Below are 56,361 nucleotides of genomic sequence, written 5' to 3'. Positions count from 1 at the left end.
TGGGAGGAGCCTCCAGGCTGTGGGGGAGTCGGCGTTCCTGCATGCGTCTGCATCTTCCGACACCGCGGGTGTCGTTCGACTGGCGTGGTGTCGACGCATGCGGACGCATCCGGTGCGTCTGCATCTTCCGACACCGCGGGTGTCGTTCGACTGGCGCGGTGTCGACGCATGCGGGTGCATCCGGTACGTCTGCATCGTCCGACACCGCGGGGCCGTTGCGCGGGCAAGCAGCGACGATGCTGATGTCGTACGACAGCGACCTCGTCGTTCCGCATCGGGCGGGGCCGTTGCGCGGGCAAGCAGCGACGATGCTGATGTCGTACGACAGCGACCTCGTCGTTCCGCATCGGGTTCCGCCCCGCCGCGCCGCCGCCATGCGCCGCCGCCCTGCCGCTCGCCGCTCGCCCCGCCGCCGCCCCCCGAACACAACCCGGTTATGACCACCAGCCGATCGGAGAGTAACGTCGGGGCCGCTCCGGACCACGCAACGCCGCTCGGACGGCGAATCGAGCCGACCGCCGGGGCACCGTGCACCATCCCGCACGGCGGCAGAACACCAGGAGCATCGTGTCGAACACAGCCACCGGGCACGGCGAAGACCGTGCGTTCAAGGGGAAGGTCACCGCGTTCGCCATCGCAGCAGCGGTGGGCGGTTTCCTCTTCGGATTCGACTCGTCCGTCATCAACGGCGCGGTCGACGCGATCAAGGGCGAGTTCGGCCTGTCCGAGGCCGCCAGCGGCTTCGCGGTCGCCTCAGCCCTCATCGGGTGCGCGTTCGGCGCGTACTTCGCCGGCCGCCTCGCGGACCGCTGGGGTCGCACCCGCGTGATGTTCTGGGCGGCGGTGCTGTTCTTCGTCTCGTCGATCGGTGCCGGCTTCGCCTTCGCCACGTGGGACTTCGTGATCTGGCGTCTCGTCGGTGGTCTCGGCATCGGGACCGCGTCGGTCATCGCGCCGGCGTACATCTCCGAGGTCTCCCCGAAGGCGATCCGCGGCCGTCTGGCGTCGTTCCAGCAGCTCGCGATCACGCTCGGCATCTTCGCCGCGCTCCTGTCCGACCAGTTCTTCGCGGTCACGGCGGGCGGCGCGTCCGAGGTCGTCGCCGGTCTTCCGGCGTGGCGCTGGATGTTCCTGGTCGGCATCGTCCCGTCGGTCGTCTACGGCATCCTGGCGATCACGCTGCCGGAGTCGCCGCGGTACCTGCTCGCGAAGGGCCGCAAGGACGACGCGCGCGAGGTCATGACGAAGATCGTGCCGCGCGACACCGTGAACACGAGCCTGGAAGAGATCCAGGACGGCATCGAGAAGGAAGCCAAGGAGAAGAAGGGCTCGATCCGCGGCAACCGCTTCGGGCTGCAGCCCATCGTCTGGGTCGGCATCATCCTCGCCGTCCTGCAGCAGTTCGTCGGCATCAACGTGATCTTCTACTACTCGACGACGCTCTGGCAGGCCGTCGGCTTCAAGGAGAGCGACTCGTTCCTGATCTCCACGATCACCTCGGTGGTCAACGTCGCGGTGACGTTCATCGCGATCTTCCTCGTCGACAAGGTCGGCCGGAAGCCGCTCCTCGTGGCCGGCTCTGCGGGCATGTTCGTGTCGCTCCTCATGGTCGCGATCGCGTTCTCGCAGTCGAAGCTCGTGGACGGTGCCCCGAGCCTCCCGGGCGCATGGGGCCTGATCGCCCTGGTCTTCGCGAACCTCTTCGTGGTGTCGTTCGGCGCCACGTGGGGACCGCTCATGTGGGTCCTGCTCGGTGAGATGTTCCCGAACCGCATCCGCGCCACGGCGCTGGGGATCGGTTCGGCGGCGAACTGGATCGCGAACTTCATCGTCACGATCACGTTCCCGGTGCTCTCCGGCTTCAACCTCACGGTGACCTACGGCATCTACGCCCTGTTCGCCCTCGTCTCGCTCTTCTTCGTCATCGCGAAGATCCCCGAGACGAAGGGCCGCTCCCTCGAGGAGATGGGCATCAGCGCCGAGGGCGACACGGTGAAGGCCAAGTCCTAGCAAGACCGGAAGAACCGGCCTGGAGGCACGGTGCGGGTCCGACCCGCACCGTGCCTCCTTTCTGTTAGCATTTCTCCAGCAGTGCGCTGATGCGCGCTGACTTCGCGTGTCCACAGTGCTTGTCAAAGGCAGTGCTCTTCAACTGGCACGGCATCCGACCACCGGTCCCGCTCTCACGAGCGGGCGGTCGTGTGCCAGGACACCAGGGATCGCGACCTCCGGTCGCGTTCGACACAACCGCAACAGGTCCGCAGTACACCTGCGCGCCGAAACACAGAAGGAGGACGGCACATGGCCGTCGTCACCATCCGCCAGCTGCTCGACAGCGGCGTCCACTTCGGACACCAGACCCGTCGGTGGAACCCGAAGGTGAAGCGCTTCATCCTCGCCGAGCGCTCGGGCATCCACATCATCGACCTGCAGCAGTCGCTGGCCTACATCGACCGCGCGTACGACTTCGTCAAGGAGACGGTCTCGCACGGTGGCACGATCCTCTTCGTGGGCACCAAGAAGCAGGCGCAGGGCTCCATCGCCGAGCAGGCGACCCGCGTCGGCCAGCCGTACGTCAACCAGCGTTGGCTCGGCGGTCTGCTCACGAACTTCCAGACGGTCTCCAAGCGCCTCGCGCGCATGAAGGAGCTCGAGGAGATCGACTTCGACGACACGACGAAGGGCTTCACCAAGAAGGAGCTCCTCATCAAGAAGCGCGAGCTGGACAAGCTCCACAAGACCCTCGGTGGTATCCGCAACCTCACGCGGACCCCGAGCGCGCTCTGGATCGTCGACACCAAGAAGGAGCACCTCGCCGTCGACGAGGCGCAGAAGCTCGGGATCCCGGTCATCGGCATCCTCGACACCAACTGCGACCCCGACGAGATCAACTACCCGATCCCGGGGAACGACGACGCGATCCGCTCCGTCGGCCTGCTGACCCGCATCATCGCGGACGCCGCTGCCGAGGGCCTCAAGACCCGCCACAACGGTGGCTCCGACGAGGAAGCGGCCGAGCCGCTCGCCGAGTGGGAGCAGGAGCTCCTCGGTGGCGAGACGACGACGGCCCCGGCCGCCGACGCCGCGCCCGAGGGCAGCACCGTCGAAGAGAACGACGCTGACGCGCAGGTCGCCGCCAAGGAGATCGGCGAGCCGATCGCCGACGAGGCGAAGAACGCCGAGCCGACCGCTGAGGCCGAGGCCGCTGCGGAGACCACCCCCGCCGAGTGAGTGTCCGAGGGCGTCGGGCCACACGGCCCGGCGCCCTCGACTCCGCTCTCCACACACGCATAGTCCAGAAAGGACGCCATTCAATGGCAAACTTCACCGCTCAGGACGTGAAGAAGCTCCGCGAGGACCTCGGGGCCGGCATGATGGACGCGAAGAACGCGCTCGTCGAGGCCGACGGCGACTACGACAAGGCCGTCGAGCTGCTCCGCATCAAGGGTGCGAAGGCCGTCGCCAAGCGCGATGACCGTGCCACCTCCGAGGGCGTCGTCGTCGCGACCGCCGACAACGGTGCCGCCACCGTCGTCGAGCTCGCCAGCGAGACCGACTTCGTCGCGAAGAACGAGAAGTTCACCACCCTCGCCGACAAGGTCCTCGCCGCGGTCGCCGCTGCGGGTGCCACCGACGTCGCCTCGGCGAACGAGGCCCCCCTCGACGGCAAGACGGTGCTCGACGTCGTCAACGAGAGCGCCGCGGCGCTCGGCGAGAAGCTCGAGGTCCGCACGGTCCGCCGTGTCGAGGGCTCGAAGTTCGAGATCTACCTGCACAAGACGAGCCAGGACCTGCCGCCGCAGATCGCCGTCGTCGTCGCCTACGACGGTGACAACGCCGCCGAGGCCCGCTCGATCGCGCAGCACGTCGCGTTCGCGAACCCGTCGTACCTCACGCGCGACGAGGTCCCGACCGAGGCGATCGAGAAGGAGCGTGCGACCGTCGAAGCGATCACGCGCGAAGAGGGCAAGCCGGAGGCCGCCCTCCCGAAGATCGTCGAAGGTCGCGTCAACGCCTTCATCAAGGGCATCGCGCTCCTCGACCAGGACTACGCGAAGGACAACAAGATCTCCGTCGCGAAGGCCGCCGAGAACGCCGGCATCACGATCCAGGGCTTCGCCCGCGTCAAGGTCGGCGCGTAACGAACCCATGACGGGGTCAGGAACCAATCGGTTCCTGGCCCCGTTTTCGCGCCCGCGGCCCACCGGCCGCCCGGGCGCTAGTAGATTCCACGAGACTCCGTAACGAAGGGCGAGCACATGACCGACGAGAAGACCGGACGACGACGGGTCCTGCTGAAGCTCTCCGGAGAGGCCTTCGGTGCCGGCTCCCTGGGCGTGAACCCCGACGTGATCGGCAGCATCGCGAAGGAGATCGCCGTCGCCGCGCGTGACGTCGAGGTCGCCATCGTGGTCGGCGGAGGGAACTTCTTCCGCGGCGCCGAGCTCTCCCAGCGCGGCATGGACCGTGGGCGTGCCGACTACATGGGCATGCTCGGCACCGTCATGAACGCCCTCGCGCTGCAGGACTTCCTCGAGCAGGCCGGTGCGGCCACGCGCGTGCAGTCCGCGATCAGCATGACCCAGGTCGCGGAGCCGTACATCCCGCGGCGCGCGGAGCGACACCTCGAGAAGGGCCGCGTCGTGATCTTCGGTGCGGGTGCGGGACTGCCGTACTTCTCGACCGACACCGTCGCCGCACAGCGTGCGCTCGAGATCGGTGCCACCGAGGTCCTCGTCGCCAAGAACGGCGTCGACGGCGTGTACTCGGCGGACCCGAAGAAGGACCCGACCGCCGAGAAGCTGCACCACGTGACCTACCAGGACGCGCTGCTCAAGGGCCTCAAGGTCGTCGACGCCACCGCGTTCTCGCTCTGCATGGACAACGGCATGCCGATGCACGTGTTCGGCATGGAGGGCGAGGGCAACGTCCAGGCCGCGATCCGCGGTGAGCGCATCGGCACGGTGGTCAGCAACTGACCTCCCCGGCTGACTAGACTCGACGACGTACCGAAGGAGAACCACCGTGATCAGTGATGTCATGAGCGAAGCCACCGAGAAGATGGCCAAGGCCGTCGACGTCGCCAAGGACGACTTCTCGACCGTCCGGACCGGCCGCATCAACGCCGCGCTCTTCCAGAAGATCCCGGTCGACTACTACGGGTCCCCGACGCCGCTCGCGCAGCTCGCGTCCCTCCAGACGCCCGAAGCGCGCACGCTGATCGTGACGCCGTACGACAAGACGGCGCTGAAGGAGATCGAGCGGTCCATCGCGACCTTCCCGAACCTCGGCGCCAGCCCCACGAACGACGGCGAGATCGTCCGTGTGACGATCCCGGAACTCACGCAGGACCGCCGCAAGGAGTTCGTCAAGCTCGTCCGGAGCAAGGGCGAAGACCACAAGGTCGTCATCCGCAACATCCGCCGGAAGGCGAAGGACGACCTCGACGCGCTGAAGGGTGAGATCTCCGACGACGAGATCGCCCGCGGCGACAAGGACCTCGAGGCCCTCACGAAGAAGCACGTCGACCTCATCGACGACGCGCTGAAGAAGAAGGAAGCCGAACTCCTCGAGGTCTGATGCCCCGTCGTGACGAGGGCGCTGACCGCCCCACAGCAGATGACCCCCGTCCGGCGGCGAAGGGCCTCAGGCACGATTTCGATGCCAGGGCCCGCGCCGCTCGGACGGACTTCGAGGCGCAGATCCGCCAGCGCCGCGCGTCGTTCGACGCCCGCAACGAGGCGCTGACCGCGCGCACCGGACGGAACCTCCCGGCCGCCATCGCGATCGCCCTGGCGTTCGCGGTGGTGATGCTCGGGTCGCTCCTGATCTGGGAGCCCGCCTTCATGGTGGTCGCCGCCTTCCTGATCGGCTTCGGCGTCTGGGAGCTCGCGAGCGCCATGCGCTTCGCCGGCCGCGACGTCCCGAGGATCCCGAGCGTCGCCACCGCCATCGCGATGGTGCCGGCGGCGTTCCTGGGCGGTCAGGTCGAAGCGCTCTTCACCATCCTCGGTGGGATCGTGCTGATCACGCTGTGGCGCCTGGTCGAGGTCCTGTTCGCCCGGCAGAAACCGTCGGCGGGCAACGTCTTCCGTGACTTGACGAACGGCTTGTTCGTCCAGGCGTACGTGACCCTCCTCGGTGCCTGCGTCGTGCTGCTCTCCGCGCTCCAGGACGGTGCGCTCTGGGTCGTCGGCTTCATCCTCGTGGTCGTCGCGGTCGACACCGGCGCCTACGCCACCGGCCTGAACTTCGGGAAGCACCCGATGGCCCCCCGGATCAGCCCGAAGAAGACCTGGGAGGGCTTCGCGGGCTCCGTCGCGGCGAGCATCATCGTCGGGATCCTGGTCGCCTGGCTCATGCTCGGGCTGCCGTGGTGGACGGGCGTGGTCCTCGGTGTGCTCATCTCCGGGTCCGCGACGCTCGGCGACCTCACCGAGTCGATGATCAAGCGCGACCTGGGGATCAAGGACATCTCGTCCTTCCTGCCCGGGCACGGTGGGCTGCTCGACCGGATCGACAGCATCCTGCCGTCCGCGGCCGTGGCGTACCTGCTCTACCTCGTCGTCAACCACTGAGCCGCGACCGGGACCCTCGGAGCCGCTGCCCGCGCGTCCAGCTCCCACCAGGGGAGTGTGCTGGCAGAATGTCGGCGTGCCCACGACGTTCCCGACAGCTCCCCGTTCGGTCCTCGGTTACGACATCGACGAGGTCGAGCGTTTCCTCGAGGATGCCCGCAGCGCCTACACGGCCAACGACAGCGCCCCCGGCATCGAGGCGGCGAAGATCCGCGCGACCGCCTTCTCGATGAAGAAGGGCGGCTACTCGACGCAGCACGTCGACGCCGCACTCGAGCGGCTCGAGGACGCCTTCGCCACCCGGGAGCGCGAGCGCGAGATCGCCGACGTCGGGCAGAAGTCCTGGTACGCCGAGGCCCGCACGAAGGCGTCCGACGTGGTGGCCCGCCTCGAACGTCCCGAGGGGCAGCGCTTCCACCGGGTGAACTTCCTGTCGACGGGGTACCACCCCAAGGACGTCGACGCGTTCGCCAAGCGGCTCGACGGGTACTTCCGTGAAGGCAAGCCGCTCAGCCTCACCGAGGTCCGCTCGATCGTGTTCCGGCCGAAGCACGGCGGGTACCGCGAGGCCCAGGTGGACGCCCTCCTCGACGCCGTCGTCGAGGTCATGCTCGCCGTCCGGTAGCCCCGAACCGCGCCGCCGACCGCGCGAACCGACGCGCCGGGCACCGGTGCTTCGCTTTCCGTGATCGTTCCGTTATCCTGGACGGACTCATGGGCAGGCACACGGCAGACATTCGATCCGACCGCGCAACCCGGCAGCAGTTCGACCACCCCGTGGTCAGCGAACGCCGCGCGGCACAGAACCGAATCCGCACCGCGGACACCTCGGTTGCTCAGACGAACCCGACGGCGACGATGCCGGCACCCGGGAACGTCGCTCCTAAGTCCGTCGCGGAGAACCGCGTCAGTCCGCAGGTCGAACTCGCTCCGGCGACGCCCGCTGACCCGCGCATCGTGAAGCAGCGCCGCGCGAGCGTCGCCCGCACCACCGCGCCGAAGGCCCTCAAGCCGGTCTCCGAGCGGGGGCTCAACGGGTTCATGCGCAAGCGCGCCACGATCCCCGCGCTCTCCTTCTTCGCCGTGTTCGGCTTCGTCGGCGGTTCGCTCTTCAACCCGCTGCAGGCGGACGTCGCGCAGGCCGCGGTCTCCACGCCCGTCCTGACGAAGGCCCCCGCGGTCCCGCAGCAGTACACCGCGCACGGCACCTACGCCGCGTTCGACGTCACCCGCGACGGCTACGACATCACGAAGCCGGCGCCGAAGGTCGTCAAGCCCGCCGTCACCGCGACCGATGACACCGACACCGCGACCGACAGCACCGCGGCCAAGACCACGGTCACCGCGTCGAACAGCATCGCCGCCGTCGCAGCGACCCCGGACCCGGGCAGCGCGCAGGCCATCGCACTCCAGCTCGTCACCGCACGCGGCTGGGGGACCGACCAGTACAACTGCCTCGTCTCCCTGTGGAACAAGGAGTCGGGCTGGCGCGTGAACGCCTACAACCCGAGCGGCGCGTACGGCATCCCGCAGGCACTGCCGGGCAGCAAGATGGCCTCGGCCGGCGCCGACTGGCAGACGAACCCCGCCACGCAGATCACGTGGGGTCTCAACTACATCTCCGGCGTCTACGGCACCCCGTGTGGCGCCTGGGGTCACAGCCAGTCCTTCAACTGGTACTGATCGGCGGTTCCGGATGCCGCGCAGCAACCGGCCGCGGCGTCCGCGTGGTCGGGTCGACGATCGTCGCGTCGCGACCCCTGACCCCGAGGAGTCCGGCCTCGACCGCCTGATGAGCGGGTGGAAGCGGACCGAGGTCCGTCGTGGGCGCGAGTACGCCGTGCAGCCGATCTCCGCCGCGTCGGCGCAGAAGGAGTACGTCTGCCCGGGCTGCGGCGGTGCCGTGCTGCCCGGCGTCGCGCACGTCGTGGTCTGGCGCACCGACGGGGTCCTGGGCGATGCCGCCGACCTCGCGTCCCGCCGCCACTGGCACACCCACTGCTGGAGGACCGCATGACCGGTGAGGAGACCCCGACCGACGGGCCCGACACGGAGATCCGCTCCGCCACCGTCCTGCCGGCCCGTCGCACCGACATCGAGCTCATCACCGACGACCACCTGACCCTCGTCGGGGAGCTCGCCGAGCCGCTCGATCGCCCTGCCCGCGGCACGATCGTCACGCTGCACCCGCTCCCCACCGCGCAGGGCTTCATGGACTCGCACGTCCTGAAGAAGGCTGCCGCGCGGCTGCCGGAACTCGCGGACATCGCGGTGCTCCGCTTCAACTTCCGCTCGGTGTCCTCACCCCGAGGCACGTCCGAGGGCACCTTCGGTGAGGGTGTCTCGGAGGGCTTCGACCTCCGCGCCGCGGTCACCGACGTCGTCGACCGCGGATTGCCGACCCCGTGGCTCGTCGGCTGGTCCTTCGGCACCGAGGTCATCCTCAAGCACGCGCTCGAGCACGTCGACGCCGGCGCCGTTGCCGGGATCGTCCTGCTGTCGCCACCCCTGCACCGCACCACGGACGACGAGCTCGCCCGCTGGGCCGCGGTGTCGGTCCCGGTCGTGGCGGTGGTCCCCGAGCACGACGACTTCCTGCAGCCGGCGGAGGCAGCACGGCGTTTCGCGCTCGCACCGAACGTCCGGGTCGTCCCCGTGGCCGGGGCGAAGCACCTCTGGGTGGGGGAGCGCTACGTCCGGGTCGTGCTCGACGCGATCGCCGACCTGGTGGTCCCGGGCAGCGCACCGCTGCCGACCCACTGGCCGCGCTGAGACCCTGCTCCGGGCCGCGTGTGGGCCCGGAACCGGCCGTCTGAGCGCGGTGACCCGGTCTGGAGGCGCGTCACGGGCCTCCCGACCGGATCCGTCTCAGGAGTTGGTGGCGTCCACCCCGGCCGGGGAGTCGTCGACGACCCCTGCGGCATGCGACAGCACGCCCCGGAGGTTCTCGAGGTACCCGGCGACCGCTTCGCGCTCGGTGCGGATCGCGGCGAGGCGGTCCTCCGCCTCGGCGATCTGCTCTGCCGTGCGCTCCCCGGCTTCGGCGACGATGCGGTGCGCGCGCTCGTTCGCCTCGTGCAGGACGGTGCGCGCATGCTCCTCGGCGTCCGCGGTGCTGGTGCGCTCGAGGTCGTTCGCCTCTTGCTGCAGGCGCTCGGCGCGCTCCCGGGCCTCGGTCGCGCGGCGGGTGGCCTCCGCGAGCTGCAGGTTCGCCTCGTCCAGGTACTTCTGCGTCTCGGTGACCGTCTCGTGGTGCTTCTGCAGGTAGTCCTGCTCGGCGTCGTCGCGGCGGCCGGCGAGCTCGGACTCGAGCGTCGTGCGGGCTTCGTCGCGCTCCCGGGCGATCTCGGCGCGGACCTCGTCGCGTTCCTTGGCGAGGTCGGCGCGCGCGGTGTCGATCTCCTGACGGAGGGCGGTGCGCTCGGCTTCGAGGGCGCCGAGTTCGGTGCTGCGGCGGTCGGCGATCTCGGTGTCGACCTCGGCGTGCTCGCGCTCCCGCCGGGCGGCGAGCTCGGCGTCGTGGTCCTGTGCTGCGCGTTCGGCGGCGGCGAGGGCCTCGGCGCGCTCCCGCTCGATGCGGCTGCGGTGCTCCTCGGTCTCGCGGGCGATCCGGTCCGCGGTCTCCTGCGACAGGCGGTCGTTCTCGGCGGCCGTCTGCTCGGCGTCGACGCGGAGCTGCGCGCGAGCGGCTTCGATCTCCTGCGCGAGCGCGGTGCGGGCGGACGCCAGCTCACGGTCCCACTCGGCGCGGGCGGCGGCGAGTTCCTCGTCGAGGAGCCGGCTGCGGTCGGCGAGTTCGGCGTCGAGTTCCGCGCGGCGGCCATCGACCTCTGCGGCGAGGTCCGCGCGCCCGGTCGCGATCTCGAGTTCGAGGGCGCGGCTGCGCTCGGCGTGCTCGTGCTCCCACGCGGCGCGACCGTCGGTGATCTCGCGGTCGAGGGCTTCGCGGCGGGTGCGTTCGTCGCGGTCGAGGTCTTCCACGCGTCGGGCGTGGTCGGCATCGAAGACGCTGCGACGGTGCTCGGTCTCGCGGTCGAGGTCCGCGGCGGCGCTCCGGGCGTCCGCGGCTTCGCGCTGGGCGAGTTCGCGGAGCTCGGCGACCTCGTGCTCGACACCGGCACGGAGGGCGTTCGTCTCACGGATCGCGACCGAGCGGGTCTCTGCGGCTTCGGTCACGGCGGCACCGCGGATGGCGGCGGCTTCGTTCCGGGCGTCCTGCGTGAGCATGCCGGCTTCGGCGCGGGCGCGCTCGACGGTGTCGGCGGACTCGGCGCGGGCACGGGCGAGTTCGTTCGTCGCGCGGGTGCGGGCGTCTTCGAGGGTCTCGCGTGCTTCTTCGGTGGCTTCGCGGACGGTGCGGTCGGCCTCGGCGCGGCTGGAGGCACGGAGGCGCTGTGCGTCGATGTCGGCCTGGCTGATCAGCCGGGTGGACTGTTCTTCTGCGACGCGGAGCGTGGACTCGAGGCGTGTCCCGAGTCCGCTGTATGTGGGGGTGCCGGCTTCGTCGAGTTCGGCCTGCACGTCGGTGAGACGGGTCTGCAGGAGACGGATCTCCTTCGCGGCTTCCGCTCGGTCGTTGTTCGACTTGATGAGCTCGCGACGCAGGTCGTTCAGAGCGCGGTCCACGTCGTCCTTGCGGTACCCCCGCATCTCGGTCCCGAACTCTGCCTCGTCGTTCGCCACGTGTCGCTCCCGCTGCTCCTCCGGACGGCTCGGTGCCGCCCGCGCGTCGAGTGTAGTGGTGCCGCTCGGGCCGCGTCTGAGCCTGTGGAAAGTGCCCCGGGATGCGCCACCCAGCGTCTCTCGCGTATCCTGGGCCGTTGATTCGCGCGCCGATTCCCCCACCCCGGCGCGGAGGGAGAGAGATCCGTGCGATTCGTCCTGGCGATCGTCGCCTTCGTCATCGGGTTGCTGCTCGTCGGCCTCGGTGTGGCACAGCGGACCGTGTTCGCCCCACCGTCGTCCATCGTCGCGCAGTCCTCCACGACCACGAAGGCGCCGGTGACCGTCATCCCGGGCACCGTCCTCAACGCGAACCCGGGGTACCAGCGGATCAACATCGCCGGTTCCGGCACGGTGTTCGCGGCCTACGGCAAGACCTCCGACGTCACGGCGTGGGTCGGCGACGCGGAGCACAACACGCTCCGCTACGACGCCGACACGTCGAAGCTCGTCGCGAAGACGACCGGCAGCGAGTCGACCGTCCCGGACCCGAAGGGCAGCGACCTCTGGTACCAGGAGTACGACGGCGCCGGGCAGTTCACGGTGCGGCTGCCCGCGGACACCTCGGTGATCATCGTGGGCGACGGCAAGTCCGCCGCTCCGGCCGACGTCTCGGTGACCTGGCCGCGTGACACCGCGACCCCCTCGGTCGGCCCGCTGATGACCGCCGGCGGGGTCTTCGTCCTCGGCGGGATCGCCCTGCTGATCTGGGCGTTCCTGCACCAGCGGCGCTCCCGCGGACCGCGTCGTCGGAGCGGTGGCACCCGTCCGCCGCGCGTGCGTGCCTCGCGCCGTGCAGCCGCCGCCGGTGCGCAGGTCCCGTCGCGGTCCCGGCGCGGCCGCCGCTCGATGATCGCCGTCCCGGTGGTCCTCGTCGGTGCACTGGCCCTGACCGGGTGCTCGTCCGAGTACTGGCCGCAGGGCGGTGGCGCCGATTCGGCGACCCCGACCCCGACGGCCTCCGCCACGGGAGCCGCCGAGCAGGCCGAGCCGACCGCAGCCACCCGGCAGCAGATCAGCCGCGTGGTGACCCGTGTCGCCGCCGTCGCCACGAAGGCGGACGCCGACCGTGACTCCACGCTCGCCGAGACCCGCTTCACGGGACCGGCGCTCGAGCTCCGCAAGGCCAACTACGCGATCCGCGCGAAGGACACCGACGTCGACGCCCCGCCGGCGATCTCGGCGTCCGACATCTCGGTGTCCCTGCCGCAGCAGACCGACAGCTGGCCGCGCACGGTGTTCGTCGTGGCGTCCGACCCCGACGACGCGAAGACCGCGCCGCAGGCGTTGACGCTCGTGCAGGAGTCCGCCCGCGACGACTACAAGGTCATGTACGACGTCTCGCTCGAGGCCGACGCCAAGCTGCCGTCCGTCGCCCCGGTGTCGATCGGCACGGCGCAGCTCGCGTCCGACACGAAGCTCCTCGCGCTCGCGCCCGACCAGGTGGCACCCGCCTACGGCGACATCCTCTCGAAGGACACCGACAGCGAGTACGCAGACCTCTTCCAGGCCGAGGGCGACGACCTCCGCGAGAAGATCGGCAAGGCGTACAAGGACAAGAAGTCCGCGTCGCTGCCGGACACCGCGAAGATCGAGTACTCGTCCGAGTCGCCCGAGGACACCGCGATCGCCCTCGCGACGAACGGCGCCGGCGCCCTCGTCTCGGTGAACCTGAACGAGATCGAGAAGGTCACCCCGACCGCGTCCGGCGCCGAGGTGAACACCGAGGGTGCCGTGAAGGCCCTCTCCGGTGTCGACTCCAGCAAGAAGGGCGTGAGCGCCACGTACGGCGTCCAGCTGCTCTTCTCCGTGCCGGCCGTCGGGTCGGACGACAAGATAGTCCTGCTCGGGTTCACGCAGGGCCTGACCGCAGCGAGTGAGGTGCAATGACGAACGTCCCCCCGACCCCGTCCGGACTCCGCGGAGCCGTCGACCTGTCATCCCTGGTCGACCGTGCGCAGCGACCGGCAGCACAGCAGCAGCCCGGCGGCGCCCCCGGTGCTCCCGGCGGCCCCGGTGGCGCCCCGTCCGGCCCCGGATCCGAGACCGGCGCGGACGTCACCGTCCCGTCGCTCGTCGTCGACATCACCGACGACACCTTCCAGGACGTCCTGCAGCTCTCGACCATCGTCCCCGTCATCGTGGACATCTGGGCCGAGTGGTGCGGGCCGTGCAAGCAGCTCTCGCCGATCCTCGAGCAGCTCACCGAGGAGTACGCGGGCCGCGTCGTGCTCGCCAAGGTCGACGCGGACACGAACCCGCAGCTCGTCCAGGCGTTCCAGGCGCAGTCGATCCCGACCGTCGCGGCGCTCATCGGCGGTCGCCCGCTCGGGCTCTTCGTCGGCGCGCTCCCCGAGGCGCAGGTCCGCGACGTCTACGAGCAGGTGCTCCAGGCCGCCGAGCAGAACGGTGTCTCCGGGCGTGTGACCGTGGACGGCGCTGCCGCCCCGGTCGAGGGTGCCGAGCAGGGCGAGCCCGAGCCGGAACCGCTCCCACCGCACCACCAGGCCGCGTACGACGCGATCGAGCAGGGCGACTACGCCACCGCGATCCAGGAGTACAAGACCGCGATCGCGCAGGACCCGCACGACCAGATGGCCGTCGCGGGGCTCGCGCAGGTCTCGCTGCTCGACCGGCTGAACGGCCGGACCGCGGACGACATCCGGAGCGCCGCGGGTGCGGCACCGGCGGACGTGTCGGCGCAGCTCGCCGTCGCCGACCTGGACATCAGCGGCGGCCACGTCGAGGACGCCTTCGGGCGGCTGCTCGACCTGGTCCCGACGGTGTTCGGCGAGGACCGCGAAGCACTCCGTGTCCGGCTCGTCGAGTACTTCGAGCTGATCGGTGCGGAGGACCCGCGGGTCGTGGCGGCGCGCCGCCGACTCGCGAGCGCGCTCTACTAGGAGTCCCGGAAAGCGACAGTGCCCACGCGGGATCCGCGTGGGCACTGTCGCTTTTCCGTACCGGACGGCAGCCCGGTACCGGACGGGAGGCCCGGTGCCAGCTGGCACCGGGCCTCCCGTCCGTGGGGGGTCGCGACTACCGCGTCAACTTCAGCCAGACCGCGCCGAGCGGCGGCACCACGAGGTGCGCCGACGCCGGGCGTCCGGCCCACGGGGTGTCCTCGGCGGTGACGACCCCGAGGTTCCCGACCCCGGACCCGCCGTACTCGGCGGCGTCGGTGTTGAGCACCTCCTGCCACTGCCCGGCGACCGGCAGCCCGAAGCGCCGCTCGACCGGCACGCCGGAGAAGTTCACGAACACCGCGAGCCGCTCGTCCCCGGTCTTCCGGAGGAACCCGATCGTGGAGTGCGGAGCGTCGCCGCCCTCGATCCACTCGAAGCCGTCGGCCGTGGAGTCGTGCGTCCAGAGCGCCGGCGTGTCCTTGTACACCCGGTTCAGCGCGGCGACGAGGTCCTGCACGCCACGGTGGCCCGGGTCGTCGAGGTGCCACCAGTCGAGCCCGCTGGCCTCGGACCACTCCGAGATCTGCGCGAACTCCTGCCCCATGAAGAGCAGCTGCTTGCCGGGGTGCGCCCACATGAACGCCAGGTACGCCCGGACGTTCGCGAGCTTCTGCCACTCGTCGCCGGGCATCTTGCCGTAGAGCGAGCCCTTGCCGTGCACGACCTCGTCGTGGCTGATCGGCAGCGTGAACTGCTCACTGAACGCGTACACGAACGAGAACGTCAGCTCGTCGTGGTGGTAGGCGCGGTACGCGGGGTCGCGCTGCACGTACTCGAGCGAGTCGTGCATCCACCCCATGTTCCACTTCTGGCCGAAGCCGAGCCCGCCAGCACTCGTGGGCTGGGTGACCCCCGGCCACGAGGTGCTCTCCTCGGCGATCATCACGATGCCGGGGTAGCGCTTGTACGCGGTGGCGTTGGTCTCCTGCAGGAACGAGATCGCCTCGAGGTACTCGCGGCCGCCGTGGATGTTCGGCAGCCAGTCGGTCCGGGAGTAGTCGAGGTACAGGATCGAGGCGACGGCGTCCACGCGGAGCCCGTCGATGTGGAACTCCTCCATCCAGTACAGCGCGTTCGCGACCAGGAAGTTCCGCACCTGCGGCTGCCCGAAGTCGAACACGTAGGTGCCCCAGTCGAGCTGCTCGCCGCGGCGGGGGTCCGGGTGCTCGAACAGGGCGTGCCCGTCGAACTTCGCCAGTGCCCACTCGTCCTTCGGGAAGTGCCCGGGGACCCAGTCCATGATCACGCCGATGCCCGCGGAGTGCAGGCGGTCGATGAGGTACCGGAGGTCGTCGGGGGAGCCGAAGCGGGCCGTCGGTGCGTAGTACCCGGTGACCTGGTAGCCCCACGAGCCGCCGAACGGGTGCTCGGAGAGCGGCAGGAACTCGATGTGCGTGAACCCGAGGTACTGCACGTGCCCGATGAGCTGGTCCGCGACCTCGCGGTAGCTGAGGCCCGGGCGCCACGAGCCGAGGTGGACCTCGTAGACGCTCATCGGCCGGTCGTGCGTGGTCGTCTTCGCGCGGTGCTCCATCCACGCTCGGTCGCCCTCGGACCACTGGTAGTCCGAGCTGGTGATCACGGAGGCGGTGAGCGGCGGCACCTCGGTGCGGCGAGCGAACGGGTCCGCGCGCCCCACCCAGCCGCTGTCGGTGAGGATCTGGAACTTGTAGCGCTGCCCCTCGAGCGCACCGGGCCAGAACAGCTCCCAGACACCGAGGTCGCTGAGCCGGCGCATCGCGGTGGTGCGGCCTTCCCAGCCCTCGAAGTCGCCGATCACGCGGACGGCGGTGGCGCGGGGTGCCCAGACCGAGAACGCCACGCCGTCGACGCCGTCCATCGTGCGGACGTGCGCACCGAGGTGGTGCCAGAGCTGTTCGTCCCGGCCTTCACCGAACAGGTGTAGGTCGAGTTCGCCGAGCGTCGGCGGGAACCGGTACGCGTCGTCGGTCGTCCACGTGGCGTCGTCGGTGTCCGTCGTCTCGTCGTAGTCGTAGTCCGCTTCGACCCGGTACCGGCCGAGTGCTTCGGCGGTCGCGCCGGCCCAGAGGCCGTCGCCCTCGTGGGTCAGTTCGATGTCGTCGCCGTCCAGGCGGACGAGGCGCACGGCGTGCGCCAGGTGCCGGACGACGCGGACGCTCGTGCCGCCGTCGACGGGGTGCGGGCCGAGGACGTCGTGCGGCTGGGACCAGCGGCCCTCCGCGACGGCCTGGCGGAGCCAGTCCTCGATGGGGGCGGGACGTGGCTCGGCGCGGGTCTGCTCGCCGGTGCCGGAAGCCGCCGTGTCGGTCGAGCCCGAGCCCGAGGCCGAATCCGACGCAGGGGCAGAGGCAGATGCAGAGGGCGGAGTCGGTGTCGGTGTCGGGCCGGAGGCTCGGGTCGGCTCCGCGAGGACGCTGCGGTCGTCGGGTGCGTCGCTCACGTGCCGCGGGTGCGCCGCGTCGGGGGAGTGCCCCGCGAGCGTGGCCGACTCCTCGACGCCGCGGTCCGGTGCCTCACGGCGCGGCAGGCGAGCACCGGGTAGGTCCTCACCGGGCGCCGACGTCCGCGGTTCGGTCCGCGGAGCGGGCTTCGCGGTGGCCGCCGGGACGCGCGGGGGCGCCGGGGTCGGCGCGGGCGCCGACGAGCTCGGGCGCGCCGCGACGGGCGGGGGTGGCGGCTGGACCGGCGGCACGCTCGGCCCCTGTCCGCGGTCCCGGGGTGTGGTCCGGTCGGCCTCGTTCGGGTCGGTGGTCATCGGTGCGGTCCTTCCACGACGAGCAGGTGCACGGGCTCCTGGAATGCGTCCAGGCGGACGTAGTTCGACGATCCCCAGACCCAGCGTGCGCCGGTCACGACGTCGCGGACGTCGAACTGCTGCTCGGGGTCGAGTCCCAGCGCGGTCAGGTCGAGGTGCACGGTGGCTTCCCGAGCGGAGTGGGGGTCGACGTTCGCGACGACGATCACGGTGTCGTCGCGGCCCGAGCGGATGAACCGTCCGGGGAGGTGCTTGGAGTACACGACGATGGCGTCGTCGTCGCTCTCGTGTACGTGCAGGTTCCGGAGCTGCCGGAGTGCGGGGTGTGCGGAGCGGAGCCGGTTCAGCATCGTCACGTACGGGGCCAGGCTCGCGCCTTCGGCTTCGGCGAGGGCGAAGTCCCGCGGCTTGTACTCGTACTTCTCGTTGTCGATGTTCTCTTCGGAGCCCGGTCGTGCGACGTCCTCGAAGAGCTCGTAGCCGGAGTACATGCCCCACGTCGGAGCACCCGTCGCGGCGAGCGCTGCCCGCACCTTGTAGCCGGCGCGGCCGCCGAACTGCAGGTACTCGGTGAGGATGTCCGGCGTGTTCACGAACAGGTTCGGACGGAGGTAGTCGCTCGTCTCGTGGGCGAGCTCGTCGAAGTAGTCCGCGATCTCGTCCTTGGTGTTCCGCCACGTGAAGTACGAGTACGACTGCTGGAACCCGGCTTCGGCGAGCGCCCGCATCATCGCCGGGCGGGTGAACGCCTCGGCGAGGAACACCGTGTCCGGGTGCTCGTCGCGGATCTCGCGGATGACGCGCTCCCAGAACCACAGCGGCTTGGTGTGCGGGTTGTCGACGCGGAAGATCCGGATGCCGAGGTCGATCCAGTGGCGCAGGACCCGCTCGACTTCCGTCACGAGCCCTTCCGGGTCGGTGTCGAACTGGATCGGGTAGATGTCCTGGTAGCGCTTCGGCGGGTTCTCCGCGGTGGCGATGGAGCCGTCGGCGCGGGTGGTGAACCACTCCGGGTGCTCGGAGACCCACGGGTGGTCGGGGGAGCACTGCAGCGCGAAGTCGAGTGCGACTTCCATGCCGGTGTTCTTCGCCGTCTCGACGAAGTCGCGGAAGTCGTCTTCGGTGCCGAGGTCCGGGTGGATCGCGTCGTGGCCGCCTTCTGCCGAGCCGATCGCCCACGGGCTGCCCGGGTCGTTCGGTCCGGCGTCCAGCGTGTTGTTCGGCCCCTTGCGGGCGGTCTGCCCGATCGGGTGGATCGGCGGCAGGTAGACCACGTCGAAGCCCATCCGCGCCACGCCGGGCAGACGACGGGCAGCGGTGCGGAAGTCGCCGCTCTTCCAGGACCCGTCCGCGTTCCGCTTCGCGCCTTCGCTGCGGGGGAAGAACTCGTACCAGGCGCCGACGCCGGCGCGGGTGCGCTCGACGTCGAGCAGCTGCACGGGGGAGTGCGTGCGGAGCGAGGTGAGCGGAGCTTCTTCGACCTCGGCGGTGATGCGGGGGTCGTCGACGGCGGCGAGGCGCTCGGCGGGGTCGAGGTCGGTGTCGCGGACGCGCGCCGCTGCACGGCTGGCAGCGGGGGAGTCGGTCTCGGTGGCGAGCCGGTCGAGCAGGACCGCACCGTCGAGCAGGGTCGCTTCGGTGTCGACGCCCGCCGCGATCTTCAGGCGTGCTCCGTGCAGCCAGGTGTCCCAGTCGTCGGAGTACGCCTCGACGTGCCAGGCCCAGACCCCCACGTGGTCGACCTGCACGGTCGCTTCGTAGCGGTCGGTGCCCTCGGCGACGAGCCGCAGCGGGACGGTCCTGGTGCCGCCGTCGGGGCGTTCGAGGACGAGGTCGGCGCCGATCACGCCGTGTCCTTCTCGGAAGACGGTCGCGCCGAACGTGATCACCTCGCCGTCGAACGCCTTGCCCGGGAAGCCGTTCGGCGTCCTCGGGGCGAGTTCGGTGATCGGGATGCGCCCGATCTTCGGACGCCGGGGTCGGTCTGCGGTGGCCACGGACCCGACGCTACCCGGCGGCGCCCTCCGTGTTCCCCGGAACGGGCGACCTGTGGACAACTCGTCGGGGCAGTGGGGCCTCCACGCACCGGACGGGAGGCTCGTGGCGGCCTGGCACCGAGCCTCCCGTCCGGTGTTGACGCGCGTCCGCACCCAAGGTGCGCGGCGTGCGTCAGAGGACGTCGAAGACGTGGATGCCGGGACCGTAGGCGGTGAACACCGTGCCGGCCGGCCGGTGCCGGTCGTGGTCGCGGTGCTTCTCGCTCGACCACGCCAGGCGGTACGCGAGCACGTCGTCCCGTACCGGCAGGGCCAGGTCACGGGTCCGACCGCTGCCGTGCACCACGACGAGCACCCGGTCGTACGGCTCGTGCTCCGGAGTCGACTCGACGAACCACTGCACGGCGCGGTGGATCGGCTGGTCCCACCACTCGCCCGTCATGGGTCCGCCGTCCGGCCCGTACCAGGTCATCCGGGAAGCGCTCGGCGTGCTCTGCCCGTCGACCCCGTACCGGTACGGCCGGAGGGCGGGGTGTGCAGCACGCAGCGCCGTGAGTGCGGCGACGGTCTCCGTCATCGCCTCGGCGTCCTCGTCGTCGGACCAGCCGACCGGGGTGAGGTCCTCCGAGACCACGTACGCGTTGTTGTTGCCGTTCTGGGTGCGGCTGCGCTCGTCACCCGCGGTGAGCATCGGGATCCCGGCGGAGAGGAAGAGCGTGCCGAGCAGGTTCCGCATCGACCGCCCCCGAGCCGCACGGACACCGCGGTCCTCGGTCTCGCCCTCGACGCCGTGGTTGAACGAGCGGTTGTCGTTCGACCCGTCGCGGTTCTCCTCGCCGTTCGCCGCGTTGTGCTTGGTGTCGTACGCGGTGAGGTCGTGCAGCGTGAAGCCGTCGTGCGCGGTCACGAAGTTCACGCCCGCGAGCGGCCCGCGGGGGACCCCGAAGATGCTCCGCGACCCGGTCAGTGCGCCGGCGAGCGCGCCGATGCCGGAGCCGGGGACCCCGGAGCGGCGCTCCTGCGCGATGTCGGTGAGCCAGAACTGCCGGACGGTGTTCCGGAAGCCGTCGTTCCACTCGCTGGTGCCGGAGCCGGAGCCGCTTTCGGAGCCGGTGCCGGTGCCGGTGCCGCTGCCGCTGCCCGGGCCTCCGGTCGGCCCGAATGACCCCGTGCGCCACCCGTCCGGCCCGACGTCCCAAGGCTCGGCGATGACCAGGACGTCCTGCAGGTCCGGATCCCGCCGGATGCGTTCCAGCAGCGGGTGCGCCGGGTCGAACACGTGCGACGCGTCGCGGGCGAGTGCGGCCATCAGGTCGAAGCGGAAGCCGTCGACCTGCACCTCGCGCGCCCAGTACCGCAGGCTGTCGAGGACCAGGTCCGCGGTGGCCTCCACCGAGGTGTCGAGGGTGTTGCCGCAGCCGGTCGTGTCGAAGTACGTGTCGTCGGACGCCCAGCGGTACCGGTTCGCGCCGTCGATGCCGCGGAGCGAGGACGTCGGACCACCGAGCCCCTCTTCCGCGGTGTGGTTGTAGACCACGTCGAGGACGACCTGGATGCCGGCCTCGTGCAGGAGCCGGACCATGCCCTTGAACTCCCGGAGCACCCCGTCCGCTCCCCGTGCCCGGGCATCGGCGGAAGCGTGCGCGGCGTGCGGCGCGAAGAACCCGAGGGTGTTGTACCCCCAGGCGTTCTCCCGCCCGGCGTCCTCCAGCCAGTGCTCGGTGTCGAACGCGTGCACGGGGAGGAGCTCGAGCGTCGTGACGCCGATGCGCTGCAGGTGCGCGATGGTGCTCTCGTGCGCGACGCCGGCGTAGGTGCCGCGGAGGTGCTCCGGCACCGCGTGGTTCGCGGCGGTCAGGGTGCGGACGTTCGCCTCGTACACGACGGCGCGGTCGAGCGGGACGACGGGCTTCACCGAGTCACCCCAGTCGAAGGCGTCGTCCACGACGACGCTCGTCCAGCGCTGAGCGGCGTCCTGGGTCTGGTCCTCGTCCCTGTCCGGGTCCTTGTCCTTGTCCGCGTCCGCGGACACGGTCGGCGTCCGGACGATGCCCCGCGCGTACGGGTCGAGCAGCGGCCGCGACGGGTCGAAGTCGTGCCGCGGCCCCGACGGCCCGTCGACGAGCAGGTGGTACGTGTCCCCGGGGCGGACGCCCTCGAGCGACCCCGTCCACACGTCGGTCTCCGGCAGCCGCTCGAGCGTCACGGACCCGCGTCCGTCAACGACGAGTGTCGCCGAAGTCGCGGTGGCCGATCGCATCGCGAAGTGCGCGGCACCGTCACCGAGGCGGAGCCCCTGGTCGATGTCCATCGCGATCTCGTGCATCCGTCAAGAGTACGAGGACCCGCGGGTATCCTGAAAACGCTCGAAAAGGGGGTACCCATGCCGGTCTACCTCGACCACGCTGCCACGACACCGATCCTGCCCGAGGCGCTCGCTGCGTTCACCGACGCCCTGGCGACCGTCGGCAACCCCTCGTCCATCCACAGCGCCGGCCAGCGCGCGAAGATGCTGCTCGAGGACGGCCGCGCCCGCGTCGCCGCGTCGCTCGACGCCGAACCCGTCGAGATCGTCTTCACCTCCGGCGGCACCGAGAGCATCAACCTCGCGATCAAGGGCCTGTTCTGGGCCCGCCAGCAGGACCGGCCGCGCCCCCGCATCGTGGTCGCGGCGGGGGAGCACCACGCCACCGTCGACACCGTCGACTGGCTGGAGCGCCACGACGGCGCAGTCGTCGACGTGGTCCCGTTGGACGCGGACGGTCGCGTCGACCTCTCCGGTCTGGAGGCTCGGCTCGCCTCCGCCTCGGACGTCGCCCTGGTCACGTTCCTCTGGGCCAACAACGAGGTCGGCACCATCCAGCCGGTCGCCAGGATCGTGGAGCTGGCGCACGCCGCAGGCGTCCCCGTGCACTCCGACGCGGTCGCCGCGTACGGGCAGGTCCCGGTGTCCTTCCGCGACTCCGGACTCGACGCCCTCAGCGTCTCCGCGCACAAGATCGGCGGACCCGTGGGGATCGGCGCGCTCGTCCTCGGGCGCCGCGCCACGGTCGAGCCGCTCATCCACGGCGGCGGCCAGCAGCGGCAGGTCCGGAGCGGCACGCAGGACGCACCGGCGGCGATCGCGTTCGGGGTCGCCGCGTCCGCACCGCACGCGTCCGTGCAGGCCCTCCGTGACCGGCTGATCGCCGGGGTACTCTCCGCAGTGCCCTCCGCGGTCCTCCGGGGCGACCCGGTCGACCGGCTGCCCGGCAACGCGCACTTCACGTTCCCAGGGTGCGAGGGGGACTCGCTCCTGTTCCTCCTCGACGCCGCCGGCGTCGCCGTGTCCACGGGGTCCGCGTGCCAGGCCGGTGTGCCGGAGGCGTCGCATGTCCTGCTCGCGATGGGGCTGACCGAGGACGAGGCCCGCGGGGCGCTCCGCATCACGCTCGGGCACACCTCGACGGACGCGGACGTCGATGCGTTCCTGGCGGCGCTGCCGGACACCGTCGCGCGTGCGGGTGCGGCGGGGATGGCGTCCCGGGAACCGCTGCTCGGGCGGTAGGGCGGGGCGGGCGGGGCGTTCGTTCGGCGCGCCGTCAGTGCGACGCTCCGCGGACCACCTCTGTGCGACAGCGGACTTCTCGTCCCCGTTGGTCGCCGGGGCGCGACCGATGAACGACCGGCTTCTGGGACGAGTGAATGGGCTTTGGCGAGCCGCTAGGTCCATCGCACTTCACTACCGCCCCAAGTCAGACTGATGTCACCTGAAGACCGCAATCCCCAACCGCTCGTCAGCTTTCCTGGAAAGCTGTTGGCATGGGGTTGATGAGGCGGTGGCCATGGTGGCTGGCTGCGCTCGTGCTTGCCGTCGCGTTCGGCGGCCTGTGGTTTCTGGTGATGGTCGTCGTGATGCCGGAGCTCAGCACTGGCGAACGAGTCATCCTCTCTGCCATCCCGAGTTCCGCCTACGGCATCGTGATGGCGATATTCCTCATTCGCCAGCGGCGAGGTGACGGCGCAGCCCTGCAGCCTCCAGGCTTCCGCCGCGCACTCCGCCGCGCCGTCGTCCCACCCGACGTAGACATCGACGGATGGCGCCGAGCAGTGCAGCACCAGCGGAAGCAGTTCCGCCCACTGCGATGGGCGGCACCGCTGCTGTACGTGCCGATGACCGGCATCTCCATCTGGCTCGCAGTGACCGGACAACCGCTCTACTGGATTTTCGCCGGCCTCTTCGTCGCGATGCTGGTCGCCTCCCTGATCGTCATCCCTCGGGTGCTCCGCAGGACGGACACGATGCTGACCGAACTCGACCGGCGGAAGCAGTCAGTCCCGTCCAATCGGTGACGCTCGCGTCGTGAGCGAAATTGACGAGTCTGACGACCCCGCACCAAAGACTTGGACAACGAGATATCGGATCCCGATGGGAATCGGAACCGGCTTCTCGACCGCGCTGTGCTTCTGGCTGCTGTCCACCGGTGACACGACCGAGAAGTGGATCGGCGGGTAAGGTCGGCCGCCCTCGTCGCCTGGGTGTTCGTGTTTCGAACGCGCTACCGCCGCGGCTACTGACCTATCCTCGTCGGCGGCACGTGACCGTCCCACTGGCCGATCCGCTGTCGGGCTTCGCCGCCTGTCCTAGAGTCAGCGCGTGAAAAGCTACGCCGTTGTTGCGCTGTTTGATCCGCTGGATGTCGGTGCTGTCATCAATCGCCGAGCATGGCCGGCCCACGTCACCCTCGCGTCGAACTTCGTCACTTCCGCGTCGACCAGCGGGATAGCCCGGGCGGTTTACGAAGCCGCGCCCGTCGATGCGCCCATGAGGGTCCACGTCGGCGAGCAGGCTCTCTTTGGTCCGAATCGCGACGTACGAGTCCGTCTCGTGGATTCGAACCAGGCCGTCAGCGTGCACAACCGCCTTGCCGATCAGTTCGAGTCTCTCCCGGGCTTCGTTCCGGAGGAGCCCGCCTACTGGCGTCAGGGATACCGCCCGCATCTCACTCTCGGCCCGGCGGCGGCGGCGGGCGAGGGCGACCGCGAGACCTCGAATTGCGTAGTCATCGTCGAAATTCGCGACACCGACGCCAGGGTCCTCGCTGCCTTCAACTCGCGAGGTGCGCTGTAGCCGATCATCGGGCGGGCATCTGACTCGTCAGCGCCTGATGAGTCCGACGACCAGCGTTGCTGCTGCGATGAGGCCTCCGAGGAAGAATCCGCATCCGATGAACCGCGTCAGCTCCGGAGTGATCTGGCCTCCCCAGAACTCTCCTTCGACCTTCCGCGCAAAGCGGGCGATCGGGTCCGGGAAAAGCACGAGGGCACAGCCCCAGGCAATACAGATCACCGCTCCGACCGCAAGGAAGAGGGCACCCACGTCCCGGACGGTACCGGATGACTGCCCGAGATGAGCGCTCTGCGTTTCGGCACAGGATCGGCTACCGGTCGTAAGTCACTCCAGGAGCGATTGCACCGCGTTCCAGAGGTCCATCTGCTTCCCGCCGGCGAAGAGCGCTCCAGCCTTCTTGAATCGGTAGGTCGTAGCGCCCGGCATTCCCGCTCCGAGCAGACGCACATGACCCACCAGGCGGCCATCCTCTGCGCTGGACACGTCCCAGTCCGACGGTGAACCAACAGGAGGGCCCTGACACACGACGACGTACCTGTGGCCAGCGTCCGTCTCAACCTCGAACTGTTGCACATGGTCCAGGTCCGCATCGCGGCCCTGCTGCTCGCCACGGACGGTCGCCAGCCGGATGTTCGCCTGCATACCCGAAGGATCCCACCAATCCCCGAGCGCGCCCGGTCAACGATCGGCTACCGGACGGCGTTCGTCCTGAGTGGTGAGCAAATCGCCACGACCACGGAGGCAGTGAACACGAGAGTCACCGCGAGCAGCGCGATGCTATCCCCGGCGATGGTCATCAGAGCGCCGCCGCTCACTGCTCCCGCAGCCGCAAGGGTTCTGTTTGCGCTGCGCATCGTGCCGTTCATCCGACCGAGAAGCGCGTCGGGTGTGACAGTCTGGCGGAGGCTCATTTCGTTGGCGTTCTCGCAGCCCGCGGCAGCGCCGTGCACGGCGAACGCGACGAACAAGACCACGCCAGTCACCGGCGGTGCTGCGACGCCGAGGCCAACGGTCGTGAGCGCGATGGCCGCCCATGCGATCGGGTACGCGGCTCGAGCGGCAATGATCGTCCGGCCGGCGCCGAAGCGGGTGCCGAGGCGCGGTGCCGCAGTGGCGCCGAGGAGCATCGCGACGCCGCTGACGGCGAGGATGGCCCCGTACACGGCCGCTGGGAGCGCGAGGGTGCGGAGCGCTAGGGTCGCGAACACCGTCAATCCTGCGGCATTGGCGAGGAACCAGAGATGTGTCGACAGCGCCAGCGGTGCGAGCGTCGCATGACCGTACGTCCACCGCAGACCATCAGCGATATCGCTCCGCAGCCGCGCACCCGCCACGCGTGCTGCCTTCTGCTCGACAACCTGGACCCGGGCGATGAGGACAGCGTCGACAAAATAGCTCACCGCATCGAGCGCTACAGCCACCGGGGCGGTCACGATGCTGACCAGGACACCTCCGAGAGCCGGGCCCACCGTCTGCGCTGCCGCGTCACTCTGATCCACCCGCGCATTCGCCGTCAGGAGGAGCGAGCGGGGCACGATTCGAGGCAGAAGTGACTGCGTGGCGGCGAAGCCCACGACCGACAAGATGCCGAACACGAACAGTGCTGCCGCCGTGACCCAGAGATTCAGGAGCCCCGCCGCCCAGAGCACCGGGATCGCACCGAGGCACACTCCCCGACCGACACTCGCCCAGATCAGCAGCGGCTTCCGGCGGAAGCGATCGACGTACGCGCCGACGATCAGACCGAACAGTGCGTACGGCAGGAACTGGGCAGCGTTCACCAGCCCCACCTCGAACGGGCTAGCGTGCAGCACCGTCACCACGAGAACCGGCACGGCCACCGCGCTCACCGCTGATCCGAACGACGACACGGTCGCGGCAGACCAGTATGGGCGGAACCCGGGCACTCGACGCAGCGTGGTTACGTCGTCGCCCATGCGCCAACGCTGGCAGACCGCAACGCTGCGAGCAAGACAAGTCGCACCACGCCTGGCCCAAGTGCCCGAGGCGTGTCCGGTCACCGATCCTCGAACGGGACGTCGGCGGCTTGAGGTGTGCCAGTCCGATCGTCCACCGGCGAACGCACGCAGGACGTGGCGGGATCCGCCCGCCGGAAGGGAGCGATCGGTACCTACGGGTCGGAGGTCGTCGGGCTCGGGACCGGAGGAATCTGTCACGTGGTGATGGTCGGGTTTCGGCGGGTCCAGTGTTCGTTGTCCGCGCAGGAGATGACGAAGTCTGCGACGTCTTTCCTGGAGATGCTGATGCCGCCCTTCGGGTTCTTGCCGTCCTCGATCCGGTAGTTCCCGGACGGGGCCTCGTCGAGGAGCCGCCCCGGCCGGACGAAGGTCCAGGGGAGGTCGCTCGCCCGGAGCGTCGATTCCATCTGTCGCATGTCGCCGTAGGTGTTCTCCATGAACGGGACCATGAACGATCGGTACCACCAGGGGTGGTTCGGGTCGTGGTCGCGGACCCCGCTGGAGGTGATGCCGACAAAACGGTGGCTGCCGCCGGCGGTCGCGTCGACGACGGCTCGGGCGACGGCGGAGTACAGACCGTTCGACTTGCGACCGGACGGGCCGACTGCTGAGACGATGACATCGCCCGGTCGGAGAGTGCTCCGCAGGACGCGGGCATCGCGAGCGTCGGCAGCGATGACCTCGAGGCCGTCACGGGCGGCGAGGTTTGCACGTTCCGGCGAGCGGACGAGGGCGACTGCCTGGTGGCCTCTGTGGAGGGCTGATTCGAGAACGAGCCGGCCAGTGCGGCCGCCCGCGCCGAGGACGATGATCCGTGTTCGAGGGGTGGTGGTCATGAGGTGCGTGCCTTTCAGCGGGTGTGGGCGTGCGTGGGGATGCGGAGGACGAGCAGCGCGGCACACGCCATGAGTGCGATGACCACGGCGAGGCCGGTGATCATGGAGGCTGTGCTGGTGCTGGCGAGGAACACGGTGCCGAGGATCGAGATGCCGAGCGCCGCGGCGATCTGCTGCAGGGAGGTCATGGCGCCGGCGGCGCTTCCGATCTCGTGACCGTCCGCGGTGCCGAGGATCGTCTGGATGACCGGGCCGAAGAGCAGGCCCTGGCCGAGACCCGTGACGAAGATCCCGACCTCGAACACGCCGACGTTCTGGTCCATCAGCACGGCCGTGGCGATGAGGACGAGGCCGATGACCTCGACGAGGAAGCCGATGTGCAGGCCGTGTCGTCCGACGGATGCTCGGAGGCGCGCGGCGATCGGCGCACCGACAGCGATGCCGATCGCGAGGGGCGCGAGTGCGAGCCCGGTGGCGATGGCGTCCTGGCCCCCGCTCAGCTGCAGGAAGAGCGACAGCAGCAGGTTGAGTCCGCCGGTGCCGGCGAACAGGGCGGCTGCGACGGCGAGCCCCGCAACGAAGGTCGGCTTCCCGAACAGGCTCGGCTCGAGGATCGGAGCGCTGCTGCCCCGGATCTGGCGGACCAGCGCCCATCCGGCGGGGACCGCGAGTGCGAGGAGCACGAACGACCACCAGCGCCAGCCGGACTCGCGTCCCTGGATCAGCGGGAAGACGAGGAGCGCCGCTGACACGGCGACGAGCGCCGCCCCAGCAACGTCGATGCGTGTACCGGGTCGACCGTCGTCGCGCGGGAGACACCGGGCCGCGGCGATGAGGACGAAGAGTCCGATCGGGACGTTGATCAGGAAGATGGCACGCCATCCGCTCCCGCCGATGTCCCAACCGATGAGCGCTCCGGCGAGGATGGGCCCACCCACCCCGGCGATCGCGTTGATCGGGCCGAAGAGGGAGAACGCCCGGCCCTGTTCGCGCTGGTAGCGGAACAGGGCTCCGACGATGCCGTACCCCTGCGGGATCAGTAGTGCGCCGAAGGCGCCCTGGAGCCCCCTCGCAGCGAGCAGGATGCCGATGGACGGTGCGAACGCGCAGGCGAGTGATGCGACCACGAAGCCGGCCGCGCCGACGAGGAAGACCCTGCGGCGGCCGAGTCGGTCACCGAGTCGCCCGCCCAGGATCAACAGGATGCCGAACGGGAGCGTGTACGCCGCGGTCAGCCACTGCAGGACGGCGTCTCCTCCGTGCATTGTTTCCTGCACCGAGGGAGCAGCGACGACCATCACGGTCGAGTCCAAGAGATCCATCGCGGTTGCGCAGAGGACAGCTGCCAGAGCGACCCACCTGTGATTGTTGTGGTGTTCCAAGTTGACTCCTAAGCGAACGGCGTTCGGGGCGAACACTGTTCGTGACGAACACTGTACGCCTCGAACGTCGTTCGTCGCGTACGCTGGTCGCATGACGCCCGACACTCATCGGTCCGACTCGGCCCGGACGCGCCCTGCCAAACCACCGCTGAGCCGCGACGCGATCGTCCGGACCGCGCTGCTGCTCATCGACGAGTCCGGGATCGACGCCGTGTCGATGCGGAAGGTCGCGACGCGCCTCGACACGGCAGCGGCGTCGCTCTACGTCTACGTCGCCGACCGCAAGGACCTGCTCGAGGCCGCCTACGACCTCGCGCTGGCCGACGTGCCGGTCGGACACGGGGAACCCGCGGACTGGCGAGCCGAATTGGAGGGCCTCGTCACGGATCAGATCCACGTGCTCGCGACCCACGACGACATCGCTCTCGTCGCCCTGGTCGAGGCGCAGGTCGGCCCGAACGCCCTCGCCATCACCGAACGTGTCCTCGCCCTCCTCCGGAGGGGAGGTTTGGCTGAAGGGTCACTCCTGGCAGCCGCGGACCTCCTCGACCAGTACACGGCGTCGACCGCGGTCGAGCGAGCCAGCTGGGCACGCCGAGGTCGAGCGGAAGCGGAGCGTGCCGATGTGTCTGACGCGTCGATGCAGGCCGCTCGAAACCGCCTCGGGCGGGTGTACGACGCGCTTCCGGAGACCGAGTTCCCGGAGATCCGCGCGTTGCGAGCGCAACTCGACGAGTCCGACCCGGACGACCGTCACCGGTGGAAGCTCGGGGCGATCATCACCGGCATCACGAGCTGAGGCTTGATGCGAGTCGCGCAGGTCAGGCTTCATCGGAAGGACCGGACAGCTCCACACCCCATCGCCCGCAGCTGTCGCAGAAGACGATGAACAGGGACCAGCAGGTCGCCGCGATCATCGGGCGGGCTGGTGGCAGTGTTCGCCAGCGTGGGTGTGATCGTCGCATGGGCGACGGGGTTCATCAGCTTGTAGCGATCGACCAGGAGTCGCTGAGCGACCGAGCATCGGACACGGTTCTGACGTGTGCGCGTTCTCTCCGTCGTGCGCTGCCGCTGCTACGGGAGCATCTGGTCGAACAGTGCTACCGATCGGGTGATGCCGAGGACCACGCCGATGACGAACACCGCGAGGTAGACCCACAACGGCCACATTGCCCGTCCCGGGGCGACTCTGCGCACCACGACGTACCGGCCGATGACGTAGACGATCGGCGACAGGAATGCCCACGGCCACGAGAACGGGCGAACGAGGCCGCGGCGTTTCAGCACCCGGTGGTCGAAGAGCGCCAGCAGGACGTTCGCGGCGTAGAGGAGCACGCTCACGCCCTGCACGATGGCGTACCCGGCGGTGTAGATCGACGTCGGGTCGATGGTCCGGATGTGTGATGGGCCGACGAACTCGTACCGGAAGTGCGGCTGGTAGACGAGCAGCAGCGGCGCCGTGACCAGGGGGAGCAACGCCATGAGCCACACGAAGACCGTGTCGGTTCGCGTGGTGTCGGGAATCGGCGGGCGAGGCATCTGCGACGTCGGCGGTCCGAGATGCTGCGTCCACTGCGCTCCATCCCACCAGCGGGTCCCGCGGGGGCCGGACGGGTCCGGGTACCACCCTGGCGGCGGGGCATACGACATCGGCAGCTCCTCGAACGTGAACAATGATCGTTACAGCGTTCGACGCTAGACCGGCCCTGACCCGACCACAAGCGCCCGTGCGTTCCAGGCCGCGCGGTGAGGCCCTGGCTCGTCTCAGCGGTGCTGGGAAGAGGCCCTTCTCAGCTGTGTGCGGTTGTGAGACCGCGACGAGCTCCGGCCCCGATGAACGCCCGGCTTTCCGCGCCTGATTGCGGGGCGAACGATCTCAAGTACTCATGGACATTCTTCGAGCACGGCGCGAGATGCGTGCTCCGTGTCGGTCGTCTGCGGGGGGCGCCACGTCGGCGCGGCGTCCACCGCGCCGGCGACACCCCGCGCGATGACGCCGAGCTGGCGCGCCTGTGCCGGACTGATCGTGTCGAAGACCAACCGTCGGACGAGTGCCTGGTGCGCCGGCGTCGATTCCGCGACCTTCTCGTGTCCGTCCTCGGTCAGCACCGCGAGCGTGAACCGGCCGTCCGTCGGGTCGACGACACGGCGAACCCATCCCTTCCGTTCGAGTCTGGTGACAGCTCGGGACAGCCGGGAGAGTGTCGAACTCGCGTACCCGGCGAGGGTGCTCATCCGCAGCGTCCGATCAGGAGCGGTGTCGAGGGCGGTGAGCACCCCGTGTTCGAAGTGGGTGAGCCCGCTGTCCCGCTGCAGCTGCGCGTCGAGGGCGGTTGGGAGTCGTTCGAGCAGCGTCGCCACGGCCGCCCATGTCTCGAGTTGCTCGTCACTGAGCTCCGGCTGCGCCATTCCCACAGCGTAGGGCGAATGACTTGCCCAGGCAACTCATTCGCCCTACGGTACTTGCTCAGGCAAGTCATCGCGTCGTCCGGCGCGGGACGACCGAGGAGGAACCGTGGACCTGCAGCTCCAGGACAAGACGGCGTTCATCAGTGGATCGACGCAGGGCATCGGCTACGCGATTGCATCAGCTCTCGCCGCCGAAGGCGCGCGGGTGATCGTGAACGGCCGGGATCGCGCCCGCGTCGACGACGCCGTCGAGCGCCTGCGGCGAGAGCACCCGGGCACCGACCCCTCCGGGATCGCGGCCGACTTCGCCGATCCCGACGAGGTCGCGCGACTGCTCGAAGCACTCGACCACGTGGACGTCCTGGTGAACAACGTCGGACTGTTCGGACTCGCCGACTTCGAGTCGATCGCCGACGAGGACTGGGAACGGTACTTCGCGGTCAACGTGATGAGCGGTGTGCGGCTGTCGCGACACCTGCTCAACGGGATGCTCGAACGTGGCTGGGGTCGCATCGTGTTCATCGGCAGCGACTCCGGCGTCAACGTGCCGGTCGACATGATCCACTACGGCATGACGAAAGCGGCCATGATCGCCCTCGGCAACGGCCTTGCCAAACGGACCCGTGGCACGGCCGTCACGGTCAACACCGTGCTCGGCGGGCCCACGTACTCCGACGGTGTCGCGTCCACGGTCGACGCGATCGCGGCGACCCGGTCGCTCCCAGTCGAGACGGTGCAGCGAGCGATCATCAGCGAGAACCGGACTCTGCTCCTCGAACGCTTCATCGCGCCGGCCGAGATCGCAGCCCTCGTGACGTACCTCGCGAGCCCGATGGCGTCCGCGACGAACGGTGCGGCCGTCCGGGCCGACGGTGGTGTGCTCACGGGTCTTCTGTAGCCGTGGCAGCAGGAGACGCGCTCACCGGCGGACGACGCCGCCGGCGGCCTCGAAGCGCTCCGGCGATGGACAACGATCAGGAGGCGATGGGCTTCGGCTCCCACGCTGGGTCCGCTGTCGGGTGTGCCTCGACGTACCGGCGCGCTCGGCGGATGCGCATGATCATCCACGGGAGCGCCCACGCGAGGAACCCCACCATGAGCACCAGGAAGACGGTGGAGAACGTGACCAGGTCGCCGCGCAGGATCCCGCTGGCGAGCTGGAACGCGATCGAGACGTAGAAGAGCGTGATGTACGCCGTGTTGAACTGCAGCACGAGCTGCACGACCTGCGCGTACCGCACCGCGCTCGGCTGCTCGGCCTCGTCGATGGGGATGTCCTTGCCGCGGAGCACCACCTTCGCGTACCGACGCAGCCGGTCCACGTCGCGCCCGCCGGCATCGCGGAGCAACCGGCTGAAGGGGAGGGCGACGACGATCGACGCGAACGCCGTGGCGAGGAACGTGAGCTGCCCCGCCAGCAGAGCCGCGATCAGCGCGTCGTGGGGAGGGTTGTGCACGAGGATGTCGAGCACAGCGACACCGACCGCCGAGACGATCGCGGCGATGACGAACGTGATGCCGATGACGACGACCTTGCGCCGGATGACGTCCGGACCGGGGAGGACCTGGTCGTGGAGCGCGACCATCGGTGGTTCCAGACGGCGGAGCCGGCTCCCGATCGGACGCGCGACGACGAACAGGACCGCGGCCCCGCCGGCGAGCACCGCCGGCACCCACACCGGCGCCCGGGCGGACAGGCTCGCAACCACGACGACGACCGCTGCGACGACGTCGACGGCGAGCACGACGAGGGAGACGCGCTGCAGGTAGCGGCTGCGGCCGGACGGCGTCCGATCGTCGAAGTACGCGGCCCAGGAGCCGATGACCAGCGGCCCGAACACGAGGAACGGTGACGCGGAGGCGGCGGCGATGAGCAGTGCGTCGGGGGCTTCCCGCAGGTACAGCGCGGTGAGCAATCCCGCGCCGAGGGTGAGCGCGGTCGTCACGATGATCGTCACCAGGAAGGCCAGGACTCGCATGTGTGCTCCTCGGATCGCGTCGACGCGGTGTCCACGCTGCTCCCGATGATGGCCGACTCGTACCGCGTTGGAACGAACCATGCGGTTTCCCGCAGGAGGAGTGGCGGTCCGGCTCGTCCTTGCGGCCCGCACGGCAGCATCGTATGGTAACGATACCAACAACCAGGGGAGCAACGATGCTCAGCTCGATTCCCGCGCCGGCCACCCGCGCTGTTCGTCTCACCACCGCCGCGATCGTCGTCGGCGCACTCGCCGTTGCGGCACCGCACGCAGCCGCTGCCGCGACCGCCGGCCCGTCCACGCCGGACGCTGTCTGGCAGCAGCGCGCGAGCGCCACCTACGACGCCATGCAGGACAACCTCTCCACAGGAGCCGCGGGCCACGGGCTGTACCGCGAGAACACCGACACGACCACCGGCAACCCGTACTCGTTCCTCTGGGAGTACCGCGAGGCCACCCAGGCCGCGCTCGACCTGCAGGGGATCGGCGGCGTCGGCCCGGCCTACGCCAACTCGGCCGCGGCTCGTGTCGATGGGTTCCAGCACTACTACGCGGTCGCACCGGGCGGTCGCCCCGGGTACAAGTCGTACCTGCCGGCACCGCTCGGCACCGGCGGCGACGTGTACTACGACGACAATGCCGTGGTGGGTCTCTCGTTCATCAGCCAGTACCAGGCGACCGACGACCCCGCGTCCCTCGACCACGCGCGCGCGGCGTTCGACGTGGCGGTCCGGAGCTGGAACACCGACTCCTCGCTCACCTGCGCGGGTGGCTCGGACTGGATCGACCGCCCGGACAACACGACCCGAGCCGCGAACGTGACCGGGCTCACCGCCCAGCTGGCGGCGCACCTGTACGAGGAGACCGAGGACGCGTCGTACCTGCGCTGGAGTACCCGTCTGTTCGACTGGAACAACAGGTGTCTGCGTCAGTCGGCCGGGCTCTACCGGAACAGCATCGGTGACGACGGCAGCGTCGACTCCACGCTCTGGACCTACAACTCCGGCGCGATGATCGGCACGGCGACGATCCTCTACCGGGCGACCGACGACCCGAAGTACCTCCGGCAGGCGACCTCGGCTGCGCACGCTTCGCTCCGCTACTGGAGCGCGGCCGGTCGGCTCCAGCAGCAGCCGGCGGTCTTCGACGCGTTCTACTGGAAGGACCTGCTGCTGCTCGACTCCGTGCAGCACGACCCGTCCTACCGCGCCGCTGCCGAGCAGTGGGCGACGGCGACGTGGCGCGACAACCGCGACCCCGCGACCGGCCTCTTCCACTTCCAGCCGAGCGGCGGCGGTGACCCCGACTGGGACCGACCGGCGGCGACGCTCGACCAGGCGGCGATGATCCAGGTCTTCGCCGTGCTCGGGTGGTCGTCCGACCACTTGGGGGACGTCAGTTGAGCGAACGGCGGAGCAGCAGGGCCCCTGTCGGCGTCATGGACGTCGGCGGGGGCCACGTCACGGCAGCGCTCATCGACCCGGCGTCGGTGGGCGACGTCCTGGTCGAGCGGGGGGCGCCGGTCGATCCGCACGCGGAGCGCGATGCGCTCCTCGAGCAGCTCGCCGCTCCCGGGCGGGTACTGGCCGAGCACGAGACGCTCGCGGGCTGGTCGATCGCGATGCCCGGGCCGTTCGACGCCGCGGCGGGAACCGGTACGTTCGCCGGGGTCGACAAGTTCCAGTCGCTCGCAGGGATCGACCTCCGGGCCGCCCTCGCCGAACGGTTGGGCGTCGCTCCGGGAGCGGTGCGGTTCGTCAACGACGCCGTCGCGTACGGCATCGGCGAGTGGGCGTCGGGCGCCGGGGCGGGTGCGCACCGGATGATCTGCGTCACGCTCGGGACCGGGGTCGGTTCGGCGTTCCTCGTCGGCGGGGAAGAGGTCCGGACCGGGCCGACCGTGCCGGAGGCGGGGGAGGTGCACCGGCTCACGATCGACGGTCGCCCACTGGAGGAGACGATCTCCTCGCCGGCGATCCGTCGCGCCGATCGCGTGGGATCCGGTCGGGAGCGGACCGTCGAGGAGATCTGCGCCGCTGCGCGGGCCGGCGACCGGGGAGCGCGCGAGGTCGTCTCGTCGGCGATGCGCGCGCTGGGTGTGGCGCTGCGGCCGTGGGCGGAGCGGTTCGCGGCGGATCGAGTCGTCGTCGGCGGTTCGATCGCGCGGTCGTGGGACGTCATCGAGGCACCGCTCCGCGCGGGGCTGACGCTGGACGCGCACGGCGCGACGCACGCGCCGACGCACGCGCCGACGCACGCGCCGACGCACCCGCCGACCGGAGTGGTCCGGGCCGCGCTCGGCTCCCGGGCGCCGCTCGTCGGTGCCGCGATGGCGTGGGCGAGCGGCACCCGCCCGCTCAGTCGCTGAGCCCGGTCCCGCGGACCGACGCCTTCACCGTGCCGAGGCGCTGCCCCACACCGCGTCCGCAGGGACGGATCGTGTAGCGCCCGACGCTCGCGGGCACGATGAACGTCTCGGCGTAGTGCACGACGAACGGCTCGAACGCACCGTCGGGACTCTCGACGACGGCCTCCGCCCCCTCGACGAGGTTGAGGACGTTCACGGTGCCGTCGGTGTCGTGCGGGACGACGTCATCGAACCAGTGCCGCCGGACCTCGATGAACTCGAGCTCGTGGAGCCCGGTGTGTTCCTCGACCCAGCCGTCGCCGCGTGCGACCTCGGTCACCTGGTTGACGAGTTCGTCCCGGGTGAAGTCGGTGCGGCGGTCCCACTGGATGTTCGCGAAGGCGTGGTCGAGGTGCACCGGACGCGGGACTCCGTCGAGACCGACCCGGCCCCAGTCCCACATCTTGAAGGTGAAGATGTACGGCGTCGCGGAGATCTCGAGGACCATCGAGTCCGCCCCCGAGCAGTGCACGGTGCCCGCGGGGATGAGGAAGTGGTCGTGCTTCTTCGCGGGGAAGGTGTTGACGAAGCGGTCGGCCGGGAAGGGTTCCTCTCCGGAGGACGCGGTCCGCAGCGCGGCCTGCATCGCCGCGGGGTCGGCGTCGTCCCGGACCCCCAGGTACACGACGGCGTCCTCTGTCGCATCGAGCATGTAGTAGCTCTCGTCCTGCGTGTAGGGCATGCCGAAGACGTTCTGCATGTAGTCGGTCAGCGGGTGTACCTGCAGGGAGAGGTTGCCGCCGGCCATCGTGTCGAGGAAGTCGAAGCGGATGGGGAACTCGGCGCCGAACCGCGCGTACGTCTTCGCCCCGAGCAGCTCGCGCGGCTGCCGGAAGACCAGGTCGAGCGCGGGCAGCTCGACGACCGTGTCGCCGATGCGGAACAGGAGGCTGTTCTCCTCGGGGACGCAGTCGAAGCACCAGGCGTAGTTGTCGGCGTCCCCGACTTCGAGGACCTCCTTCATCCACTGCCCGCCCCACACGCCGGGGTCGAAGAAGGGGACCACGCGGAACGGACGGTGGCTGGCGAGCTCGAGGCCGGCGAGGAACGTGTCGCCCGTGATGAGCTTCGCGTCCGCCATCGAGCCGTTGGCGTCGAGGACCAGGTCGATCCGGTCGAACAGGGTGCGCTTGTGCCGGTCGGCGGCGCGCCACTCGACGAAGTAGCCGCGCTTGACCTTGCGTAGCTGGTCCTCGTCGGCGTTGTCGGCCCGCCAGTTCGGCGCGCCGGCTCGCTGACGGCGCTGGATCTCCCACCGTGCCAGGTCGGCGAGCACCACCGTGTCGAACGCCGTCGGCACGAGCGTGGCGCCCCAGCCGAAGACGACGACGGGGCCGTCGGCGGCGCTGATCCGCTCGGCGAGGTCGGCGAGGCGGGCCTCGTCGTAGAAGTCGGTGAGCACCTGGTGTCCGAGGACGCCGAAGACGCGGTCGTCGGTGAGGTTCGCGGCGATGCGCTCCTCGATGACGGCGTTCGGCAGGGCTGCTGCGGCTTCGACGTCGATGAGGACCGCGTCCGGGGCGACTGCTGCGAGCTCTCGGCGGAGGCCGTCCAGATCGCTCCCCGGGTACGTGTCCACGGCCATGACGTGCCGGCCGGAGAGGCGCGCGGCGAGTTGCTCCCAGGTGTCCTTGCCGGTCCAGACGTCGTGTCCCGGCGGGAGGTCGATGGCGGGTGCCTTGTCGTACTGACCGACGGTCACTCCGGTGGGCAGGAAGGTGGACATGGTGCCCCTTTCGCACTGATAACGTTACCAACACTACCCCGGAAGCCGTCCTGGGACGCAAGCCGGGCCTCCAGATCGAACGGAACGAGGCCGGGCTCCGGACGAACGCGCGCTCAGTGGTGGACGATGCGCACCGGCAGCTCGACCAACCGCGGCGGCTCGCCGTCGGCGGAACCGTCGAGCCGTGACAGCAGCATCCGCGCCGCGACGCGGCCGAGCTCCGCCGGGTCGTGGTCGATGACGGACAGCGGGATCGGCGCCATGTCCGCGAAGTCGAACGAGTCGAACGCGAACAGGCTCGGCGGCGAGGTGACGGTCCCGTCGTCGACGGCCTTCGCGATCGCGCGGATCGCGCCGACGCTGATCCGGTTGTTCGCGGCGAACACGGCGGTCGGCGGCTCGGGCAGGGCGAGGAGGCGGTGCATCGCGCGCTCGGCGGTGTCGGTGTCCTGCAGTTCCAGGACCACGAGGTCCTCGTCCGGCGTGGCCCCGTGTGCGGCGAAGGCGCTCCGGAACCCAGCGAGGCGGCGCTGGCCGGTGGACACGGTGACCTTGTTGCCGAGGAACGCGATCCGACGGTGCCCGTCGTCGAGCATGAGCGCGGTGGCGTCACGGGCGCCGTGCACGTCGTCGATCAGGACCGCGTCGGCCGCGACGTCCTCGACGGTGCGCGAGGCGAGGACGAGCGGCACGTCGTTGAGGCGGTCGGTGGCGAACCGCTCGACGTCCTGTCCGACCGGCACCACGATGAGCCCTTCGACCTGCCGGCCGAGGAAGTCGGAGAGGAGTTGCCGCTCGAGGCCCGCATCCTCGTTCGTGGTGCCGACGAGGATGCGCCGTCCGGTGGCGGCGACGACCTGCTCGATGCCCTGCACGACGCCGGCGTAGTAGGGGTTGCCGATGTTCGTGATCATCACGCCGACGAGACCGGAGCGCTGCCCGGGGCGGAGGCTCCGGGCGTTCTCGTTGCGGTGGTAGCCGACTTCCGCGATGACGCGTTCGACGTGTTCCCGGAGTTCGGGGCGCACGTTCTTGCCCCCGGAGAGCACCCGGGAGACCGTCATCGGGCTGACCTCGGCGACCCGGGCGATGTCCTTCACGGTCATCGCCGGCTTCCGTGCCGGTCCGGACCCAGCGGCTGCGTGCATGTGTCCCTGTATACCGGACATCCCTCTTGCGGCTGGTCCGGCGCCGTGTATGCTCCCGTTGGTAACGTTATCAATTCACCGTCGAATGGAACGCCCGATGCCGAACCCGTTCTCCCGAGGGCCAGCCGTGACCCGACGCACCGCGCTCGCGCTGGGCGGTGGCGGCCTGCTCGCCATGACCCTGGCCGCCTGCGCCAGGGGCTCCGACACCCAGCCGTCCGCGCCCGGCACAGTGACCCTGAACAGCGACAACCCCACCTGGGGCCCCGGCTACGCCGCCGCGTCCGCCGTCCTGGCGAAGCGCATCGGCTACCGCATCACGTCGCGGTCGATCGCCAGCGTGAACAACTACACGCAGGTCATCCGGATGACGGCCCAGACCGACAGCACGACCGACCTCATCAAGTGGACGAACGGGTACCGCCTGCAGGACATCGCCCGTGCCGACATCCTGACCGATCTCAACCCCGTGTGGGACGCCGCCGTCGACCGCGGCTGGGTGGACCCGGCGCAGCGCGAGTCGTTCAGCTACCGCGGCAAGGCCTACGGCGTCCCGCTCTACAAGAGCTACTACGCCGTGTTCTACAGCAAGAAGGCGTTCGCCGAGCACGGCATCGACGTGCCGACGACCTTCGACGAGATGCTCGACGCTGCGCAGCGGCTCAAGGACGCCGGCATCACCCCGTTCCTCTCGCCCGGCGCCACCACCTGGGAAGCCGAGATCTGGTTCATGCAGCTGCTCGCCTCGATCGACCCGGACTACTACAAGGCCGTCACGACGGACAAGGCCAGCTACACGGAGGCCCCGGCGCAGCGGGCGATGGACCTCTGGTCGTCGATGTACGCCGACGGGTTCTTCTCCGCGCCGGACGTCACCTCGAACGACCTGCCGGGCCTAGTCAAGAAGGGGCAGTTCGGCATGATGCTCTACGGCACGTGGTTCGCGAACACCCTCCTCGCCGCCGGGCTGAGCGACGCGGACATCGGGTTCTTCCGGGTCCCGCCGCAGGGGTCCGCGGCGCCGGCGATCGTCGTCGAGAGCGGGTCGCTCTCGGTCCCGGTGAAGGCGCACCGCCACCGTGCCGCGGTCGAGGTCGCACAGAACTGGCTCGCGACCGACGTGCAGACGGCCTGGGTCGGGTTCCTCGGCGACACGAGTCCGAACCCGCACGCGCTGCCGAAGTCGAACCTCGTGAAGGTCCTGGCGAAGGACATCGCCGACACCCGCCCCGTCGAGCTCACCCGCTACTGGGAAGCCTCGCCCACGCCGCTCATCGAGGGCAACGTGCAGGACCTCGGGTCCTTCATGGTGAACCCCTCGAAGTCGAACGGCACCGCCACCCTGCGCTCCATGCAGAACCGAGCAGTGACCGAGTGGAAGACCTGGAACGCCGCATGACGCTCACACAACCTCCCGTCCCCGACACGGTGCTCGACCAGGAGGCACGGCCCACCGACCGACGTCGGCCCGCGTCGACGAGACGGGCACCGCTCAGGGCCCGCCTCACCGGCGGCGCCTTCCTCGCCCCGTCCGTGCTGCTGGTCGTCGCGCTGCTCGTCGTCCCGTTCCTGTTCACGATCTACCGCAGCTTCTTCAACGACAACGGGTTCACCCGGAGCTGGGTCGGGATCGAGAACTACCGCGCGATGTTCGCCGACCCCGCGTTCGGGCAGTCCGTGCTGAACACGTTCCTCTGGGTGGTCGGCACGCTGTTGCTGCCGGTGGGGATCGGCCTCGCGATCGCGGTCGGCACGTGGAAGCTCAAGCTCGGGGGGCTCGCCCGGTTCGCGATCGTCCTGCCCTACGCGATCTCCGGCTCGGCGACCGCCGTGGTCTGGACGTTCATGCTCTCCACGGACGGCGGCCTGGACACGCTCCTGCGGATGGTCGGCCTCGACGGGCTCGTCTCGCAGTGGCTGCTCCAGTGGCCGCTGAACACGGTGATGATGATCATCGCGACGACCTGGCAGGCCACCGGCGCCTGCGTGATCCTGTTCCTCGTCGGCCTCCAGTCGATCCCGCCGAACACGCTCGAAGCCGCGCAGATCGACGGCGCCTCCGGGTGGCGGCTGTTCTGGTCCGTGACGTTCCCGCAGCTCCGCCCCATGACGGTGGTCGTGGTCGGGATCTCGATCGTCGGCAGCCTGAAGGTCTTCGACCAGGTGCTGCTGCTCACGAACGGCGGCCCCGGCACGGCGTCCGAGACGCTGGCGCTGACGATGTACCGCGAGACGTTCACCCTCTCCCGGTACGGATCGGGTGCTGCCGTCGCCGTGTTCCTGACGCTCGTGGTCGTCGTGGCCTCGTGGGCGTACCTCCGCCGGCAACTCCGACCCACCGACTAGCTGGAGCCGTTCGATGACGAAGACCTCTCGCCGCATCCTGGCCGTCGTGCTGACCGTCGTGTCGCTGATCTGGCTGATCCCGTCCTACCTGCTCGTGGTGAACGCGTTCACGAAGAGCGCCGACTACTCGGGCACGCCGTCGTGGTGGCCGACCTCGTGGTCGCTGTTCGACAACATCGCCACCGCCTTCCAGAACGCGAACGTCGGGCAGGGGATGCTGAACAGCCTGCTGTACTCCGTCGTCGGAGCCGGTGCCGCGGTGTTCATCGCGGCCCTGGCATCGTTCGCGGTGACGATCATGCCGGTGAAGCGCCCGACGTTCTGGTTCTGGGTGATCTACATCGGCACGATCCTCCCGCTGCAGGCGTTCCTGTCGCCGCTGTTCACCGGGTACGCCGCCGCGTCGCTGTTCGACACCCAGTACGGGATGCTCCTCGTCTACGTCGCGCTGACGATCCCCTTCGCGTTCTTCGTGGTGCGCGGCCACATGACCGGGCTGCCGAACGAGGTCCGCGAAGCAGCGTCGCTCGACGGGGCGGGATGGGTCCGGATGTTCTTCCAGGTCCACCTGCCGCTGTCGACGAGCGCCCTCCTCGCCGCGTTCGTCTTCCAGTTCACCTGGATCTGGAACGACCTGCTGTTCGGCCTGACGCTGTCGACGAGCCCGAACATCCGGCCGGTGATGGCGACCCTTGCCGACCTGACCGGCAACTACTCGACGTACGGGCCGCCGGTGGCGCTCGCCGGGGCGCTCGTCGCGTCCCTGCCGACGATCATCGTGTTCTTCGCGTTCCAGCGGTTCTTCGCGCGTGGGCTCAACCCGACCGCCTGACCGACATCCCCGTCTCCCCGCACCTCGTCCCGACCCCGAAGGAAGTCCGTCTCGATGACCGAACCCGCCCTCGTCTCCGCACAACCCTGGTCCCACCTGGAGGCCCGTGCCGGCCTGCTCGACCGGGCCACCGTCGTGGCCGCGACCATCGGTGGCACCCGCGTCCGGGTCCTCCCCGAACCGCTCAAGACCGAGCGGGACGGCGTCGTCGTGCAGGCCGTGCGACTGCTCGTCGACGGGCAGCGACCCGACCCGGCCACCGCGACGCTCACCGGACCCGGCGGCGACCTGGTCGTCGGCGATGCGCCGGCCCCCGACGACACGTCCGTCCGGCTCCTCGTCCGCGCCGTCGACGAACCGACCGAGGTGTCCCTGGCGCTGCCGGACCTCGGCGACGAGACGATCTCCTTCCTGCTGCAGCCGCAGCGGGACTGGTCCGTGCACGTCGTGCACCACTCCCACTTCGACTTCGGGTACACAGACCCGCAGACCACCGTGATCTCCGCGCAGCGGTCGTACCTCGACTCGGCGGTCGAGCTTGCCGCGGCGACGAGCGAATGGCCGGACGCCGCGCGCTTCCGGTGGAACGTCGAGGCACTGTGGGCGTTCGCCGACTGGGAGCGACACCGCCCCGCGGCGAAGGTCGCCGAGTTCGTGCGGCTCGTGCAGCAGGGCTCGATCGGCCTCAGCGCCATGCCGTACAACCTGCACACCGACACCTGCTCGACGGAAGAACTCCACGAGCTGCTGCGAGAAGCCCGCCGCATCCGCGAGCAGTACGGCATCGACTTCACGACCGCGATGCAGACCGACGTGCCCGGGCAGGTCGCCGGGCTGCCCGACGCCCTGCAGGAGGTCGGGGTCCGGTACCTCGCCGTGGCACACAACTGGGCGGGACGTTCGATGCCCCACCAGAACGGCGCCCTCGAGCTGCCGCGACTGTTCCGCTGGCGGACGCCCGCCGGCAACTCCGTCGTGGTCTGGATGACGGACAGCCCGCACGGCCTCGCCTACATGGAGGGGCCGATGGTGGGCCTGACCGAGTCGTACGAGGTGGCCGAGACGTACCTGCCGGCGTACCTCACCGCACTCGCGACCCGCGGCTACCCCTTCCCACCCGGGGTCTTCGGCGCACACGGCGAAACGGCAGAGGGACGACCGGGATACCCCTGGGGTGTGCTGCACCTGCGCACCCAGGGCTTCATGGGCGACAACGGCCCGGCGCGACTGCACCTCTCCGAGGTCGTCCGGCGCTGGAACGACACGTGGACGTCGCCGACCCTGCGCGTCTCGACGAACGAGGACTTCTTCGCCGAGGCGGAGGCACGGCACGGCGACGAGCTCGTCACCGTCGAGGGGGACTGGGGCGACTGGTGGGTCGAGGGCGTCGGGTCGGCCGCCGTGCCGCTGGCGCTCACCCGCGAGGCGCAGGCGACCGTCAGCGACGCACGCTCCTTCTCGCAGGCGGCTGCATGGCTCGGGGGCCAGGCGATCCCGACGGAGCGTGCGGATGCGGACTCCGCGTACGACGCGATCTCGATGTTCAACGAGCACACCTGGGGCGCGAGCAACTCGTGGACCCACGGCGACGAGGGCTACGACTCGGGGGAGCGGCAGTGGCAGTGGAAGGTCGCGCAGGCGCTCACCGGCCACCAGCGCAGCCGCGACCTCGAAGAGCACGCGCTCGTCTTCCTCGCGGACACCGTGGCGGCGCCGGACGACGCCCTCGTGTCGATCGTGGTGGCGAACGCGTCCGGAGTCATCCGCACCGGAGCGGTCCGCTTCCTGGTGAAGGAGTCGACCGTGCCGCTCGACGCCGGCGTGCGCGTCCGTGACGGCCGCACCGGCGCTCCGCTCCGTTTGGTCGTCGAGCCGCAGTCGAACTCGCTCCACCGCGAGTCGGGCCGCTGGGCGACGGTGCAGCTGACCGACGTCCCGGCGTTCGGGTTCGTGCGGATCGACGTGCTGCCCGCGGACGACGCCGCGGAGCCGCCCCGCGTCCACGATGCACTGACGACGCCCGCCGCGGAGCTGTTCTCGCTCGACAACGAGTACCTCCGGGTGCGCGTCGATCCGGGCACCTCCACCATCCGCTCCGTCGTCGAGGTGGCGACCGGGCGGGAGATCGTCGAGCAGGACGCCCCGGCCGGGTTCAACGGCTACGTCTACGACGAGTACGGCTCGTCCGGGGCGGGGGTCAACCACCTCTCGAACAAGCTGTGGAGCTCGGATCGCCTCGAACTCCTCGCCAGCCGCACGACCGGCGGGCCCGCCGTGCTGGTGGAGCGGGTCACGGACGCCGTGGAGGAACGGCTCGTCTACCGGTTCGCAGCAGCCGGTGTCGACGCGGTGACGGTCACGCTGCGCCTGCGGCACGGTGAGCCGCGACTCCGCATCGAGAACCGTCTCGAGAAGCCCGTCACCCGCACGAAGGAGAGCGCCTTCTTCGCGTTCCCGTTCGCCGCGACCGACCCCGTCGTCCGCTACGAGGTCTCCGGAGGCGTGACCGGCGACGGGCTGCCGCACGTCCCCGGCGCCCCGCAGCACATGCGTGCGGTCCGGAACTGGGTCAGCGTGCAGGACGGCGACGACGCCGTGGTGTGGGTGACCAAGGACGCGCCGCTCGTGCACCCCGGTACGATCTCGTTGCCGTACGCGCCGTTCCCCGCGAGCACCGCGCCGAACCGCTCGGCGACCGTCTACTCGTGGTTGCACAACAACGTGTGGGACACGAACTTCCCCATCGAGCAGGGGTTCACCGCCACGTTCGAGTACGCGATCGGCGTCCGGTCCCACGCAGCCGAGCCGACTGAGTCCGTGGCGGTGCAGACGACTGCCGACCTCGTCCGACCGCTCGCCGCGGTGCCGGTATCCGGTACCGGCACGGCGGACCAGGCGTCGGCGGAGCTCCTCACGATCAGTGATCCCCGCGTGCGGCTCGTGTCCGTGGTCGCCGGGGACGACGAGCACACGTCGATCGTGCGGCTCCAGTCGTCCGCGGACCAGCCGGTCGACGTCGAGCTCGCGTTCGGAGTCGACCTCGACACCGCCGTCCGCGCGACCTACCTCGGCGACGACACCGGGGCTCCCGTCGATCTCGTTGCCGACGTCGTGCGGACCTCGCTGGCGCCGTTCGAGGCGGCTGCGGTCCGCGTCCGGCGCGCGGCTCGGTGACCAACTGCGGACGGGAGGCTCGTGGCGGCGCCGCCACGAGCCTCCCGTCCGTCCTGTGGAGATGGCGGACATCCACCTGCTTCCGCACGGCGGTGCGCGGTAGCGTGCGCTCGTGCACCTCGCGAACATGCGCATGGTCGGGACAGGACGGCTTCGCCTTGCAGTCCCGCAAGGTCGTCGAGCCGATCGTGGGGATCGATGAAGATCGAGCTGTTGTGGGAACAGGACGACCCGAACGAGGTGCTGCGGACCCGGTTCGGCTTCGCGGGGCCGATTGTGCGCGATTGGGTCACGGCGGCGGTGGCGCATCACTGGGGCGTCCGAGTCGAGCCCCCGGAGCGCATCGTGATGAGCGGTGGCAACGCCCTCGCGTGGGTGCGCAGCGGCGACGAACTTCTCCTGGTCAAGTGGTCGGTCGCGCCCGAGCGGTTCGAACGGCTCGCATTCGCCGCGGAACTGACAGCCTGGCTCGGAGCGCAGGGGTTGCCGGTGTCCGCACCGCTGCCGACCCTCGCGGGTGCGGTCCAGGTGAGGAACGGCGGCACGTCGATGGGCTTGCAACGCGTCATCGAGGGGGACCACCTCGATGTCGGCGACGCCGATCAGGTCGCGGCCGCAGGGGCGACGCTTGCTCGGCTGCACGACGCGCTCCGTTCTTGCCCGCTGCACGACTCGGACCACGAGGTCCTGGCTCCGCCGTCACCGCTCCGTCAGCAGGTCTCCGACTGGCTCGCCTCCGAACCGTCGACGTCGTCCCCGCACGCTCGCGACGTCGTGGAGCGCATGCTCGAACGAGCACCGGAGGGTCTTCCGCCCATGCAGATCGTGCACGGCGACTACCGTGCTTCGAACATCTTGCGTGCAGGCAGCGAGGTCGTCGGCGTGCTCGACTTCGAGGAGCTTCGACTCGACCATCGAGTCGGCGAGATCGCGCGCTCGGCGGTCTTGCTCGGCACGCTCTTCCGGGACTGGGGGCCCGTGTCGGCGTCCGTGCGACAGCAGTTCCTGGACGGCTACCAGGCAGTCCAGCCCCTCACGGACGAGGAGCTTCGCTGGTGGCCGGTCCTCGTGCTCTGGTACTCCCTGGCGTTCGTCCCTTCGGACGATGACCCCAACGGGTGGGGCCGAGCAGCGGTCGAGCAGCTCGGGCACTCAACGAGGTAGCTGGTGGCTGGTGAGGGCTTCGTGGATGAGGCGGATGTCCTTCGCGCCCTGTCCCCAGTCGGAGAACGAGAGTCGCAGCGACGGGGCGGTCCGCACCTCGATGCTCGTGCCGCCGTCCTCCTGAGCGTCGAGCTCAACGGTGATCAAGTCCCCCCAGGTCCTCCAGCTCGGTGACGACATCAGCACCACGCGTCGCGCTGTCACGTACCGAACGCGCATGCCCCGGATGTCCTCGGCAGCGGCAACCAGCCGGTCCTTCACGGTGTCGGGAGCAAGCGGCAGGGAGAACCGGGCGCTGGAGCGCGACCACCGAGTGTGGATCTCGAGCATGGATCCATTCAAGCCGCTCCGCTGCAGGTCGAGTGAGGTCGGCTGGTGCCCTGGCAGCCACGTCCGGGAAATGACCGGTTCGAGCTACCATCCCGTCGTGGCTGCAACAGGTCTCCTCGTGGCGAGCGTCGCGATCTTGGTGGGTACAGTCGCGCTCTTCGGATGGCGTGTGCGGAACCCGGCCTGGGTACGCGACGCGCAGCTCACCCAGAACGCCAGCCCCGTGATCAGCCTGCTGATGCTCGTGTTCGGCGTACTCGTGGTCGCGGTCGTCCTCGCCCTCGGGATCTTCTGGGTCGCGACCGAGCACGGCGTCGTCGGGTGGGTGATGGTCTGCGTTGCTGCGACTGGACTCGTTCACGTCTGGGTGAACGTCTGGATCCGACGACGACCACTGCTGTGAGCACCTCCCGCACAGCAACGCCAGGCTCGTGGTGGCGGTCCGCATCGGTAGTGCTCGTGAGCCGGGGGCTGATGAACACCCGCCGCGACCCGCGTGGCTGCTGACCGTCCTCCTTCACACGCGGTCAGTCGGGAGAACGGGCTGCTCGAGTTCGGCGGCGGCGGGCAGCGATGGCCATGGCGAGGAGCACTCCACCACCGACCGCGAGCAGGACTCCACCGACGACGGCACCGGGGACCGCATTGCCCCGTTGGGCGTCATCGATCGAGAATCCGGCGGCACCGAGAAGCAATCCGAGTCCGGCGAACAGGAGGACGGAGAGCCCCGCGGCGACCCAGTGGCCACGTGTCGCCCGGGCGCCTGCCCGTCCGCGACTCTTCCACGCAGCGCCGAACGTGGACCCGTATCCGGCGATGACCAGGGTCGCGACCGGGAACGCCGTGCCGAGGGCAACCAGTGCCATCCCGCTCACCAGGAAGCCCACAAGCCAGGGAACCCACCACCGTGCGCCGACCACGTGCTTCGCGCCGTCGTCCGGGATCGATTCCACAGGGGGAGCTTATTGCGTGGGCGCCGGCAGGACGACTTTCATCTCGCGGCAACGTCCGCGCTGATGGTTGTCGTCAGTACGGTCGCGTCCGGCTCGTAGCGCCCCGGCCCCAGAACGCCGCGCGGCACCTCGTTGACACGATCAAGTGATCAGACGACAGCCCAAGTCGGGGTGCCTGTCAAACCACGTGAGCGCGTCCGGTAGTCGATCCTTCACCGGGCGGTGAGTCTCTTTCGATGTCTCTGGCCGCCATTGGGCGTCTCAATTCCGTCACCGACACTGGCGCCCTGAGCGCGCTTCAGCGAACAGGACGAACCCCCGCGCTGAACGCGAACGCCACGAGCTGTGCGCGGTCGCGCGCGCCGACTTTGGCCATCGCTCGGTTGGCGTGTGTCTTGACGGTGTACGGCGACAAGAAGAGCGTGTGCGCGATGGTGTTGACATCGGATCCAGCTGCGATCGCGCGCGTCACGTCGAGTTCTCGTGGCGTGAGAGTGGCGAACCGCTCGACGAGTTGCTCGTCGATGGGGTGATCGGGTTCATTTGCGACGCGCCCGATCAGTGCTGCTGCGGCCGCGGCGGACAGCGCGCCACCACCACCGAGGACTTCCTCGATCGCCGCCACGAGTTCGCGAGGTCCGGCGGACTTGCTGAGGTATCCGTTCGCTCCGGCGCGAAGCGCGGCCAGTACCGTCTCGTCGTGCTCGAAGGTGGTGAGCACGACGATCTTCAGCTCATCGCCATTCCACCGTTGACGAAGCCGCCGGGTCGTCTCGACACCGTCGATCCCCGGCATGCGGATGTCCATCAGCACGACGTCGACGGGGCTGGCTTCCATGGCTTGGATGGCCGCGAGGCCGTCCCCTGCTTCCACTGCCACGTCGAAGCTCTCATAGGTGGAGAGGATCGCGCGGAGCCCGAACCGGATCATGTCCTGGTCGTCAACGAGTGCGATCTTGATCATGTGGGGAGTCCATCCGTTGTGGGAAGTTCGACTGAGACCACGAACACGACGCTGTTCCCGTCGATCGTCACGGTGCCGCCAGCCTGGGAGATTCGTTCGCGCAAACCGATCAGTCCCAGTCCGCTGCCGCTTTGCCGTCGATCGTCGTGTGGCGCGTTCCGGACCTCGAGGTGCACGCGTCCCGGGCTGGACCAGCACGACACCGTCGCCGATCCTCGGCCGTACCTGTGCGCGTTCGTGAGGGTCTCTTGCAGGACTCGGTAGAGGGTCACTCCGACGGAACCGCTCACCTCGGCGTCGACGTCGACACGGAGGTCAGCGTCGACTCGGAGACCGATTTGTCGGTACGACTCGATGAGATCCGGGATGAGCGTCAATCCGGGAGTCGGGGCTGAACCCGGGTGGTCTTCCGCGGTCCTCAGCAGCTCCAAGATGCGCTGTGTCTCGTTCAGGACGTTGCGGATGCCTGTCCGAGCGTTGCGCAGCGCCTCTCGTGCTTGGGTTGCGTCCTCAGGAAGCACGACTTCGGCGACGCCGATGTTCATGCTGACCACGGCGACTTCATGTCCGACGACATCGTGGAGGTCCCGCGCGATTCTGAGCCGCTCTTCCGCGACGCGTCGCTGCGCTTCGACTTCGCGAGTTGCGACAGCGTCCTCGGCGCGCTGCTCCAACGCAAATCGGTACTGCGTTTGCGATCGGAGGCCGAACGCGATGCCGGCACCAGCACCGATCGAGATGACCACGCCGATGGTGGTCGCAATCGGGTCTCCCAGTTCTCGGCTCGAGAGAGTTCCGATGACCACCGGGATCGCTGTCGACACCGCCATCAGAATCGGTCGCCCTCTTCGCAGAGTCACCGCGAAGAGAAGGAACACGGCGCAACTCCACTCCACCAGCGGTTCCCAACCGAACACGCCCGCGGTGAGAGCCGCGCACGATGCGATGAGCAGACCGATGTGCGGAAAGCGCAGGCTCATCACGGAGCCGACTGCGAGGAGCACCACGGCGAGTGCGCCGCCGAGCGGTACGGGACGTTCCGAGCCGACGCGGATCGCTTCGGCGATGATCGCCGCCGAAATCGCTCCACCGGTGACGAGGTAGAGCGTGCGCCCGCCGCGCATCCACGAACGCGGGGGCACGTTGGAGCGTTCGAGTGGAGTCACCCTCCCATTCTTCTCCTGAGCCGTGCCCGCACGTACTGCGATCGCAGTAGGTGCGGTTACCGCGGAGAGACGATGAGCGGGCGCAGGACGACGGCGAACATCGATGTAGGCCAAGTCGGCCGACCAACGAGCAGAAGGACATCCCATGAGCACCGAAACTCCCCTCGCCGGCACCTACGTCCCGTACGAGTACACCCGTGTCAGCGTTCCGAAGAACAAGGAGACCCTCTACCGCGACACGTACCGCAACTTCGGATGGGAAGGCGGCACCGCTGAGCGCCCCCGCCCGGGTAGTGCCACTACCGAGATCGAGTTCAAGCGCAACCGCGACATCCGCAACCGTGACGAGGTCATCGATCTGCAGCGCAAGGCGCAGGGAGCGCTCGAGACCATCACCGGTCTGGAACGGTCCCGAACGATGGTCGCATCAGTACTCGCGTACTTGATCGGCATCGTGGGAGCGGCATTCCTCGGGCTGTCCGTCTTCGCGACGCAGAGCGACGTGAACGTGCCCGCCATCGTCGAGAACGCTGCCGGGATGCCCGCAGTCATCTCGGGCGCGATCGGCATCGTGCTGTGGGCTGTCGCGCCACTGGTGTACCTCGGCGCCCGTGCCTGGCGCTCCGCGCGGGTGCAGCCTCAGATCGACCGTCAGTTCGAGGTCGTTGATGGTGCCTGCGAACAGGCGAGCCAGCGCCTCCGCCGGGTTGCGTGACATCCAGGCAGACGGCTTCTCTTCACGGCGACGATCAGCAGATCGCAGCGGAGGCAGCGGGCAAGTGCCGCGGTGAGGGAAAGGGTGGGGGGTATCGGAACCCTCGCCCGTCTCCTCGCGCTGATCCCTGACGCGATGGTCCACCGCGTCGGAGGAACACAACTGCCGCGACAAACCGAATCCAGAACGCCGGCGCGCTCCGCTTGTGGGAGGCAGATGGGCCTCCGGAACGGAGGCGGGACTCGGGGGACCTGATCGTCGTCTTCCATGACGCGGAGATCGGTGATCACCGTGATTTGTTCCACCTCGCACGAGCGGTGTGCGATTCCATCGCGTTCGTCGACTACCAAGGTCGTGCGTCGCGCGAGGTCACCGAGGGAATGCCGCCGCTGGACCTCTTACATCTCGCGGCAGCGTTCGCTCTGATCGTCTTCGTCAGTACGGTCGCGTCCACCTTGTGGCGCCCCGGCCGGTACGGGGATGGGCAGAACGCGGTGCGGTCACGTCGTTCACCGAATCAAAGTAACCAAACAAACCGTCAAGACCCTTTCGCGCGCGAAACCGTCGCACTCGCCTGCAAGCAACGGCGCCTCGCAGAAGGCAAGACCAGGAGAGCGGTGAAGTGCGTGCTCAAGCGCTAGATCGCCTGACGATCTTCCGCCACCGCACCGTCGCCATGCCCGTCCGGGGCTTGCTGCGAAGGTCTCAGCTCGGTCGCAGGAACACCGAGACAAGCAGCACAGCGATACCGATCCACACCAGTCCGATCGCAGGGCCCTTGAGGAGGTCCGGTTGGTGACGACCCTCCTCGTCACCGCCACGACTGACCGTGTGCAGCAAGTCAGAAAAGACACCCGGCCGAATGAACAACAGGATCCCGGCTGCGATCGCTGCTGGGCCGAGGATGAGACCTGGTATCCACATGGTCACTCCTTGTCGCGTGAATCAGGCCTCACGAGACGGCTAGTGCGCATTGCTCTGGGCGCCGTCGACATCTCTTCCGGCCTGGCGACGCCGCCTGCGAGCGAGCTGTTGGCGGAGCTTGTGGATGAAGGTTGCTTCGAGGAACCCGACCAAGGCGAGCGCTGCGATGGCGAAGAGCACGTTCGCCGGGGCCTGAGCCTGCGTGAAAACGATGATGGGCAAGCCGATGACGAGTGCGGCACACACGATGACGTTGATCCACGCGCCGACGAGGCCGCCCGGAGCGTCGGGCACTCCATCCATCCATCGGTCCGCCATACGGCGGACGCTACTCCCTTGACCCCGCACAACTGGACTGCCGCCGCGTTGAGCGCGGACATCATCAACAGAGCTCGAAGTTGTACCCGTCGAGTACGGCTGCGCGAGACGGTGCAACCGCTACGGGGTCCTCGCAGTCCACCACGACGCCACTGACTCGGCTCATGGCGCGAGCGCGTCCTCGTCCGCCGCGACGTTCTTCTGGACCGCGAACTGGGTGCGGTGCAGTTCTTCGTACCGCCCACCCATGGCCAGCAGTTCCTCGTGTGTCCCGCGCTCCACGACCGAGCCGTCCTCGACGACGAGGATCTGGTCCGCACTGCGGATGGTGGAGAGACGGTGCGCGATCACCATCGCCGTCCGTCCCTCGAGCGCCTCGCTGAGCGCCGCCTGCACCGCGGCCTCCGACGTCGAGTCGAGCGCCGCCGTCGCTTCGTCGAGGATGACGACCCGCGGCTGGGCGAGGAGGAGCCGCGCGATGGTCATCCGCTGACGCTCACCGCCGGACAACCGGTAGCCACGCTCACCGACCATCGTGTCCAACTGGTCCGGCAAGGACCGGATGAGGGATTCGAGCCTCGCGCGGCGGACGGCGTCCCACACCTCGTCGTCGGTCGCCTCGGGCCTTGCGAGGCGCAGGTTCGACCGGATGGTCTCGTGGAACAGGTGGCCGTCCTGCGTCACCATGCCCATGGTGTGCCGCATGGAGGCGAAGGTCACGTCGCGGACATCGGCCCCGGCGAGGCGGACGGCACCGCTGTCGACGTCGTACAGGCGCGAGAGGAGCTGCGCGATGGTGGACTTGCCGGCACCGGACGTGCCGACGAGGGCGACGGTCTGCCCCGGCTCGATGCGGAAGGACACGCCGTGCAGCACCTCGTCACCGCCGCGGGTGTCGAGGGTGGAGACCTCTTCCAAGGAGGCGAGGGACACCTTGTCCGCGGCGGGGTAGGCGAAGCGGACGTCGTCGAACTCGACGGACACCGGTCCGTCGGGGACGGCGTCGGCGTCGGGCTTCTCCTGGATGAGCGGCTCGAGGTCCAGCACCTCGAAGACGCGCTCGAAGCTGACCACGGCGCTCATGATCTCCACGCGAGCGTTGGCGAGGCTGGTCAGCGGCGCGTAGAGGCGGGTGAGGAGGAGCGCGAGGGTGACCACGTCACCGGTGTTCAGCTGCCCGCCGAGTGCGAGCGCCCCGCCGACCCCGTACACGAGCGCGAGGGCGAGGGCGGACACCAGGGTGAGGGCAGTGACGAAGACGAACTGCAGCAGGGCGCTCCGCACCCCGATGTCGCGAACACGAGCGGCGCGGACCCGGAACTCCTCGGCCTCTTCGTCGGGACGGCCGAACAGCTTGACGAGCGTCGCGCCGGGCGCCGAGAAGCGCTCGGTCATCTGCGTGCTCATCGCGGCGTTGTGATCGGCGGCCTCGCGTCGCAGCGCTGCCAGACGGGTGCCCATGCGGCGTGCCGGGATCAGGAAGATCGGGAGCATCACCACAGCGAGGACCGTCACGAGCCACGACGTGCTGAGCATGACGACCAGGGTGAGGATCAGCGCCACGACGTTCGTGACCACTCCCGACAGGGTGCCGCTGAAGGCCTGCTGCGCGCCGATCACGTCGTTGTTGAGGCGGCTCACCAGGGCGCCCGTGCGAGTGCGGGTGAAGAACGCGATCGGCATCTTCTGCACGTGGTTGAACACGGCGGTGCGGAGGTCCAGGATGACGCCCTCGCCGATCCGTGCGGAGTACCAGCGGGTCAGCAGCGACGAGGCAGCATCCGCCACGGCGACGAGGGCGATGACGACGGCGAGCCAGACGATCGTGCCGACCGCGCCGCGGGCCGCGATGACGTCGACCACCTGACCGGCGAGCACCGGCGTCGCGACCGCGAGGAACGCCCCGACGACCGAGAGCGCGATGAAGAGCACGAGCTTGGCCCGGTAGGGCACGGCGAACGTCATGATCCGCCGCACCGACTCACGGGAGAAGCCGTGCTTGCCGTCCTTGGCGGTCGAGATCTTGTAGAGCGAGCTCCAGGCTGCGCCTTCCATGCTCATTGCAGTTCCTTCCATGGGCAACGCCGACTTCGACGTCGGTCGCCCGAGCTCGGGATCCTCCCCAGTGGGGGCGAGCAGGCAGTCAGGATACGGCTCAGGACAGGATCCTGAGGAGCCGGTTGCCGAGCGCGTCCACGTTCATCCCGAAGGTGCTGGGGAAGTCGGCGCTTCCGCGACCGCTGGCTTGTCGCTCAGCGGGTCGCGGACTCCCTGTCGTCGTTCTGGGCGCGCTGCAGTTCCTGTCGACGGGCGTAGGAGATCGAACCGATCTGGACGGCGGCGAGGATCGACCAGACGATCGCCATGGACCTGTGGAATCCGGACGGATCGACGACGGCAAGGACGATCCAGACCGCGGCAAGGGCGACCCACACCCACGCGAGCCACGGGAGTGGCTTGCCGACGAGTCGTTCGAGGAGGCTGCGCCGCGTCGTCTCGCTCATGTGCGCGATGCTAGCTGGCGAAGACAGGGTCTGAACGCGATCATCGCGCGCTGCGCGCGCTCATGAAAGGCAGAGTGCATGACCGAGAAGCAGGATGTTGCGCACGAGCTCCGGCACATCGTCGAGGTCGATGGGGTGCCCTACGACACGATCGGAGCGATCACCGGCACGACGCCAGAGAAGTTGCGGTCGTACGTCGAGACATCCCCCAACGGATTCGCTGACCCCGCCGACGGCGGCCTCAGCCCCGACGAAGGGGCGCGCGTGTCCGTTCTCGTCGCGCACCTCTCGGCCGTCAAGGAGATCCCCGACGCAGAACGCGTCGAGGGCATGTTGGCAGTTCTGACGCAGACCTTCGGGTTCCCCGTCGATGCGCTGGCGTCCGTCATCGGCGTCGAAGCCGCCGTGCTGGACGGCCTCGCAACGACTTTCGACGATCTGCCCGCGACAGTCCGGACAGCGGTCGCGTTGCGCTTGTCCTTCCTCGTGAACGCGATCAACCTGGCATCCCCGACGAGCTGAACGACGACGATCGTGCGCCCGGGCGGGAGTCGGTCTCAGCGCACACCCCGGGGCGGTGGGTTCACGTCGTCATCGGGGCGCACGCTCCGTCGCACTGCTCGGCGGAACCCGGTGAGCACGGTGGCACCGCCGAGCCCGACGACGATGCCGGCCAACGCCGCGACCGCCAGGGCACCGTAGATCCACGCCGCGCCGGACATCCGCCAGCCGTCGTGTGCGAACCAGTCCTGGACTCCGCGGACGGTTCGCGCCCTTCTCCGTCTCGGTCACAGACCGACGTCGACCGGTGTCCCATGCCCGGAACCGTTTTCGGAAGGGGAACGAACATGTCGGAACACGTCGTGGTGATCGGTGGAGGGTACGCGGGTGTCATGGCCGCGAACCGGGTGGCGGGGAGCGGTGGCAGCGGCGCGGTCGTGACGACCCTCGTGACGGCGGAGGAGGCATTCGTCGAGCGGATCCGTCTGCACGAGTTCGCGGCCGGGTCGTCGGCGACGGCCACGGTCACGTTCGCGTCGGTGCTCCACCCAGCCGTGCGGCTGCGTGTCTCCCGCGTCGACCTGATCGATGCGGGGGAGCGGCTCCTCACCCTCTCGGACGGCAGCCTGCTCCCGTACGACCACCTCGTCCTCGCGGCGGGGAGCAGCGGGCGCATCCCTGCTGGTGACGGTGTCCACTCGCTCGCGGACCTGCAGTCCGCAGCGCGGCTCCGCGCCGCTCTGGCGGATCTCCCGTCGGGCGCGGCCGTCGCGGTGGTCGGCGGTGGCCTGACCGGTCTGGAGGCTGTCAGCGAGATCGCGGAACGGCATCCGTCCCTGACGGTGCGGCTCCACACCGCGGGCGCGATCGCGCCGAGTGTCTCTGCCGCGAGCCGGGCCCGGCTCCGACGTCGCCTCGTCCGCCTCGGGATCGAGCTGCGCGAGGGACTGACCGTCCCTGCCGGGAGCGACCTGCGTGCGGAGCTCGACGCCGAGCTCGTGGTGTGGTGCGCGGGGTTCGCCGCGCCGGCGCTCGCCGGGGACAGCGGCCTCCCCACCGCTCCGGACGGACGCCTCCGGGTCGGCCCGACGCTTGCGGTCGTCGGCGGTGACGGGCGCGTCTTCGGAGCGGGCGACGCGGTGGTCATCGACGACCCGCGGTACGGCTACCAGCGGATGAGCTGTGCTTCGGCCCTCCCGATGGGCGCCCACGCGGCCGACAACGTCCTGCGACGGATCGCCGGCGAGGCGCTGCGCCCGCTCTCGTCGGGCTTCGTCGCGCAGTGTCTCAGCCTCGGGCGGCGCGACGCGCTCGTCCAGGGCGTCACGTCCGACGACCGACCGCGCCGGGTGGCGCTCTCGGGTCGTGCCGCCGGCGTCGTGAAGGAGATGATCTGCCGTCAGACACTCCGGTGGCTGCGCGGGGAGGTCCGGCGGAGCGGCTCCTATTCTTGGCCCAGCGGCCCGGTCTCGACGGCGCCGATGGCGATGGAGGAAGCCGCGTGGAACTGACTCGGGCGGATGTGTTCCAGCAGCATCGCGGACTCGTCTTCACCATCGCGTACGACATCACCGGGTCGGTGGCCGACGCCGAGGACGTGACGCAGGAGACGTACCTGCGATGGCAGTCGGCCGACGCCGAGGTGGCGGACGGCCGTGCGTACCTCGCCACGATCGCCGCGAACCAGGCCCGGAACTTCCTGCGGACGAGTGCGCGTCGCCGGGAGGACTACATCGGCCCGTGGCTCCCGGAGCCCCTCATCACCGGTGCGTCCCGGGACGACGCTCCCGACGACCCGGAACGGATTGCGCTGCAGGCCGACGCCGTGTCGACCGCGCTCCTCGTCATGCTGCAGCGCCTCAGCGACGACGAACGGATCGGCTTCCTGCTGAAGGAGGTGTTCGACTTCCCGTACCCGATGATCGCCGCGGTGTTGCGTCGGAGCGAACCAGCCACCCGGCAGCTCGTGCACCGTGCACGGGGTCGGGTGCAGAACCGCCCTCCACGGAACGAGGTCAGCGCCGCCGAGCACCGACGGGTGGTCGACCAGTTCCTCCGAGCCGCGAGCACCGGCGACGTCGAGACGCTGCTCGGCACCCTCGCCCCGGACGTCGTGCTGGTGTCCGACGGTGGCGGCAACGCCACGTCCGCGCTCCGCCCCGTGGTCGGCGCGGAGAAGACGGCGCGGTTCGTCCTCGGGCTCGCCGAGAAGCACGGATCGACCTCCGTGGCGGTCCCCACGGAGCTCAACGGACTCGACGCCGTCCTCTTCGCCGAGCACGCCGCGATCACGACGACGTTCCAGTTCGACGTCGCCGACGGGCTGCTCCAAGCGATCTACGTCGTCCGGAACCCGGTCAAGCTCCGACACCTGCAAGCACCACCGCGCGAGGGCTAGGTGTAGTTCCCCGTGAGGTTATGAACGCGATCTGATGGGGTTTGGCCGCCGAGGCCGGTGTGTGGTCGGTGGTGATTGTAGTGATGCAGCCAGTCC

Annotated in this window: 52 protein-coding genes and 1 pseudogene; 29 read left to right on the top strand and 24 right to left on the bottom strand. The window is 69.6% G+C overall.

Features of this window, described 5'->3' with window-relative positions:
- Positions 1 to 567: 567 nt before the first annotated feature.
- The 10 genes from EDF24_RS17940 (at position 568) to EDF24_RS17895 (ending at position 9,350) form a co-directional block, all read left to right on the top strand.
- Positions 568 to 2,010 carry a sugar porter family MFS transporter gene (locus EDF24_RS17940; RefSeq protein WP_260233504.1) on the top strand — a complete coding sequence of 481 codons (1,443 nt, stop codon included), beginning with the start codon at positions 568 to 570 and terminating at the stop codon, positions 2,008 to 2,010.
- 291 nt (positions 2,011 to 2,301) lie between these two features.
- Positions 2,302 to 3,231 (top strand): 30S ribosomal protein S2, encoded by a 930-nt coding sequence (rpsB, locus tag EDF24_RS17935; protein ID WP_123653734.1) that lies wholly within the window; start codon positions 2,302 to 2,304, stop codon positions 3,229 to 3,231.
- Positions 3,232 to 3,314: 83 nt separating this feature from the next.
- Positions 3,315 to 4,142 carry a translation elongation factor Ts gene (gene tsf / locus EDF24_RS17930; protein ID WP_123653733.1) on the top strand — a complete coding sequence of 276 codons (828 nt, stop codon included), beginning with the start codon at positions 3,315 to 3,317 and terminating at the stop codon, positions 4,140 to 4,142.
- A 117-nt stretch (positions 4,143 to 4,259) separates the two neighbouring features.
- A complete protein-coding gene (pyrH, locus tag EDF24_RS17925; protein ID WP_123653732.1) occupies positions 4,260 to 4,979 on the top strand; it encodes a UMP kinase in 720 nt (239 codons plus the stop codon).
- A gap of 46 nt (positions 4,980 to 5,025) precedes the next feature.
- Complete coding sequence (frr, locus tag EDF24_RS17920) at positions 5,026 to 5,580, top strand: ribosome recycling factor (protein WP_123653731.1); 555 nt, start codon at positions 5,026 to 5,028, stop codon at positions 5,578 to 5,580.
- The gene (locus EDF24_RS17915; RefSeq protein WP_123704716.1) at positions 5,580 to 6,578 is read left to right on the top strand and encodes a phosphatidate cytidylyltransferase; all 999 of its coding nucleotides are present in this window, start codon (positions 5,580 to 5,582) and stop codon (positions 6,576 to 6,578) included. The genes frr and EDF24_RS17915 overlap by 1 nt, the downstream gene beginning before the upstream one ends.
- Positions 6,579 to 6,654: 76 nt before the next feature.
- Entirely contained in the window at positions 6,655 to 7,203 is a 549-nt protein-coding gene (locus EDF24_RS17910) for a DivIVA domain-containing protein (protein WP_123653729.1), read from the top strand.
- 89 nt (positions 7,204 to 7,292) lie between these two features.
- Positions 7,293 to 8,261: a lytic transglycosylase domain-containing protein gene (locus tag EDF24_RS17905; RefSeq protein WP_260233503.1), complete on the top strand. Its 969-nt coding sequence runs from the start codon at positions 7,293 to 7,295 to the stop codon at positions 8,259 to 8,261.
- Between the two features lie 13 nt (positions 8,262 to 8,274).
- Positions 8,275 to 8,595: a hypothetical protein gene (locus tag EDF24_RS17900; protein ID WP_123704715.1), complete on the top strand. Its 321-nt coding sequence runs from the start codon at positions 8,275 to 8,277 to the stop codon at positions 8,593 to 8,595.
- Entirely contained in the window at positions 8,592 to 9,350 is a 759-nt protein-coding gene (locus tag EDF24_RS17895; protein ID WP_123704713.1) for an alpha/beta hydrolase, read from the top strand. Before EDF24_RS17900 ends, EDF24_RS17895 begins: the two co-directional genes overlap by 4 nt.
- A gap of 96 nt (positions 9,351 to 9,446) precedes the next feature.
- Here EDF24_RS17895 and EDF24_RS17890 read toward each other — a convergent pair whose 3' ends face one another.
- The gene (locus EDF24_RS17890; protein ID WP_123704711.1) at positions 9,447 to 11,261 is read right to left on the bottom strand and encodes a hypothetical protein; all 1,815 of its coding nucleotides are present in this window, start codon (positions 11,259 to 11,261) and stop codon (positions 9,447 to 9,449) included.
- 186 nt (positions 11,262 to 11,447) lie between these two features.
- Here EDF24_RS17890 and EDF24_RS19320 point away from each other — a divergent pair, with 186 nt between their 5' ends.
- Together EDF24_RS19320 and EDF24_RS17875 are read left to right on the top strand one after the other, a co-directional pair.
- Positions 11,448 to 13,190 carry a hypothetical protein gene (locus EDF24_RS19320; protein ID WP_165931523.1) on the top strand — a complete coding sequence of 581 codons (1,743 nt, stop codon included), beginning with the start codon at positions 11,448 to 11,450 and terminating at the stop codon, positions 13,188 to 13,190.
- On the top strand, positions 13,187 to 14,203 hold the full coding sequence (locus EDF24_RS17875) for a tetratricopeptide repeat protein (protein WP_123704705.1): 1,017 nt from the start codon (positions 13,187 to 13,189) through the stop codon (positions 14,201 to 14,203). The genes EDF24_RS19320 and EDF24_RS17875 overlap by 4 nt, the downstream gene beginning before the upstream one ends.
- A 136-nt stretch (positions 14,204 to 14,339) precedes the next feature.
- On the opposite strand, the gene glgB is transcribed toward EDF24_RS17875, so the two are convergent.
- The 3 genes from glgB to EDF24_RS17860 all read right to left on the bottom strand — a co-directional run bounded on the left by glgB (position 14,340) and on the right by EDF24_RS17860 (position 21,326).
- Complete coding sequence (gene glgB, locus EDF24_RS17870) at positions 14,340 to 17,003, bottom strand: 1,4-alpha-glucan branching protein GlgB (RefSeq protein ID WP_260233502.1); 2,664 nt, start codon at positions 17,001 to 17,003, stop codon at positions 14,340 to 14,342.
- On the bottom strand, positions 17,000 to 19,000 hold the full coding sequence (locus EDF24_RS17865) for an alpha-1,4-glucan--maltose-1-phosphate maltosyltransferase (protein WP_260233501.1): 2,001 nt from the start codon (positions 18,998 to 19,000) through the stop codon (positions 17,000 to 17,002). The genes glgB and EDF24_RS17865 overlap by 4 nt, the downstream gene beginning before the upstream one ends.
- Positions 19,001 to 19,172: 172 nt before the next feature.
- The gene (locus EDF24_RS17860) at positions 19,173 to 21,326 is read right to left on the bottom strand and encodes a glycogen-debranching protein (RefSeq protein ID WP_123704703.1); all 2,154 of its coding nucleotides are present in this window, start codon (positions 21,324 to 21,326) and stop codon (positions 19,173 to 19,175) included.
- Between the two features lie 57 nt (positions 21,327 to 21,383).
- Between EDF24_RS17860 and EDF24_RS17855 the strand changes: the two genes are divergently transcribed.
- The 3 genes from EDF24_RS17855 (at position 21,384) to EDF24_RS17845 (ending at position 24,110) form a co-directional block, all read left to right on the top strand.
- A complete protein-coding gene (locus tag EDF24_RS17855; protein ID WP_123704701.1) occupies positions 21,384 to 22,547 on the top strand; it encodes a cysteine desulfurase family protein in 1,164 nt (387 codons plus the stop codon).
- Positions 22,548 to 22,843: 296 nt separating this feature from the next.
- Positions 22,844 to 23,332: a hypothetical protein gene (locus EDF24_RS17850; RefSeq protein ID WP_165931522.1), complete on the top strand. Its 489-nt coding sequence runs from the start codon at positions 22,844 to 22,846 to the stop codon at positions 23,330 to 23,332.
- Positions 23,333 to 23,636: 304 nt separating this feature from the next.
- Entirely contained in the window at positions 23,637 to 24,110 is a 474-nt protein-coding gene (locus EDF24_RS17845; protein WP_123704697.1) for a 2'-5' RNA ligase family protein, read from the top strand.
- 27 nt (positions 24,111 to 24,137) lie between these two features.
- Here EDF24_RS17845 and EDF24_RS17840 read toward each other — a convergent pair whose 3' ends face one another.
- The 5 genes from EDF24_RS17840 to EDF24_RS17820 form a co-directional block, all read right to left on the bottom strand.
- Complete coding sequence (locus EDF24_RS17840) at positions 24,138 to 24,359, bottom strand: hypothetical protein (protein ID WP_123704695.1); 222 nt, start codon at positions 24,357 to 24,359, stop codon at positions 24,138 to 24,140.
- A 75-nt stretch (positions 24,360 to 24,434) separates the two neighbouring features.
- A complete protein-coding gene (locus EDF24_RS17835; RefSeq protein WP_123704693.1) occupies positions 24,435 to 24,752 on the bottom strand; it encodes a hypothetical protein in 318 nt (105 codons plus the stop codon).
- 47 nt (positions 24,753 to 24,799) lie between these two features.
- On the bottom strand, positions 24,800 to 26,047 hold the full coding sequence (locus tag EDF24_RS17830; RefSeq protein WP_123704692.1) for an MFS transporter: 1,248 nt from the start codon (positions 26,045 to 26,047) through the stop codon (positions 24,800 to 24,802).
- A gap of 236 nt (positions 26,048 to 26,283) precedes the next feature.
- Entirely contained in the window at positions 26,284 to 26,925 is a 642-nt protein-coding gene (locus EDF24_RS17825; protein WP_123704690.1) for an NAD(P)-dependent oxidoreductase, read from the bottom strand.
- Between the two features lie 14 nt (positions 26,926 to 26,939).
- Positions 26,940 to 28,400 carry an MFS transporter gene (locus tag EDF24_RS17820; RefSeq protein WP_123704688.1) on the bottom strand — a complete coding sequence of 487 codons (1,461 nt, stop codon included), beginning with the start codon at positions 28,398 to 28,400 and terminating at the stop codon, positions 26,940 to 26,942.
- Here EDF24_RS17820 and EDF24_RS17815 point away from each other — a divergent pair.
- Complete coding sequence (locus EDF24_RS17815; protein WP_123704686.1) at positions 28,399 to 29,106, top strand: TetR/AcrR family transcriptional regulator; 708 nt, start codon at positions 28,399 to 28,401, stop codon at positions 29,104 to 29,106. The genes EDF24_RS17820 and EDF24_RS17815 overlap by 2 nt on opposite strands.
- Positions 29,107 to 29,381: 275 nt before the next feature.
- On the opposite strand, the gene EDF24_RS17810 is transcribed toward EDF24_RS17815, so the two are convergent.
- From EDF24_RS17810 to EDF24_RS17805, 3 genes and pseudogenes are all read right to left on the bottom strand, one after another.
- Entirely contained in the window at positions 29,382 to 29,789 is a 408-nt protein-coding gene (locus tag EDF24_RS17810; RefSeq protein WP_260233500.1) for a DUF2510 domain-containing protein, read from the bottom strand.
- A gap of 66 nt (positions 29,790 to 29,855) precedes the next feature.
- Positions 29,856 to 29,957: pseudogene (locus tag EDF24_RS19715) on the bottom strand (DUF2510 domain-containing protein); the annotation flags it as partial.
- Between the two features lie 234 nt (positions 29,958 to 30,191).
- The gene (locus tag EDF24_RS17805) at positions 30,192 to 30,716 is read right to left on the bottom strand and encodes a MarR family winged helix-turn-helix transcriptional regulator (protein ID WP_123704684.1); all 525 of its coding nucleotides are present in this window, start codon (positions 30,714 to 30,716) and stop codon (positions 30,192 to 30,194) included.
- Positions 30,717 to 30,822: 106 nt separating this feature from the next.
- Between EDF24_RS17805 and EDF24_RS17800 the strand changes: the two genes are divergently transcribed.
- Positions 30,823 to 31,614: an SDR family NAD(P)-dependent oxidoreductase gene (locus EDF24_RS17800; RefSeq protein ID WP_123704682.1), complete on the top strand. Its 792-nt coding sequence runs from the start codon at positions 30,823 to 30,825 to the stop codon at positions 31,612 to 31,614.
- Between the two features lie 76 nt (positions 31,615 to 31,690).
- On the opposite strand, the gene EDF24_RS17795 is transcribed toward EDF24_RS17800, so the two are convergent.
- Positions 31,691 to 32,695 (bottom strand): hypothetical protein, encoded by a 1,005-nt coding sequence (locus tag EDF24_RS17795; protein ID WP_123704680.1) that lies wholly within the window; start codon positions 32,693 to 32,695, stop codon positions 31,691 to 31,693.
- 176 nt (positions 32,696 to 32,871) lie between these two features.
- Between EDF24_RS17795 and EDF24_RS17790 the strand changes: the two genes are divergently transcribed.
- Complete coding sequence (locus EDF24_RS17790) at positions 32,872 to 34,098, top strand: glycoside hydrolase family 76 protein (RefSeq protein WP_185021721.1); 1,227 nt, start codon at positions 32,872 to 32,874, stop codon at positions 34,096 to 34,098.
- A gap of 35 nt (positions 34,099 to 34,133) precedes the next feature.
- The gene (locus EDF24_RS17785; protein WP_123704676.1) at positions 34,134 to 35,063 is read left to right on the top strand and encodes an ROK family protein; all 930 of its coding nucleotides are present in this window, start codon (positions 34,134 to 34,136) and stop codon (positions 35,061 to 35,063) included.
- Here EDF24_RS17785 and EDF24_RS17780 read toward each other — a convergent pair.
- Positions 35,053 to 36,828 (bottom strand): class I mannose-6-phosphate isomerase, encoded by a 1,776-nt coding sequence (locus EDF24_RS17780; RefSeq protein WP_123704674.1) that lies wholly within the window; start codon positions 36,826 to 36,828, stop codon positions 35,053 to 35,055. The genes EDF24_RS17785 and EDF24_RS17780 overlap by 11 nt on opposite strands.
- A 113-nt stretch (positions 36,829 to 36,941) precedes the next feature.
- Complete coding sequence (locus EDF24_RS17775; RefSeq protein ID WP_123704672.1) at positions 36,942 to 37,976, bottom strand: LacI family DNA-binding transcriptional regulator; 1,035 nt, start codon at positions 37,974 to 37,976, stop codon at positions 36,942 to 36,944.
- Positions 37,977 to 38,103: 127 nt separating this feature from the next.
- Here EDF24_RS17775 and EDF24_RS17770 point away from each other — a divergent pair, with 127 nt between their 5' ends.
- The 5 genes from EDF24_RS17770 (at position 38,104) to EDF24_RS17750 (ending at position 45,492) form a co-directional block, all read left to right on the top strand.
- The gene (locus EDF24_RS17770; protein ID WP_148070927.1) at positions 38,104 to 39,375 is read left to right on the top strand and encodes an ABC transporter substrate-binding protein; all 1,272 of its coding nucleotides are present in this window, start codon (positions 38,104 to 38,106) and stop codon (positions 39,373 to 39,375) included.
- Positions 39,372 to 40,322, top strand: a complete 951-nt coding sequence (locus EDF24_RS17765; RefSeq protein WP_123704668.1) for a carbohydrate ABC transporter permease — start codon at positions 39,372 to 39,374, stop codon at positions 40,320 to 40,322. The genes EDF24_RS17770 and EDF24_RS17765 overlap by 4 nt, the downstream gene beginning before the upstream one ends.
- A 13-nt stretch (positions 40,323 to 40,335) precedes the next feature.
- Positions 40,336 to 41,154 (top strand): carbohydrate ABC transporter permease, encoded by an 819-nt coding sequence (locus EDF24_RS17760; RefSeq protein ID WP_123704666.1) that lies wholly within the window; start codon positions 40,336 to 40,338, stop codon positions 41,152 to 41,154.
- 54 nt (positions 41,155 to 41,208) lie between these two features.
- Complete coding sequence (locus EDF24_RS17755) at positions 41,209 to 44,328, top strand: glycoside hydrolase family 38 C-terminal domain-containing protein (RefSeq protein WP_123704664.1); 3,120 nt, start codon at positions 41,209 to 41,211, stop codon at positions 44,326 to 44,328.
- Between the two features lie 198 nt (positions 44,329 to 44,526).
- Positions 44,527 to 45,492 (top strand): phosphotransferase, encoded by a 966-nt coding sequence (locus tag EDF24_RS17750; protein ID WP_123704662.1) that lies wholly within the window; start codon positions 44,527 to 44,529, stop codon positions 45,490 to 45,492.
- Here the strand turns inward: EDF24_RS17750 and EDF24_RS17745 are convergent.
- Positions 45,481 to 45,822, bottom strand: a complete 342-nt coding sequence (locus EDF24_RS17745; protein ID WP_123704660.1) for a hypothetical protein — start codon at positions 45,820 to 45,822, stop codon at positions 45,481 to 45,483. The two genes, EDF24_RS17750 and EDF24_RS17745, sit on opposite strands and share 12 nt — an antisense overlap.
- Before the next feature lie 97 nt (positions 45,823 to 45,919).
- Between EDF24_RS17745 and EDF24_RS17740 the strand changes: the two genes are divergently transcribed.
- Positions 45,920 to 46,225, top strand: coding sequence for a hypothetical protein (locus EDF24_RS17740; protein ID WP_123653700.1), 306 nt, complete (start codon positions 45,920 to 45,922; stop codon positions 46,223 to 46,225).
- 124 nt (positions 46,226 to 46,349) lie between these two features.
- On the opposite strand, the gene EDF24_RS17735 is transcribed toward EDF24_RS17740, so the two are convergent.
- The 3 genes from EDF24_RS17735 to EDF24_RS17725 all read right to left on the bottom strand — a co-directional run bounded on the left by EDF24_RS17735 (position 46,350) and on the right by EDF24_RS17725 (position 48,905).
- Positions 46,350 to 46,775 carry a hypothetical protein gene (locus tag EDF24_RS17735; protein WP_123704656.1) on the bottom strand — a complete coding sequence of 142 codons (426 nt, stop codon included), beginning with the start codon at positions 46,773 to 46,775 and terminating at the stop codon, positions 46,350 to 46,352.
- Between the two features lie 298 nt (positions 46,776 to 47,073).
- Positions 47,074 to 47,739 carry a response regulator transcription factor gene (locus tag EDF24_RS17730; RefSeq protein WP_123653698.1) on the bottom strand — a complete coding sequence of 222 codons (666 nt, stop codon included), beginning with the start codon at positions 47,737 to 47,739 and terminating at the stop codon, positions 47,074 to 47,076.
- Positions 47,736 to 48,905, bottom strand: coding sequence for a sensor histidine kinase (locus EDF24_RS17725; RefSeq protein WP_185017114.1), 1,170 nt, complete (start codon positions 48,903 to 48,905; stop codon positions 47,736 to 47,738). The genes EDF24_RS17730 and EDF24_RS17725 overlap by 4 nt, the downstream gene beginning before the upstream one ends.
- A 145-nt stretch (positions 48,906 to 49,050) precedes the next feature.
- Between EDF24_RS17725 and EDF24_RS17720 the strand changes: the two genes are divergently transcribed.
- A complete protein-coding gene (locus EDF24_RS17720) occupies positions 49,051 to 49,620 on the top strand; it encodes a hypothetical protein (RefSeq protein ID WP_123704654.1) in 570 nt (189 codons plus the stop codon).
- Between the two features lie 963 nt (positions 49,621 to 50,583).
- Here EDF24_RS17720 and EDF24_RS17710 read toward each other — a convergent pair.
- From EDF24_RS17710 to EDF24_RS17700, 3 genes are all read right to left on the bottom strand, one after another.
- The gene (locus tag EDF24_RS17710) at positions 50,584 to 50,862 is read right to left on the bottom strand and encodes a hypothetical protein (RefSeq protein WP_132049695.1); all 279 of its coding nucleotides are present in this window, start codon (positions 50,860 to 50,862) and stop codon (positions 50,584 to 50,586) included.
- Positions 50,863 to 51,024: 162 nt separating this feature from the next.
- Complete coding sequence (locus EDF24_RS17705; protein ID WP_123704648.1) at positions 51,025 to 52,923, bottom strand: ABC transporter ATP-binding protein; 1,899 nt, start codon at positions 52,921 to 52,923, stop codon at positions 51,025 to 51,027.
- A gap of 191 nt (positions 52,924 to 53,114) precedes the next feature.
- Positions 53,115 to 53,366: a hypothetical protein gene (locus EDF24_RS17700; protein WP_123704646.1), complete on the bottom strand. Its 252-nt coding sequence runs from the start codon at positions 53,364 to 53,366 to the stop codon at positions 53,115 to 53,117.
- A gap of 78 nt (positions 53,367 to 53,444) precedes the next feature.
- Between EDF24_RS17700 and EDF24_RS17695 the strand changes: the two genes are divergently transcribed.
- Complete coding sequence (locus EDF24_RS17695; protein WP_123704644.1) at positions 53,445 to 53,888, top strand: HTH domain-containing protein; 444 nt, start codon at positions 53,445 to 53,447, stop codon at positions 53,886 to 53,888.
- Between the two features lie 35 nt (positions 53,889 to 53,923).
- Here EDF24_RS17695 and EDF24_RS19315 read toward each other — a convergent pair whose 3' ends face one another.
- Entirely contained in the window at positions 53,924 to 54,088 is a 165-nt protein-coding gene (locus tag EDF24_RS19315) for a hypothetical protein (protein WP_185021720.1), read from the bottom strand.
- Between the two features lie 126 nt (positions 54,089 to 54,214).
- Here EDF24_RS19315 and EDF24_RS17690 point away from each other — a divergent pair, with 126 nt between their 5' ends.
- Together EDF24_RS17690 and sigJ are read left to right on the top strand one after the other, a co-directional pair.
- Entirely contained in the window at positions 54,215 to 55,378 is a 1,164-nt protein-coding gene (locus EDF24_RS17690; RefSeq protein ID WP_185021719.1) for an NAD(P)/FAD-dependent oxidoreductase, read from the top strand.
- Positions 55,369 to 56,265: an RNA polymerase sigma factor SigJ gene (sigJ, locus tag EDF24_RS17685; protein WP_221181397.1), complete on the top strand. Its 897-nt coding sequence runs from the start codon at positions 55,369 to 55,371 to the stop codon at positions 56,263 to 56,265. Before EDF24_RS17690 ends, sigJ begins: the two co-directional genes overlap by 10 nt.
- Here the strand turns inward: sigJ and EDF24_RS17680 are convergent.
- A partial coding sequence (locus EDF24_RS17680) for an integrase core domain-containing protein (RefSeq protein ID WP_132050129.1) occupies positions 56,262 to 56,361 on the bottom strand: 100 nt, incomplete at its 5' end. The two genes, sigJ and EDF24_RS17680, sit on opposite strands and share 4 nt — an antisense overlap.

It is taken from the genome of Curtobacterium sp. PhB130 (assembly GCF_003755165.1).
In the GTDB taxonomy this organism is placed as follows: Bacteria; Actinomycetota; Actinomycetes; order Actinomycetales; family Microbacteriaceae; genus Curtobacterium.
Note: the sequence above shows the minus strand (reverse complement) of the source record. Positions and strands in the feature narration are given on the sequence as shown.

Bases quoted from the DNA above. Each gene is read 5' to 3' on its own strand.
- EDF24_RS17810 (WP_260233500.1), bottom strand. From the start codon at position 29,789: ATGGCGTTGCTCCCCCTGGTCACGGCGCCGCTGCTGCTCGTCTACCAG.
- rpsB (WP_123653734.1), top strand. From the start codon at position 2,302: ATGGCCGTCGTCACCATCCGCCAGCTGCTCGACAGCGGCGTCCACTTC.
- EDF24_RS19315 (WP_185021720.1), bottom strand. From the start codon at position 54,088: ATGTCCGGCGCGGCGTGGATCTACGGTGCCCTGGCGGTCGCGGCGTTG.
- EDF24_RS17745 (WP_123704660.1), bottom strand. From the start codon at position 45,822: ATGCTCGAGATCCACACTCGGTGGTCGCGCTCCAGCGCCCGGTTCTCC.
- EDF24_RS17700 (WP_123704646.1), bottom strand. From the start codon at position 53,366: ATGAGCGAGACGACGCGGCGCAGCCTCCTCGAACGACTCGTCGGCAAG.
- EDF24_RS17720 (WP_123704654.1), top strand. From the start codon at position 49,051: ATGAGCACCGAAACTCCCCTCGCCGGCACCTACGTCCCGTACGAGTAC.
- EDF24_RS17835 (WP_123704693.1), bottom strand. From the start codon at position 24,752: ATGCAGGCGAACATCCGGCTGGCGACCGTCCGTGGCGAGCAGCAGGGC.
- EDF24_RS17895 (WP_123704713.1), top strand. From the start codon at position 8,592: ATGACCGGTGAGGAGACCCCGACCGACGGGCCCGACACGGAGATCCGC.
- EDF24_RS17830 (WP_123704692.1), bottom strand. From the start codon at position 26,047: ATGGGCGACGACGTAACCACGCTGCGTCGAGTGCCCGGGTTCCGCCCA.
- EDF24_RS17905 (WP_260233503.1), top strand. From the start codon at position 7,293: ATGGGCAGGCACACGGCAGACATTCGATCCGACCGCGCAACCCGGCAG.
- EDF24_RS17795 (WP_123704680.1), bottom strand. From the start codon at position 32,695: ATGCGAGTCCTGGCCTTCCTGGTGACGATCATCGTGACGACCGCGCTC.
- EDF24_RS17695 (WP_123704644.1), top strand. From the start codon at position 53,445: ATGACCGAGAAGCAGGATGTTGCGCACGAGCTCCGGCACATCGTCGAG.
- pyrH (WP_123653732.1), top strand. From the start codon at position 4,260: ATGACCGACGAGAAGACCGGACGACGACGGGTCCTGCTGAAGCTCTCC.
- EDF24_RS17710 (WP_132049695.1), bottom strand. From the start codon at position 50,862: ATGGCGGACCGATGGATGGATGGAGTGCCCGACGCTCCGGGCGGCCTC.
- EDF24_RS17815 (WP_123704686.1), top strand. From the start codon at position 28,399: ATGACGCCCGACACTCATCGGTCCGACTCGGCCCGGACGCGCCCTGCC.
- EDF24_RS17765 (WP_123704668.1), top strand. From the start codon at position 39,372: ATGACGCTCACACAACCTCCCGTCCCCGACACGGTGCTCGACCAGGAG.
- EDF24_RS17760 (WP_123704666.1), top strand. From the start codon at position 40,336: ATGACGAAGACCTCTCGCCGCATCCTGGCCGTCGTGCTGACCGTCGTG.
- EDF24_RS17805 (WP_123704684.1), bottom strand. From the start codon at position 30,716: ATGGCGCAGCCGGAGCTCAGTGACGAGCAACTCGAGACATGGGCGGCC.
- EDF24_RS17750 (WP_123704662.1), top strand. From the start codon at position 44,527: ATGAAGATCGAGCTGTTGTGGGAACAGGACGACCCGAACGAGGTGCTG.
- EDF24_RS17900 (WP_123704715.1), top strand. From the start codon at position 8,275: ATGCCGCGCAGCAACCGGCCGCGGCGTCCGCGTGGTCGGGTCGACGAT.
- EDF24_RS17790 (WP_185021721.1), top strand. From the start codon at position 32,872: ATGCTCAGCTCGATTCCCGCGCCGGCCACCCGCGCTGTTCGTCTCACC.
- EDF24_RS17825 (WP_123704690.1), bottom strand. From the start codon at position 26,925: ATGACCACCACCCCTCGAACACGGATCATCGTCCTCGGCGCGGGCGGC.
- EDF24_RS17705 (WP_123704648.1), bottom strand. From the start codon at position 52,923: ATGAGCATGGAAGGCGCAGCCTGGAGCTCGCTCTACAAGATCTCGACC.
- EDF24_RS17690 (WP_185021719.1), top strand. From the start codon at position 54,215: ATGTCGGAACACGTCGTGGTGATCGGTGGAGGGTACGCGGGTGTCATG.
- EDF24_RS17915 (WP_123704716.1), top strand. From the start codon at position 5,580: ATGCCCCGTCGTGACGAGGGCGCTGACCGCCCCACAGCAGATGACCCC.
- EDF24_RS17730 (WP_123653698.1), bottom strand. From the start codon at position 47,739: ATGATCAAGATCGCACTCGTTGACGACCAGGACATGATCCGGTTCGGG.
- EDF24_RS17780 (WP_123704674.1), bottom strand. From the start codon at position 36,828: ATGTCCACCTTCCTGCCCACCGGAGTGACCGTCGGTCAGTACGACAAG.
- EDF24_RS17875 (WP_123704705.1), top strand. From the start codon at position 13,187: ATGACGAACGTCCCCCCGACCCCGTCCGGACTCCGCGGAGCCGTCGAC.
- EDF24_RS17785 (WP_123704676.1), top strand. From the start codon at position 34,134: ATGGACGTCGGCGGGGGCCACGTCACGGCAGCGCTCATCGACCCGGCG.
- glgB (WP_260233502.1), bottom strand. From the start codon at position 17,003: ATGACCACCGACCCGAACGAGGCCGACCGGACCACACCCCGGGACCGC.
- EDF24_RS17820 (WP_123704688.1), bottom strand. From the start codon at position 28,400: ATGCGACCAGCGTACGCGACGAACGACGTTCGAGGCGTACAGTGTTCG.
- tsf (WP_123653733.1), top strand. From the start codon at position 3,315: ATGGCAAACTTCACCGCTCAGGACGTGAAGAAGCTCCGCGAGGACCTC.
- EDF24_RS17755 (WP_123704664.1), top strand. From the start codon at position 41,209: ATGACCGAACCCGCCCTCGTCTCCGCACAACCCTGGTCCCACCTGGAG.
- EDF24_RS17775 (WP_123704672.1), bottom strand. From the start codon at position 37,976: ATGCACGCAGCCGCTGGGTCCGGACCGGCACGGAAGCCGGCGATGACC.
- EDF24_RS17860 (WP_123704703.1), bottom strand. From the start codon at position 21,326: ATGCACGAGATCGCGATGGACATCGACCAGGGGCTCCGCCTCGGTGAC.
- EDF24_RS17855 (WP_123704701.1), top strand. From the start codon at position 21,384: ATGCCGGTCTACCTCGACCACGCTGCCACGACACCGATCCTGCCCGAG.